Origin of the sequence: Kosakonia sp. YIM B13571 (genome assembly GCF_042788095.1) — a bacterium.
Classification (GTDB): domain Bacteria; phylum Pseudomonadota; class Gammaproteobacteria; order Enterobacterales; family Enterobacteriaceae; genus Kosakonia; species Kosakonia quasisacchari.
This window is the reverse complement of record NZ_JBHZPL010000007.1, coordinates 57,672-115,342: the sequence shown is the minus strand read 5'-3', so window position 1 is coordinate 115,342 and position 57,671 is coordinate 57,672. Positions and strand designations below refer to the sequence as shown.

Annotated in this window: 41 protein-coding genes (1 of these 41 only partly in view); 18 read left to right on the top strand and 23 right to left on the bottom strand. The window is 54.1% G+C overall.

The features are described 5' to 3' along the window. Both ACFX4O_RS16845 and focA read left to right on the top strand, forming a co-directional pair. Window positions 1–1,564: the 3' portion of a sigma 54-interacting transcriptional regulator gene (locus ACFX4O_RS16845; RefSeq protein ID WP_380209956.1), read on the top strand. The gene continues 386 nt to the left of window position 1, outside the view; the window shows 1,564 of its 1,950 coding nt (coding positions 387–1,950); its start codon lies off the left edge, out of view; the stop codon is at window positions 1,562–1,564. A gap of 105 nt (window positions 1,565–1,669) precedes the next feature. Next, window positions 1,670–2,527: a formate transporter FocA gene (focA, locus tag ACFX4O_RS16840; protein WP_380209954.1), complete on the top strand. Its 858-nt coding sequence runs from the start codon at window positions 1,670–1,672 to the stop codon at window positions 2,525–2,527. Between the two features lie 40 nt (window positions 2,528–2,567). Here the strand turns inward: focA and ACFX4O_RS16835 are convergent, their stop codons facing one another. Next, window positions 2,568–3,632, bottom strand: a complete 1,065-nt coding sequence (locus ACFX4O_RS16835; RefSeq protein WP_131406540.1) for an AI-2E family transporter — start codon at window positions 3,630–3,632, stop codon at window positions 2,568–2,570. Between the two features lie 221 nt (window positions 3,633–3,853). Here ACFX4O_RS16835 and bepA point away from each other — a divergent pair, with 221 nt between their 5' ends. Continuing rightward, window positions 3,854–5,320: a beta-barrel assembly-enhancing protease gene (gene bepA / locus ACFX4O_RS16830; protein WP_380209951.1), complete on the top strand. Its 1,467-nt coding sequence runs from the start codon at window positions 3,854–3,856 to the stop codon at window positions 5,318–5,320. Window positions 5,321–5,332: 12 nt separating this feature from the next. Further along, window positions 5,333–5,689: an arsenate reductase (glutaredoxin) gene (gene arsC / locus ACFX4O_RS16825; protein WP_131406537.1), complete on the top strand. Its 357-nt coding sequence runs from the start codon at window positions 5,333–5,335 to the stop codon at window positions 5,687–5,689. 31 nt (window positions 5,690–5,720) lie between these two features. Here arsC and ACFX4O_RS16820 read toward each other — a convergent pair whose 3' ends face one another. The 3 genes from ACFX4O_RS16820 to upp form a co-directional block, all read right to left on the bottom strand. Next, window positions 5,721–6,422, bottom strand: coding sequence for a DnaA inactivator Hda (locus ACFX4O_RS16820; RefSeq protein ID WP_131406535.1), 702 nt, complete (start codon window positions 6,420–6,422; stop codon window positions 5,721–5,723). Window positions 6,423–6,521: 99 nt separating this feature from the next. After that, on the bottom strand, window positions 6,522–7,811 hold the full coding sequence (gene uraA / locus ACFX4O_RS16815) for a uracil permease (protein WP_131406533.1): 1,290 nt from the start codon (window positions 7,809–7,811) through the stop codon (window positions 6,522–6,524). A gap of 110 nt (window positions 7,812–7,921) precedes the next feature. Then, window positions 7,922–8,548, bottom strand: a complete 627-nt coding sequence (gene upp, locus ACFX4O_RS16810) for a uracil phosphoribosyltransferase (protein ID WP_131406531.1) — start codon at window positions 8,546–8,548, stop codon at window positions 7,922–7,924. 233 nt (window positions 8,549–8,781) lie between these two features. On the opposite strand from upp, the gene purM reads away from it, so the two are divergent. The 4 genes from purM to ppx all read left to right on the top strand — a co-directional run bounded on the left by purM (window position 8,782) and on the right by ppx (window position 14,339). Continuing rightward, window positions 8,782–9,819: a phosphoribosylformylglycinamidine cyclo-ligase gene (gene purM, locus ACFX4O_RS16805; RefSeq protein ID WP_380209949.1), complete on the top strand. Its 1,038-nt coding sequence runs from the start codon at window positions 8,782–8,784 to the stop codon at window positions 9,817–9,819. Next, complete coding sequence (gene purN, locus ACFX4O_RS16800) at window positions 9,816–10,457, top strand: phosphoribosylglycinamide formyltransferase (protein ID WP_380209947.1); 642 nt, start codon at window positions 9,816–9,818, stop codon at window positions 10,455–10,457. The genes purM and purN overlap by 4 nt, the downstream gene beginning before the upstream one ends. Before the next feature lie 276 nt (window positions 10,458–10,733). Then, on the top strand, window positions 10,734–12,794 hold the full coding sequence (ppk1, locus tag ACFX4O_RS16795; RefSeq protein WP_380209945.1) for a polyphosphate kinase 1: 2,061 nt from the start codon (window positions 10,734–10,736) through the stop codon (window positions 12,792–12,794). Between the two features lie 3 nt (window positions 12,795–12,797). Further along, complete coding sequence (gene ppx, locus ACFX4O_RS16790) at window positions 12,798–14,339, top strand: exopolyphosphatase (protein WP_380209943.1); 1,542 nt, start codon at window positions 12,798–12,800, stop codon at window positions 14,337–14,339. Window positions 14,340–14,351: 12 nt separating this feature from the next. Here the strand turns inward: ppx and ACFX4O_RS16785 are convergent, their stop codons facing one another. Continuing rightward, the gene (locus ACFX4O_RS16785; RefSeq protein WP_380209941.1) at window positions 14,352–16,568 is read right to left on the bottom strand and encodes an EAL domain-containing protein; all 2,217 of its coding nucleotides are present in this window, start codon (window positions 16,566–16,568) and stop codon (window positions 14,352–14,354) included. 351 nt (window positions 16,569–16,919) lie between these two features. Here ACFX4O_RS16785 and ACFX4O_RS16780 point away from each other — a divergent pair, with 351 nt between their 5' ends. Beyond that, a complete protein-coding gene (locus ACFX4O_RS16780) occupies window positions 16,920–17,111 on the top strand; it encodes a YfgG family protein (protein WP_071908227.1) in 192 nt (63 codons plus the stop codon). Between the two features lie 87 nt (window positions 17,112–17,198). Here the strand turns inward: ACFX4O_RS16780 and ACFX4O_RS16775 are convergent, their stop codons facing one another. Further along, window positions 17,199–20,258, bottom strand: a complete 3,060-nt coding sequence (locus ACFX4O_RS16775) for an NACHT domain-containing protein (RefSeq protein WP_380209939.1) — start codon at window positions 20,256–20,258, stop codon at window positions 17,199–17,201. A 168-nt stretch (window positions 20,259–20,426) separates the two neighbouring features. Beyond that, window positions 20,427–20,801, bottom strand: coding sequence for a hypothetical protein (locus tag ACFX4O_RS16770; RefSeq protein ID WP_380209938.1), 375 nt, complete (start codon window positions 20,799–20,801; stop codon window positions 20,427–20,429). Window positions 20,802–20,950: 149 nt separating this feature from the next. Between ACFX4O_RS16770 and ACFX4O_RS16765 the strand changes: the two genes are divergently transcribed. Together ACFX4O_RS16765 and ACFX4O_RS16760 are read left to right on the top strand one after the other, a co-directional pair. After that, window positions 20,951–21,559 carry an SMI1/KNR4 family protein gene (locus ACFX4O_RS16765; protein ID WP_380209936.1) on the top strand — a complete coding sequence of 203 codons (609 nt, stop codon included), beginning with the start codon at window positions 20,951–20,953 and terminating at the stop codon, window positions 21,557–21,559. 104 nt (window positions 21,560–21,663) lie between these two features. After that, the gene (locus ACFX4O_RS16760; protein ID WP_380209935.1) at window positions 21,664–22,200 is read left to right on the top strand and encodes a dihydrofolate reductase family protein; all 537 of its coding nucleotides are present in this window, start codon (window positions 21,664–21,666) and stop codon (window positions 22,198–22,200) included. Window positions 22,201–22,505: 305 nt separating this feature from the next. On the opposite strand, the gene ACFX4O_RS16755 is transcribed toward ACFX4O_RS16760, so the two are convergent. The 4 genes from ACFX4O_RS16755 to guaB form a co-directional block, all read right to left on the bottom strand. Continuing rightward, window positions 22,506–24,404: a methyl-accepting chemotaxis protein gene (locus ACFX4O_RS16755; RefSeq protein WP_380209933.1), complete on the bottom strand. Its 1,899-nt coding sequence runs from the start codon at window positions 24,402–24,404 to the stop codon at window positions 22,506–22,508. Between the two features lie 545 nt (window positions 24,405–24,949). Further along, window positions 24,950–26,488: a methyl-accepting chemotaxis protein gene (locus ACFX4O_RS16750; protein ID WP_380209931.1), complete on the bottom strand. Its 1,539-nt coding sequence runs from the start codon at window positions 26,486–26,488 to the stop codon at window positions 24,950–24,952. A 1,231-nt stretch (window positions 26,489–27,719) separates the two neighbouring features. Continuing rightward, window positions 27,720–29,297, bottom strand: coding sequence for a glutamine-hydrolyzing GMP synthase (gene guaA / locus ACFX4O_RS16745; protein WP_131406509.1), 1,578 nt, complete (start codon window positions 29,295–29,297; stop codon window positions 27,720–27,722). A gap of 61 nt (window positions 29,298–29,358) precedes the next feature. Continuing rightward, window positions 29,359–30,825, bottom strand: a complete 1,467-nt coding sequence (gene guaB / locus ACFX4O_RS16740; protein WP_131406507.1) for an IMP dehydrogenase — start codon at window positions 30,823–30,825, stop codon at window positions 29,359–29,361. A gap of 159 nt (window positions 30,826–30,984) precedes the next feature. On the opposite strand from guaB, the gene xseA reads away from it, so the two are divergent. The 3 genes from xseA to ACFX4O_RS16725 all read left to right on the top strand — a co-directional run bounded on the left by xseA (window position 30,985) and on the right by ACFX4O_RS16725 (window position 33,793). Further along, window positions 30,985–32,358, top strand: a complete 1,374-nt coding sequence (gene xseA, locus ACFX4O_RS16735; RefSeq protein WP_380209928.1) for an exodeoxyribonuclease VII large subunit — start codon at window positions 30,985–30,987, stop codon at window positions 32,356–32,358. Between the two features lie 71 nt (window positions 32,359–32,429). Further along, window positions 32,430–33,455, top strand: a complete 1,026-nt coding sequence (locus tag ACFX4O_RS16730; RefSeq protein ID WP_131406503.1) for a M4 family metallopeptidase — start codon at window positions 32,430–32,432, stop codon at window positions 33,453–33,455. Next, window positions 33,455–33,793, top strand: coding sequence for a protealysin inhibitor emfourin (locus tag ACFX4O_RS16725; protein WP_380210071.1), 339 nt, complete (start codon window positions 33,455–33,457; stop codon window positions 33,791–33,793). Before ACFX4O_RS16730 ends, ACFX4O_RS16725 begins: the two co-directional genes overlap by 1 nt. Here the strand turns inward: ACFX4O_RS16725 and ACFX4O_RS16720 are convergent. The 11 genes from ACFX4O_RS16720 to ACFX4O_RS16670 form a co-directional block, all read right to left on the bottom strand. Beyond that, a complete protein-coding gene (locus ACFX4O_RS16720; RefSeq protein WP_131406501.1) occupies window positions 33,790–34,005 on the bottom strand; it encodes a zinc ribbon domain-containing protein in 216 nt (71 codons plus the stop codon). The two genes, ACFX4O_RS16725 and ACFX4O_RS16720, sit on opposite strands and share 4 nt — an antisense overlap. 84 nt (window positions 34,006–34,089) lie before the next feature. After that, a complete protein-coding gene (der, locus tag ACFX4O_RS16715) occupies window positions 34,090–35,565 on the bottom strand; it encodes a ribosome biogenesis GTPase Der (RefSeq protein ID WP_380209925.1) in 1,476 nt (491 codons plus the stop codon). 121 nt (window positions 35,566–35,686) lie between these two features. Continuing rightward, a complete protein-coding gene (gene bamB, locus ACFX4O_RS16710; RefSeq protein WP_380209923.1) occupies window positions 35,687–36,865 on the bottom strand; it encodes an outer membrane protein assembly factor BamB in 1,179 nt (392 codons plus the stop codon). A 10-nt stretch (window positions 36,866–36,875) separates the two neighbouring features. Beyond that, window positions 36,876–37,496, bottom strand: a complete 621-nt coding sequence (locus tag ACFX4O_RS16705; RefSeq protein WP_380209921.1) for a YfgM family protein — start codon at window positions 37,494–37,496, stop codon at window positions 36,876–36,878. 36 nt (window positions 37,497–37,532) lie between these two features. Continuing rightward, a complete protein-coding gene (hisS, locus tag ACFX4O_RS16700; RefSeq protein WP_380209919.1) occupies window positions 37,533–38,807 on the bottom strand; it encodes a histidine--tRNA ligase in 1,275 nt (424 codons plus the stop codon). Between the two features lie 109 nt (window positions 38,808–38,916). After that, window positions 38,917–40,035, bottom strand: coding sequence for a flavodoxin-dependent (E)-4-hydroxy-3-methylbut-2-enyl-diphosphate synthase (gene ispG / locus ACFX4O_RS16695; protein ID WP_131406491.1), 1,119 nt, complete (start codon window positions 40,033–40,035; stop codon window positions 38,917–38,919). A 26-nt stretch (window positions 40,036–40,061) separates the two neighbouring features. Beyond that, window positions 40,062–41,069 (bottom strand): cytoskeleton protein RodZ, encoded by a 1,008-nt coding sequence (gene rodZ, locus ACFX4O_RS16690; RefSeq protein ID WP_380209917.1) that lies wholly within the window; start codon window positions 41,067–41,069, stop codon window positions 40,062–40,064. A 291-nt stretch (window positions 41,070–41,360) separates the two neighbouring features. Then, on the bottom strand, window positions 41,361–42,527 hold the full coding sequence (locus tag ACFX4O_RS16685; RefSeq protein ID WP_131406487.1) for a bifunctional tRNA (adenosine(37)-C2)-methyltransferase TrmG/ribosomal RNA large subunit methyltransferase RlmN: 1,167 nt from the start codon (window positions 42,525–42,527) through the stop codon (window positions 41,361–41,363). Window positions 42,528–42,708: 181 nt separating this feature from the next. After that, a complete protein-coding gene (gene ndk, locus ACFX4O_RS16680) occupies window positions 42,709–43,140 on the bottom strand; it encodes a nucleoside-diphosphate kinase (RefSeq protein WP_131406485.1) in 432 nt (143 codons plus the stop codon). 150 nt (window positions 43,141–43,290) lie between these two features. Further along, window positions 43,291–45,615, bottom strand: coding sequence for a peptidoglycan glycosyltransferase PbpC (gene pbpC, locus ACFX4O_RS16675; RefSeq protein ID WP_380209914.1), 2,325 nt, complete (start codon window positions 45,613–45,615; stop codon window positions 43,291–43,293). 1 nt (window position 45,616) lies between these two features. Then, entirely contained in the window at window positions 45,617–50,581 is a 4,965-nt protein-coding gene (locus ACFX4O_RS16670; RefSeq protein ID WP_380209912.1) for an alpha-2-macroglobulin, read from the bottom strand. A 282-nt stretch (window positions 50,582–50,863) separates the two neighbouring features. Between ACFX4O_RS16670 and ACFX4O_RS16665 the strand changes: the two genes are divergently transcribed. From ACFX4O_RS16665 to ACFX4O_RS16650, 4 genes are all read left to right on the top strand, one after another. Next, window positions 50,864–52,408, top strand: coding sequence for a PTS transporter subunit EIIC (locus tag ACFX4O_RS16665; RefSeq protein ID WP_380209910.1), 1,545 nt, complete (start codon window positions 50,864–50,866; stop codon window positions 52,406–52,408). A gap of 12 nt (window positions 52,409–52,420) precedes the next feature. Continuing rightward, window positions 52,421–53,782 (top strand): 6-phospho-alpha-glucosidase, encoded by a 1,362-nt coding sequence (locus tag ACFX4O_RS16660; protein ID WP_380209908.1) that lies wholly within the window; start codon window positions 52,421–52,423, stop codon window positions 53,780–53,782. A gap of 97 nt (window positions 53,783–53,879) precedes the next feature. After that, the gene (sseA, locus tag ACFX4O_RS16655) at window positions 53,880–54,722 is read left to right on the top strand and encodes a 3-mercaptopyruvate sulfurtransferase (RefSeq protein ID WP_380209906.1); all 843 of its coding nucleotides are present in this window, start codon (window positions 53,880–53,882) and stop codon (window positions 54,720–54,722) included. Further along, a complete protein-coding gene (locus tag ACFX4O_RS16650) occupies window positions 54,723–55,493 on the top strand; it encodes a MurR/RpiR family transcriptional regulator (protein WP_131406474.1) in 771 nt (256 codons plus the stop codon). A 39-nt stretch (window positions 55,494–55,532) separates the two neighbouring features. On the opposite strand, the gene ACFX4O_RS16645 is transcribed toward ACFX4O_RS16650, so the two are convergent. Beyond that, entirely contained in the window at window positions 55,533–57,524 is a 1,992-nt protein-coding gene (locus tag ACFX4O_RS16645) for a M48 family metalloprotease (RefSeq protein WP_380209904.1), read from the bottom strand. Between the last annotated feature and the right edge of the window lie 147 nt (window positions 57,525–57,671).

Sequence of the window (57,671 nt, the reverse complement as noted above, 5' to 3'; positions counted from 1 at the left end):
CCATGATCGGGTGCTGGTGGATATCACCAACTCGGTGCTCTCGCATCTGGACCTTGACGATCTGATCGCTGATGTTTCACAGGAGATCCACCGCTTTTTCGGCATCGATAATGTTCGTGTCGTTCTGCGCGACACGCTGCACTCCCGCCAGCTCATTTGCCATGCTACCCACTTTCCCCGTTGCCCACCGGAAACCGAGCGCTTCGCACTGCGCAGTGATAGCCCGGTGGTGCTGGCGGCGCTCAATGAAAATCAGGGCGCACTGCTGCACCAGGCGCAGGATGCAGCGTTATGGCAGCGCGATCCGGTATTGCAACAGCTATTGATGCTGGAGTTAAACGTGGTGTTTATTTTGCCGCTGACCTTCAGCCATCACGCGCCTGGCGTGCTGTTGCTGGCGCACCGCGACGCCTCGATTTTCAGTGAGCAAAACTGTCGATTGTTGCAGCAAATTGCCGACAGAATTGGCATTGCCGTCGATAATGCCGACGCCTACCGGCAGGTGATCCATCTAAAAGAGAATCTGAACAGCGAAAACCGCAAACTGAACGAGCAAATCGCCTCCAGCCAGAGTTTTGGCGATATCATTTACCAGAGCGATGCTATGCGCGAGGTGCTCCAGCAGGTCAATATTGTGGCACTGAGCGACAGCACGGTGCTGATCCTCGGGGAAACCGGCACCGGTAAAGAGATCATCGCCCGCGCACTGCACCAGATGAGCCCGCGCAAAGACAAACCGCTGGTGAAAATCAACTGTGCCGCCATTCCCGCCAGCCTGCTGGAAAGCGAGCTGTTTGGTCACGATAAAGGCGCGTTCACCGGGGCGATCAACGCCCATCGTGGGCGTTTTGAAATGGCCGATGAAGGCACACTGTTCCTGGATGAAATTGGTGATATGCCGCTTGAGCTACAACCCAAATTGCTGCGGGTGTTGCAGGAGCGCGAGATCGAACGCATCGGCGGCACGAAAACCATTCCGGTAAACGTGCGGGTGATTGCCGCCACCAACCGCGATCTGCGCCAGATGGTGATTGACCGCGAATTCCGTAACGATCTGTTTTACCGCCTGAATGTCTTTCCGCTGGTGTTGCCGCCGTTGCGCGAGCGGCCGGACGATATTCCGCTGCTGGCGCGCTACTTCACGCAAAAACTGGCGCACCGCCTCAATCGCACCATTGATACCATTCCTGCCGATACTCTCCAGCAACTGATGCGCTACGAGTGGCCGGGTAACGTGCGCGAACTGGAAAACGTGATTGAACGCGCGGTGCTGCTGGCGCGTGATAACACCTTAAACCTGCATCTACACGCTCAGCCGGTCAGCATGGTACAGCCTGTCAGCCACGATCCTTTCCCCTTCACGCTGCCGAAAGTGGCCGAGATGATGCGCCCGGAGCCGCCGGAAAATGACGAAGCGGAACGCCAGCAGATTATTCAGGTGCTGCGCGAAACCAACGGCATTGTCGCCGGGCCGCGCGGTGCGGCCGCCAAACTCGGCATGAAACGCACCACGCTGTTATCACGAATGCAGCGTCTCGGTATCGCTGTGCGAGAGGTGCTGTAGCCCCCTTCGGATTCTGTGAACCCGCTAACGCTCTCTGGTTTATCGCTGGTATGCGCTATGCATATGACGGCAGGTGTCTACTATGCATTGAATCAGGAGAATCAAATGGATACCGGCAACGCGTTTGACCTGCGACTTCCTGCGGAAATGGCAAAAGTCGCTGAGCAGTCTGGATTGTATAAAGTCAGCAAACGAAAAGAGCTGTCGTTTTTCCTCGCGGTTACTGCGGGCGTATTTATCTCGATTGCGTTTGTGTTTTACATCACCGTTACCGCCGGGCCTGCGCCCGCGACTGCGCTGGCTAAGCTGGCGGGCGGCGTCTGTTTTTCCCTCGGGCTGATTCTGGTGGTGGTCTGCGGGGCGGATCTTTTTACCTCAACCGTGCTGACGGTGATGGCAAAAGCCAGCGGGTTGATTAGCTGGCGGCAACTGTTCACCAACTGGGTGATCGTCTATTTCGGCAATCTCGTGGGCGCGCTGTTTTTTGTTGCATTGATTTGGTTTGGTGGCCAGGCCATGAACAGCAACGGCTTGTGGGGGCTGAATGTGTTGCAAACCGCTGACCATAAAATGCATCACACATTTATTGAAGCGGTGTGCCTGGGCACGCTGTGCAATTTAATGGTCTGCCTGGCGGTGTGGATGAGTTACTCCGGCCATACGTTGACGGACAAAATTATGGCAATGCTGCTGCCGATCGGCATGTTTGTCGCCAGTGGTTTTGAGCACAGTATCGCGAACATGTTTTTGCTGCCGCTGGCGGTGATTATTCGTGACTTTTCGCCGCAGAGTTTCTGGACAGCGGTACACAGCTCGCCGGATAACTTCCCGGCGCTGACCATCAGCAAGGTGATTACCGATAATCTGCTGCCGGTGACGATTGGCAATATTATTGGTGGCGGCGTGCTGGTGGGGGTGACGTACTGGATTATCTATCTGCGCCATCAGAACGACACGCATTGAGGAGAATGCCGGGCGGCACGCTGGCTGCCGCCCGGCAACGTTACTCTTCTGTCACTGGCGGCGAATCCGGCCAGGCGTGGATCACCGCCTGAATCAACGTCGCCAGCGGAATGGCGAAAAATACGCCCCAGAAGCCCCACAAGCCGCCGAAGATAATCACCGACAAAATGATCACCAACGGGTGCAGGTTAACCGCTTCGGAGAACAGCACCGGCACCAGCAAGTTGCCGTCCAGCCCCTGAATAATCAGATAGACGGCAAAGCAGCTCCAGAACTCGGTGCCAAGCCCGAACTGGAACAGCGCCACGCCAACCACCGGAATGGTGACGACAAACGCGCCAATATAGGGAATCAGCACCGAGAAACCAACCAGCACCGCCAGCAGCAAGGAGTAGTTGAGACCAAACAGGATAAAACCAATCCACGTGGCGACGCCGACGACAATCATCTCCAGCACTTTGCCACGGATATAGTTGGTGATCTGCTGGTTCATCTCCTTCCACACCTGGCCCGCCAGCCCACGGTTACGCGGCAACACGCGGCGCACGGCGTTGAGCATCTGCTCTTTATCTTTTACCAGGAAGAAGACCATCAGCGGCACCAGCACCAGATACACCGCCAGCGTCAGCAGCCCGACCAGCGAGGCGAGCGAGTATTTCACTACGGAATCGCCCATCGTCAGCATCCGTGAGCGCATATTTTCCGCCATCGCATCGATGATCCCCGCGTCCATTAACGCCGGGTAACGGCGCGGCAAGGTGGCAGCAAAATCAGAGAGTTTGCTTAACATGCCAGGCATATCGCGGATCAGGTAAATCCCCTGCTGCCAGGCAACCGGCATGACCACAAACGCCATCACCATCAGGATACCGACAAACAACACCAGAACTATCGTGGCAGCCCAGCTGCGCGAACAGCCAATACGTTGCAGACGTGCGGTAGGCCACTCAAGAAGGTAAGCGATAACCAGCGCCACCAGCAGCGGCGCAAGAAGACCGCTGAAGAAGAAGAGAATACAGAACCCCGCGAGCAGAATGACCAGCAGCGCAATCGCCTCCGGATCGCTGAAGCGGCGGCGATACCACTGCATTAACATTTCGAGCATAACGTTCCTTTATGAACCTCTTGACCGGGGGTAAGGAGTGGAATTGTATCGAAATGTCACAAAAAAGACTTCGCTTTTCGTATCCTTTGCGGGAAACATAGCAATCCACTGAATACAATGTTTTCATCCATACAGGCAGCTACACTCAAAGGCCGATGAGCCAGAACGAAGCCGCCGAAAGCAGGTCAATAGTGTGTCACTCCAAATACAGGAAAGAGGTTATGTTCAGGCAGTTGAAACGAACGCTGGTCGCAACCCTTATTGCCGCACTCAGTGCAGGTAGCATCGCCCCGACATGGGCGGATTCGATAGACAGCACGTTGCCGGATATGGGCACCTCGGCAGGAAGCACGCTCTCCATTGGACAGGAGATGCAGATGGGCGACTACTACGTTCGCCAGCTTCGCGGCAGCGCACCGCTGATTAATGATCCGCTGCTGGTGCAATACATTAATTCGCTCGGCATGCGCCTGGTGGCGCACGCGGATTCGGTCAAAACCCCTTTCCACTTCTATCTCGTCAATAACGACGAGATCAACGCTTTCGCCTTTTTTGGCGGCAATGTGGTGCTGCACTCCGCACTGTTCCGCTATACGGATAACGAGAGCCAACTGGCCTCGGTGATGGCGCACGAAATTTCCCACGTCACCCAGCGCCACCTGGCGCGGGCCATGGAAGACCAAAAACGTAACGCGCCGCTGACCTGGGCGGGCGTGTTAGGTTCCATTTTGCTGGCGATGGCTAACCCGCAAGCCGGGATGGGCGCACTCACCGGCACGCTGGCGGGCACACAACAGGGGCTTATCAGCTTTACCCAGCAGAATGAACAGGAAGCGGACCGCATTGGCATTCAGGTGCTGCAACGCGCCGGGTTCGATCCACAAGCGATGCCGACATTCCTTGAAAAACTGCTGGATCAGTCGCGCTACTCCACGCGCCCACCGGAAATTCTGCTGACGCACCCGTTGCCGGAAAGCCGCTTGTCAGATGCCCGCAACCGCGCCAACCAGATGCGACCGGTGGTGGTGCAATCATCCGAAGAGTTCTATATGGCGAAAGCCAGAACGCTGGGCATGTACAACTCCGGGCGTAATCAGCTCACCAGCGACCTGTTGGATGGCTGGTCGAAAGGCAATGTGCGTGAACAACGTGCGGCGCAATATGGTCGAGCGTTACAGGCGATGGAAGCGAAAAATTACGCTGAGGCGGCCAAAACCTTGCAGCCGCTGCTGAGCGCCAGCCCGAATAACGCCTGGTATCTCGATCTGGCGACCGATATCGATTTAGGGCAGAACAAAAGCGCGGATGCCATTAAACGCCTCAATGCCGCCAGTGAATTGAAAACCAACCCGGTGCTGCAACTCAACCTGGCGAACGCTTACCTGGAAGGCGGCCAGCCCGCTGAAGCCGCGCGCATTCTTAACCGTTACACGTTTACCTATAAAGATGACGTCAACGGCTGGGATTTACTGGCGCAGGCCGAAGCGGCGCTGAATAACCGCGATCAGGAACTGGCCGCGCGTGCGGAAGGGTTAGCGCTGGTGGGTAAGCTGGATCAGGCCATTACCTTGCTGAGCAGCGCCAGTTCGCAGGTGAAACTCGGCAGCTTGCAACAAGCGCGTTACGATGCGCGAATTGACCAGCTACGCGAGTTGCAGCAACGGTTTAAGCCGTACCAGAAAATGTAATAAGGAGAAGAGATGTCAGAGACGGTGAAGATTTACCATAACCCACGCTGTTCAAAGAGCCGTGAAACGCTGGCGCTGCTGAAGGAGAACGGTGTTGAGCCTGAAGTGGTGCTCTATCTGGAGACACCGCCGGACGTAGCGACGGTGCAAAAGCTGCTGAAAATGCTCGGCATGACCAGCGCGCGTGAGCTGATGCGCAGCAAAGAAGATCTCTACAAAGAGTTGCAGCTTAGCGATAGCGCACTGACGGAAGCGCAACTGGTGCAGGCGCTGGTGGATAACCCGAAACTGCTTGAACGCCCGATTGTCGTTAGCCACGGCAAAGCACGAATCGGTCGCCCGCCGGAGCAGGTGCTGGAGATTTTGTAGCATGAAAAAACCCTCGCCGCGTGGCGAGGGTTCAGAGTTTGAGGATCTCTTTGACGAACGGAATGGTCAGCTTGCGCTGGGCAGTGATCGACGCGCGATCCAGTTCATCCAGCGTATCGAACAGCGTACGCATTTCTCTGTCCAGCCGCTTTAACAAAAACCGCCCCACATCTTCTGGCAGTTCAAAACCACGGATCCGCGCCCGCAGCTGTAAGGCTTGCAGTTTGTCTTCGTCAGAGAGCGGTTGCAGCTTGTAGATTTGCCCCCAATCCAGCCTTGACGCCAGATCTGGCAGACCAAGCTTGAGCTGGCGCGGCGGCCTGTCGCCGGTGATCAGCAAGCGGGTTTTGCCCTGTTCAAGAATGCGGTTGTAGAGATTGAATATCGCCATCTCCCACGGCTCATCACCGGCTACGCATTCAATATTATCGATACACACCAGCGAGAGTTGTTCCATCCCATCCAGCACTTCCGGTACAAACCAGGTACGCTTATCGAGCGGCACATAACCTACGGCATCGCCGCGCTGGGAGAGCTCGGCACAAGCCGCATGCAGCAAATGGCTGCGCCCCGCGCCTTCACGCGACCAGAAATAGATGTATCCGCTATGCGCCTGGCGCAGAACGTTTTGCAGTGCCGCCAGTAAAGAGGGGTTATCACCCGGCCAGAAACTTGCAAAGGTTTCATCATCGGGTAAATACAATGGCAGGGAGAGCTGTGCCGGCGTGTTCAGAAGTACCTCAACAAGGCTTACAAAAAACGCAGTGAGTCTATCACAAAATGTTGCAAGGTTTGAACCGGGCGCGAGGCCCGGTTCAATTCAGTGCGATCTTTATGATTTCGCCGCTTCATCTTCTTGCGCATCCAGCACCACTTCTTCTGGGCGCAATACGCTAATCAGTTTGAAGATCAGGCTCAAACCCACCCCGACGATCGTCGCCAGCGCCATCCCTTTCAGCTCGGCGGCACCAATGTGCACCTTCGCGCCGCTGACACCAATGATCAGGATTACGGAGGTCAGGATCAGGTTTTGCGCTTTGCTGTAATCCACTTTGGATTCGATCAGCACGCGGATACCGGAAGCGCCGATTACCCCGTACAGCAGCAGGGAAACACCGCCCATTACCGGCACCGGGATAATCTGGATAGCCGCCGCCAGCTTACCCACACAGGAGAGCAGAATGGCGATGATTGCCGCACCGCCAATCACCCAGGTGCTGTATACGCGGGTAATCGCCATCACGCCGATGTTCTCACCGTAAGTGGTGTTCGGCGTTGAGCCGAAGAAACCGGAGATAATGGTCGAAAGGCCGTTGGCGAACATGGAGCGGTGCAAGCCCGGATCGCGAATCAGGTCTTTTTTGACGATATTCGCCGTTACCACCAGGTGTCCTACGTGCTCGGCAATCACCACCAGCGCCGCAGGCAGAATGGTGAAAATGGCAAACCACTCAAAACGCGGCGTGTAAAATGTTGGCAGCGCAAACCAGTGCGCCTGCGCAATCGGTGCGGTATCGACAACGCCCATCACGAAGGAGAGCGCGTAGCCCGCCAGCACACCAATCAGGATTGGGATAATCGCCATAAAGCCACGGAACAGCACCGAGCCAAACACCGTCACGCCCAGCGTCACCAGTGAGATGATGACGGTTTTGGAATCCGCAGACTGCCCTTCTGCCGGCAGCAGGCCGGCCATATTCGCCGCCACGCCCGCCAGTTCAAGACCGATGACGGCAACGATTGCGCCCATCGCCGCAGGCGGGAACATCACATCCAGCCAGCCGGTACCCGCTTTTTTCACAATCAACGAGACGATGCAAAACAGCACGCCGCACATAATGAACCCGCCGAGCGCCACTTCGTAGCCCAGCGGCAGCAACAGCAGTACCGGGGAGATAAACGCAAAGCTGGAACCTAAATAAGCCGGGATTTTCCCTTTACAAATAAAGATATAAAGCAGCGTCCCAACACCATTGAACAGCAGCACAGTGGCCGGGTTGATGTGGAACAGGATTGGCACCAGCACCGTTGCGCCGAACATGGCGAACAGATGCTGTAAACTAAGCGGGATCGTCTGCAAAAGTGGCGGTCTTTCACTTATCCCGATAGCACGGCGCGTCATAGTGTTTTCCTCTGAGTGTTGTTGTTTGTCTCCCCGTCCAAAATGGCGGGCAGTGTTATGAATTCCAAAAAAAAGCCGACTATCAAAGTCGGCTTTCGATTTCTTATCAGTTACTTCGTACCAAAGATTTTGTCGCCGGCGTCGCCGAGGCCCGGAATAATGTATCCGTGCTCATTCAGCCCCTTATCAATCGACGCGGTGTACAGCTCAACGTCCGGGTGCGCTTTTTCCAGCGCCGCCAGGCCTTCCGGCGCAGCAACCAGCACCAGCACTTTAATACTGTGGCAACCGGCGTTTTTCAGCAGGTCGATGGTAGCGATCATGGAACCACCGGTCGCCAGCATCGGATCGACAACCAGCGCCATGCGCTCGTCGATGTTGGACACCAGTTTCTGGAAGTACGGTACCGGCTCCAGCGTCTCTTCGTTACGGTAGATACCCACCACACTAATGCGCGCGCTCGGTACGTGCTCCAGTACGCCTTCCATCATGCCGAGACCTGCGCGCAGGATCGGCACCACGGTGATTTTCTTACCTTTAATTTGATCAACCTGTACCGGGCCGTTCCAGCCTTCGATGGTCACTTTTTCGGTTTCGAGGTCAGCCGTTGCTTCATAGGTCAGCAGGCTGCCCACTTCTGAGGCGAGTTCACGAAAGCGTTTGGTGCTGATGTCGTTCTCTCGCATCAGGCCCAGCTTGTGTTTGACGAGTGGGTGTTTTACTTCCACGACCTTCATACTCTTCTCCTTTCCCCTGACAGGTGGCAGCCACAAAAAAATCGCCGGATTATACCGCTTTTTCTCCGTTGCGCTACAGGAAGGCGCTTGATCGCGATCAATCAGACTGGAAATGAGTATATCGCAAGAATCCGCCGCGCCCTTAAATAATGGACTCGCAAACGTTTGCCTTGGCTGTTAGAATTGCGCCGAATTTTATTTCTACCGCAAGTAAACGCGTGGGGACCCAAGCAGTGACCGATAAAACCTCTCTCAGCTATAAAGATGCCGGTGTTGATATCGACGCGGGCAATGCTCTGGTTGACCGAATCAAAGGCGTGGTGAAGAAAACCCGTCGCCCGGAAGTGATGGGCGGTCTGGGCGGCTTCGGCGCGCTGTGCGCATTGCCGCAAAAATATCGTGAGCCAGTACTGGTTTCCGGCACTGACGGTGTGGGCACAAAACTGCGCCTGGCGATGGATCTGAAACGTCACGACACTATTGGTATCGACCTGGTGGCAATGTGCGTTAACGATCTGGTGGTACAAGGCGCTGAGCCGCTGTTCTTCCTCGATTACTACGCTACTGGCAAGTTGGATGTCGATACCGCCGCCAGCGTTATCAACGGTATCGCCGAAGGTTGTCTGCAATCCGGCTGTGCGCTGGTTGGCGGCGAAACGGCGGAAATGCCGGGCATGTATCACGGCGAAGATTACGATGTCGCCGGTTTCTGCGTCGGTGTGGTAGAAAAATCAGAAATCATTGATGGCTCCAAAGTGGCCGACGGCGACGTGCTGGTCGCTCTGGCGTCCAGCGGCCCGCACTCCAACGGCTATTCATTGGTGCGTAAAGTGCTTGAAGTGAGCGGTGCCGATCCGCTGACCACGCAACTTGAAGGCAAACCGCTGGCCGATCACCTGCTGGAACCGACTCGCATTTATGTGAAGTCCGTGCTGGAGCTGATTGAAAACGTGGATGTCCACGCCATCGCCCACCTGACCGGCGGGGGTTTCTGGGAAAACATTCCGCGCGTATTGCCGGATAACACCCAGGCGGTGATCGATGAATCCTCCTGGCAGTGGCCAGCGGTATTTAACTGGCTGCAAAGCGCCGGTAACGTGAGCCGTCATGAAATGTACCGCACCTTTAACTGCGGTGTCGGCATGGTCATTGCGCTGCCTGCGGCTGAAGCCGATAAAGCCATCACTCTGCTGAATGCAAGAGGTGAAAACGCGTGGAAAATCGGTATCATCAAAGCGTCCGATTCCAGTGAGCGCGTGGTTATTGAATGAAAAACATCGTGGTGCTGATTTCCGGCAACGGAAGCAATTTGCAGGCGATTATTGACGCCTGCAAACAGAAGAAAATCAACGGCACCCTGCGGGCAGTATTCAGTAATAAGGCCGATGCGTTCGGCCTTGAACGTGCGCGGGAAGCCAATATCCCCGCCCACGCACTGAGCGCAGATCAGTTCGCCAACCGCGATGCGTTTGATCGCGAACTGATGCAGGAAATCGACGCCTACGCCCCGGATGTGGTGGTGCTGGCGGGTTATATGCGTATTCTTAGCCCGGCTTTTGTCGCGCATTATTCCGGGCGTCTGCTGAATATCCACCCTTCCCTGTTGCCGAAATATCCCGGCCTGCACACGCACCGTCAGGTGCTGGAAAACGGCGATGAAGAACACGGCACCAGCGTGCATTTTGTTACCGATGAGCTGGACGGCGGCCCGGTGATTTTGCAAGCCAAAGTGCCGGTGTTCGAAGGGGATACGGAAGAAGAGATCACCGAACGCGTACAGTCGCAGGAGCATGCCATTTATCCGCTGGTGGTGAGCTGGTTTGTTGACGGACGCCTGAAAATGGACAACAACAGCGCCTGGCTGGATGGTGTGCGCTTACCACCCGAAGGTTATGCGGCTGACGAATAATTCCCGCCATTTATCGCTTTTCGCCCTGCACGCTGCGGCAGGGTTTCTTTCCTCTTCCCTCGCAAAAAGAAAAAGTTACTTTATTTCCATCATCTTAGATGTGAAAAACGGATTACTGTCATACTTTTTTGGCACAGTTGGACATCTGATAGCAAAGCTCGCCATAATAAGTTGTGTCATACGAAGGGACGCCAGCAACGTTCATCTGTAAGTCAGGGCACCGTGGAGCGAGAAGGATTTGCCGTGTCCCGAGCAAGAACTGGAGTGTAAACAGGAATGGGTCAGGAAAAGTTATATCTCGAAAAAGAACTAAGCTGGTTGTGCTTCAATGAACGTGTTCTCCAGGAAGCCGGGGATAAAAGTAACCCGCTTATCGAACGCATGCGTTTTTTGGGGATCTATTCCAATAACCTCGACGAATTTTATAAAGTTCGTTTTGCTGAACTAAAACGCCGCTTAATCATTAGCGAAGAGCAAGGCGTTGCCACGAATTCCCGTCATCTGCTGGGTAAGATCCAATCCCGCGTCCTGAAAGCCGATCAAGAGTTCGACGGGCTGTATAACGATCTGCTGCTGGAAATGGCACGTAATCAAATTTTCCTGATTAACGAACGCCAGCTTTCGCAAAACCAGCAGAGCTGGCTGCGCAACTACTTCAAACAGTATTTGCGCCAGCACATTACCCCGATACTGATTAACCGCGAAACCAACCTGGTACGCTTCTTAAAAGACGATTACACCTACCTGGCGGTAGAGATTATTCGCGGCGACGAAATCCGTTACGCGCTGCTGGAAATCCCGTCAGATAAAGTCCCGCGCTTTGTTAATTTACCGCCGGAAACGCCGCGCCGCCGCAAGCCGATGATTCTGCTGGATAACATTCTGCGCTACTGCCTGGATGATATCTTTAAAGGCTTCTTCGATTATGACGCGCTGAACGCTTACTCGATGAAAATGACCCGTGACGCCGAATATGACCTGGTGCACGAAATGGAGTCGAGCCTGATGGAGCTGATGTCCTCCAGCCTGAAACAGCGTCTGACCGCCGAACCGGTGCGTTTTGTTTATCAGCGCGATATGCCAGACGCCATGGTCGAGATGCTGCGCGAGAAACTAACCATCTCCCGCTATGACTCCATTATTCCCGGCGGGCGCTACCACAACTTCAAAGACTTTATTGGTTTTCCGAATGTCGGCAAAGCCAACCTGGTCAACAAACCGATGCCGCGTCTGCGCCACATTGGGTTTGATAAGTTCCGCAACGGTTTTGACGCCATTCGCGAACGCGATGTGCTGCTCTATTATCCGTACCATACCTTTGAACACGTGCTGGAGCTGCTGCGCCAGGCGTCGTTCGACCCGAGCGTGCTGGCGATCAAAATCAACATTTACCGCGTGGCGAAAGATTCGCGCATTATCGACTCGATGATCCATGCGGCGCACAACGGTAAAAAAGTCACCGTGGTGGTGGAGTTGCAGGCGCGTTTCGACGAAGAGGCCAACATCCACTGGGCGAAGCGGCTAACGGAAGCGGGCGTGCAGGTGATCTTCTCCGCGCCGGGCTTGAAAATTCACGCCAAACTGTTCCTCATTTCCCGTATGGAAGGGGAAGAGATTGTGCGCTATGCACACATCGGTACCGGCAACTTTAACGAGAAAACCGCGCGGCTTTACACGGACTACTCATTGATCACCGCCGACGCGCGCATCACGAATGAAGTGCGCCGGGTATTCAACTTTATTGAAAACCCTTACCGCCCGGTGAGTTTCGATTACTTGCTGGTGTCGCCGCAGAACTCACGCCGCCTACTGTACGATATGATCGACGCGGAGATCGCGAACGCGCAGGAAGGTAAACCTTCTGGCATTACGCTGAAGCTAAACAATCTGGTCGATAAAGGGCTGGTGGACAGGCTGTATACCGCCTCCAGTTCCGGCGTGCCGGTGAATCTGCTGGTGCGCGGCATGTGTTCACTTATTCCGCAACTGGAAGGCATCAGCGAAAATATTCGTGTCACCAGCATCGTTGACCGCTATCTTGAGCACGATCGTATCTATATTTTTGAAAACGGCGGCGATAAAAGCGTTTATCTCTCCTCCGCAGACTGGATGACACGTAACATCGATTATCGTATCGAAGTGGCCGCACCGCTGCTCGATCCGCGCCTTAAACAGCGCGTTCTGGATATCATTGATTTACTTTTAAGTGATACCGTGAAAGCCAGGTATATCGATAAAGAACTGAGTAATCGCTATGTTCCGCGCGGCAACCGCCGTAAAGTGCGCGCGCAACTGGCGATTTACGACTACATCAAATCACTCGAACAGCCCGATTAACCTATGCCGATACAAGAAAAGACGCCACGACCGGAGGAATTTGCCGCGGTCGATCTGGGTTCAAACAGTTTCCATATGGTCATTGCGCGTGTGGTCGACGGCGCGATGCAGATCATCGGCCGCCTGAAACAACGCGTACACCTGGCAGATGGTCTGGACAGCAATAACATGCTGAGCGAAGAGGCAATGGAGCGCGGGTTGGCTTGCCTGTCGCTGTTTGCCGAGCGCTTACAGGGCTTTGATCCGGCAAGCGTGTGCATTGTCGGTACGCACACGCTGCGCCAGGCGTTGAATGCCACAGAGTTTCTTAAACGCGCTGAAAAAGTGATCCCGTACCCCATTGAAATCATTCCAGGCAATGAAGAAGCGCGTCTGATTTTTATGGGTGTGGAACATACGCAGCCGGAAAAAGGCCGCAAGCTGGTGATCGATATTGGCGGCGGTTCTACCGAATTAGTGATCGGTGAAGATTTCGAACCGAAGTTGGTGGAAAGTCGCCGTATGGGCTGCGTGAGCTTTGCGCAGATGTACTTTGTGGGCGGCACGATTAACGGCGAAAACTTCCGCCGCGCGCGTATGGCAGCAACGCAGAAGCTGGAGTCGCTGGCGTGGCAGTTCCGTATTCAGGGCTGGAATGTGGCACTTGGCGCATCTGGCAGCATAAAAGCCGCCCACGAAGTACTGATCGCCTCCGGCGAGAAAGACGGCTTTATCACCCCGGAACGGCTGGAAAAACTGGTCGCCGAAGTGCTGAAGTATAAAAACTTCAGCGAACTGAGCCTGCCAGGGCTTTCCGAAGAGCGTAAAGCGGTGTTTGTACCGGGGCTGGCTATTCTTTGCGGCGTGTTCGATGCGCTGGCGATCCGCGAGCTGCGCCTCTCCGATGGCGCACTGCGTGAAGGCGTGCTGTATGAGATGGAAGGCCGTTTCCGCCATCAGGACATTCGCAGCCGCACCGCGCAAAGCCTTGCCAGCCAGTACAATATCGACCGTGAACAGGCGCGGCGCGTACTGGAAACCACAACCCAGATTTACGAACAGTGGCTGACGCAAAACGCGAAACTCGCTAACCCACAACTGGCGGCGTTGTTGAAATGGGCGGCGATGCTCCACGAAGTAGGGCTAAATATTAACCACAGCGGGATGCACCGCCATTCGGCGTACGTTCTGCAAAACAGTGACTTGCCCGGTTTTAATCAGGAGCAACAGCTGATGATGGCGACGCTGGTGCGCTACCACCGTAAGGCTATTAAACTTGATGAATTACCGCGTTTTACGCTGTTTAAAAAGAAACAGTATTTGCCGCTGGTACAGATCTTACGCCTTGGCGTATTGCTGAATAACCAGCGCCAGGCAACCACTACGCCGCCTACATTGCGTCTGACAACCGATGCCAACCACTGGACGCTCAGCTTCCCGCACGACTGGTTTAGCCAGAACGCACTGGTGTTGCTGGATCTGGAAAAAGAGCAGGAATACTGGGAAGCGGTGACCGGCTGGCGACTGAAAATCGAAGAAGAGCACTCTCCGGAAGTGGCGGCCTGAGCCGCCCGTTCGCTACTCGTTAACCAGCGTCTCCAGCGGCTCTGGCTTACCAATCAAATATCCCTGCAAATAGTCGATACCCAGCGCGATTGCCGCGCTGCGTATCTCTTCACTTTCCACGTACTCCGCCACCACCAACATTTTTTTCATCCTCGCCAGATGGCAAATCGACGCCACAATCTGATAATCCAGGCTGTTCGATACAATATTGCGGATAAAACTGCCATCGATTTTCAGGATGTCGGCATTGACGTTTTTCAGCCGCGCATAGCTGGCATAACCGGTACCAAAATCATCAATCGCCACCCGGCACCCCATCTGTTGCAATTGCCCCAGCGTCTGATTGGCCTGCTCAAGATTGGTCATAGAGTTGCTTTCGGTGATCTCAAAAATCAACTGCCAGGCTTCAATGCGGTATTTTCGCAATAATCGCCGCACTTCCTGCGCGAACTGCGTGCGGCAAATCGACGCAGGAGAGAGGTTAATGGAGAAACGCTGACCGGGGAGTTTTTCGCGATTTTGCGCCATAAACATCAATACATGTTCGATCACCCATAAATCAATGCGCGACGACAAGCCGAACTCATATGCGACAGGCAAAAACGCATCCGGGCTGATGCGATCACCGTTCTCTTCACGCATGCGCAGCAGGATCTCGTAGTAGTCATCGCCGCGCACGCCACAAATCGGCTGCGCCATCAGAATAAAATGATTCTCCTCCAGCGCCAGTTGCAGGCGATTCATCATATCCACTTTGCTTTTCAGGCTGCGTTGCAGATTAGCCGCGCCCCGGTTTTGCAAATTCTCGGGGTGGTTGGTCGCCAGTGACAGATCGGCAATAGTGCTCATTTCACCGAGCAGTAAATAGAGATGTTGTACCGGCGAGCGCACGTAACAGTAACTCAGCCCCACCTGCGGCTGCAGCGGCATCTCATCCCAGATAAAACGGAACTGCTTAATACGCGCGTCCAGCGCCTCAATGCGCGTCTGGTGCGACTGCGTATTAAGGCGGATCACAAGGTCGTGGCCGGAGAGCTGATACACGCACTCTTCCGCCGACAGCAGCGGGTTCAGCCAGTCCGCCATGCGCTGTTTGTACTGAATGCGCAGCAACACGCCATAGTTGCGTCCCAGCAGTTCCAGCTCCGGCACGCGCAGAAAACAGAGCACCGACCAGGGCGTATCTGCCAGAGCCCGACCCAGTGCGCGCAGGTTGGGCATATTGGCTACCGGGTCAATAAACGCCAGACGGCGGGCACGATCATGCACCAGTCTCTGGCGCGTCGCCATCATCGCCATGGCGAGGATGATGAAGGAAAACACCAGGTAACTTGATGAGGCGATCGCCAGTTGCACGTCGTAAGCGGGAAACCACGGCAAATAGCGGTAAAAATAGTGAATGGAGATGACCAGCAGCGGTGTCCAGACCAGCGACATAAAACGATAACCGTAGCGCATCGACCCCCACAACATCACTGGCAACAGAAGTGAAAGCGTGTAGTTGGTGCTGAAAATGGAGCTGTTTTTATTCAGCGGCATCAATAACAGCAGCAAAATACCAATCACCACGGCAAACCAGGCCACGATCTCAACGCGCGTGACTTTGCGATCAAACTCATGGCACATTTGCGATAACCACGAAATCGCGTAGCGCGGATGGCGAATCACCCGGATCAGGAAATAACTAAACGGCACCCCGGTCATCGTGCCAACCAGTAATGCCTGATAATTGATGAGCATCGGCACATTCCATGCCAGCGCCCCGCTTTCGCTTACCGCCCGATCATAAAGATTCAGCCAGACACCCAGCTCAAGAATAATCAGATAGATCGACGCCGGACAGAGCACCTGCCAGAAGATGCGCTGGGAAACCAGCAACGCCGTACCGTAAGCAACCCGGTGACGGCGAGTGACAAAAATACGGTAACCCGCCCAGCTAAGAATTATGGGGAGCAATAAATGCATGCCTTTACTGACCATTTCTAGCGGCGGTGCGGGCCAATAATGGCAAATCATCGCCAGCACAATGCCCGGTAGCGCCGCCCAGCCATAAAACATCATCAGGCTTATCAGCAACGCCATGGGCAGATAATAGAGAATGACCGCCTGGCCAGAAACGGTGGTAAATGTATTAGCGAGACTAAACAGTGGATACAAAACAACAGGCGTGATGAGCGGCAAAGCCCACCACTGATCTTTCAGGCGATGATATTTTTTAATAAGTGTCATAGATGCTCGGTTACCCAACCCAGATCCTGGCGGGTGTTTCAGGCAGGTATCCGACCCGACTGTGCTGCGCACCGGTGAAGTGCCAGTTTGTTAGCAAACAGAAATTCTAATTCCGGACAATATCTGTTAATTGATTTGCATCAAAAAAACTCGCCAGCTAACTTTAATTTCCGGCTTTATGCGCATTATCGCCCACTTTTCATTGCTCACGTAAATATTTAATTTATCTTATATAACTCCGAGTGATAGTTTAATCATTGTGATTTTGCGCCAGGCTTAATTGACCTGACTAAAAGAGTGTGCATTAATGTCGCTGTCGCCCGTAGATCGGGTATTCCTAAAGGAACCATTGTGAGTCAGGCAACCAGTATGCGAAAACGACATCGATTTGACAGTCGCATGACCCGTATCGTACTTCTTATCAGCTTTATCTTTTTCTTCGGCCGCTTCGTCTATTCCTCTATTGGCGCCTGGTACCACCATCAGGATAAAAGCCAGTCGCAACAAATCAGTCAAACTATCGACCCCACCGCACAACGCTAGTTTTTACCCGATTTGCTTGCACGCTTCACCGCGTGGGTTTGCGCTCGCCCGCGCAAGAGTAGTCGGTTCATTGCACAACCGCGTTGCTTATCTGTCGAGGTTTAACCAGCGTTCTTCCAGACGCGCCAGCGCCGTGTAAGCTTCACCAAGACCAACCGCCAGTTTGAACCCTTCCGGCCAGTCGCCAGTGGCGGAGATCCCTTCGCTTTCAAGCCGACTAACAAACCGCAAACGTCCGTAATCCGACACGCATTCAGAAAGAATTATAGCGATTTGTGCACGTTTAATGGTTAAGCCAAAGGTTAATTTGCGCAGCATCCGCACGTCTTTAATCCCGCCGCGCACAGATTGAATAAAGGTGAACGCCACGTATGCCACCAGCAATGCGAGCAGCAATAAGAATGTGGCTTTAAAGACCGGCTCCGCCATCGGGTATTGGGAGACATAATGGATAGCGCTGAAAACAATCCCCACGCCCGCCACAGATGCCACAAGAACCGACAGCGCAGCCAGCCATTTTTTCGGGTTCAGCAAATCATTAATTTTGCTGCGTACAAACCGGCAGATTGCCACCCAATCAAGCAACATCAAACCTAACACCACATTTGCGGCGACCAGCCAGCCGTTGTAAATGGCGTATCCGCTATAGGTGTAAAACGGTATCGCCGTCAACGCCAGTGCCGGGGAAAACAGCCCGGCAACACTGGTCACCACCAGGATGACAAAACTCATCACGCGAAACAGCACAAGGGTGCCGGATAAAAAGCCCTTATCAATAAATGGCACCGCCGCGCGAGGAGCGGGCGTTGCGCTACCCGCTTTTTTTGCCTTCTCTTTTTGCGCCGTGCGCCCCGCTTTGCCGAACAGTAAGATTGGCGCGGTAACCGCCGCCGCATAGCTTGCGCTAAAAAAGGTGATAAAGGGTAATGCGATGACCAGTAACACTGTGCTGATGAGTGCGGCTTTCATGCTCCACAGGCGCATCCGTGCAATGCGATAAACGCCACTTAAGGCATCGGATAACGACAAGCTAAGCAGGATATTCTTACGCCCGCGCCAAAAGTTGGTTTCCGAAATATTCAGCACATATTTCTTCATCCCCTCTTCCAGTTCGGCATTCATTTTCGGCAGATGACGACAAGCGCGAAACGCGGTCTCCTGTAACCAGCCATCCTCACCGGCAATCGCGGCGGCAAGAACCGGCGCGGCGCGGGATTCAGAGAGCAACCCGGTGGCTTCCAGGCAAATTTTCGCCAGCAGGATGTTATCACCCGCTTTAACGTGCTGTATCACAAAGGCAGAGAGTTCCTCTTCGAACGGGTGCAGCACCTCGCGGCGGGAACCAAAGGCGTCAATCAAAAAGCGCAAGCAGTGAATAGCGCGAATGCGTTTACCTGCATCTGCAAAATGGTGTTGGATCTCATGCCAACAGAGATCCGCCAACCGCTTCGCTTCGCCTTCGCTACACAACTGGGCATACAGCACCAGTGCATCGCGACCACGCGAATCTGTAGGAATGTGCGAATCCGGTACCTCTGCGGGCTGCTGCAAAAAGCGGGTGGTGACGAAATACTCCAGAAAGCGTCGATGAACAAACGCAAATGACTTCTCATCGCCAGGGGTCACTCTGGCAATGCGGGCAAAACGCAGTAGTTCCAGCACCGTGTCCACGTGCTCTGAATTGAAATAGCGACGGATCACCTTCACTGGCGCTTCAAGGCCAAACTTCGAGGAACGAAAAACAAACCACGCAATATCCGTGGCAATCTCTATTACCTCGCGAGAAGAGATCCCCGCATCGCGCAATTCCTGTTCGCAGAGCTGCACCCGGCTGTCGATATAGTTTTTATAAATCTCAGCCTGATTTACCGGCAATGTCTCGTTAACCGCGATCCATTCGCCAAGTAGCGCCATCATAAACGGGTTGCGCACCAGCGGGATCAGATCCAGACGGTGACTGAATAACGTATTTCGCACCTGCTCGTTAAATTGCGGATACCGACTTAGCGCTTCTGAAATACCGGCTTCGGAAAGCGGGCGGATCTCCAGTACTTTTTCCGCCAGAAACGCGCGCGTCGGCTGACGGAACACGCGTGAGGCTAAAACCCCCCGGGACGCCGGGTGCGAGGTAATAAAGCGAGAGATAACCGTGGACAGCGAATCGATGACCGCCGAGCTTTCGCTGGCATCCAGCAATTCGGAGATCTCATCGAACGAGTCGAAGATAAAAAATAAGCGACCGGTACGCCACAGGTCATGAAAGTAGTCATTAACAAAATCTCGCGTGTAAGCGTCACCACGACGAACGAGGTTTTTAATGACGAACTCTTCGAGATCTTCAACAGAGAACTCGCTGCGACCGCCAACCACAGTGCTGGTAGGAACCCATTCGCGCAGATTGACGTAAATCGGTACGCGGTGCGTCTTTTTGACCTCCGCCAACATATCTTTGGCAAGCTTGCGCAACGCCACGCTCTTGCCGGAACCGGGCGCGCCCAGAATCAAAAACGACCGCGAGGTTCTGTCTTTACGGATCGCGTCTTGCAGCCCAAGGATCTTTTTACGGGAAGTCACACCTTTCGCTTTGCGGATCTCAACCTCGGCCTCCAGTTCGGTGTAGTACTCAGGGCTCCAGTTACTGCTCTCGTCAATCGAAGTGAGATCCTGCTGCAGCATGTTGCAGAACACCTCCAGCTTGCGTGCAAAACGATCTTCCGGGAAATCCTTTTTCAGTGGCGTCGGATGCCCGCCGCTAACGCTTCGGTCACGCAGGCAAAAAAACACAATGCCAACAATGATGACAACGGAGGCGAGGAGCCACGGCGAAGGCTGGCTGATAAGCTGGATATTCTTCAGCCACGCGGGGGCATTTTGCAGCACTGGCAGCGTCCAGATAGTCGGCAACAGCGTATTTAACGCGCTGGACCCGCTGCCAATAATGCCCAACCCAAGCACCAGCACCAGGGCGCGGATTTTGTTCGCGCCATACCCGGCAGGCATCAACAAGGGACGCGTGAGGAGTAGCATCAGGCAGATAAACACGGCGACGAACGCCGCGTTAAGCCACGAGCTGTAAAGCCCAATCCCCACCACGAAGCACAATGCCAACGCAAGGAGGAGTAAAACGAATTTTTGGCTACCCGACATGTGAGTCCCTTCTTTGTTCTCGTGACGATTTTTGCAATAAAACAGCACTATAACGCCTCCGGCACCGGAAACCGGAAGCGAACTACCTGATTTGGTGGGGGGAAAAGGAAAAGCCCAATGCGCTTGAGAAAACGATGAATGCGGCTCCTTCATGTTGCGCCCGGAGTCTTAGCGCCGGGAGAGGATCTCGTTGATATAGAGCTCAATCCCAATGTTGTGTTCCCGATTGATGCGGGCAATGAAGGTCTGGAGAAAATCGTGCGTTGAGTGGAGCGTATCCGCGATAAGCTTATCGAAATCGCTTTGCGTGAAACGGGCATTTCCCTTTAGCGTGGAATACTGCAGTAGCGTATGCGCAATGATTTCGAGCGCTGCGCGTCGGTAATCATCGCGACGCAGGACATCCAGATCGCTTCGGCAAATATCAAAACTAAAATCAAAACTGAGAAACCCGGAATCGACCGGCAGCGAATATGTCAGCCGGTCGCCTTCCTGCCAGACCTGCGGCTCATAGCCATCTCCCATTAGCTTTATTGACGGCATAGCGCTCCCCGTTCAGTACAGTTGATATTTTCAATTACCTTAACGTTGCGAAGAACATAGCGTAAAGCCATCACTAATGGCAGTGGCCCTCATGGCGAATGTAAGCGATCCTGTTAGCAGCCAAAGTAGATAAGCAGGAAAGGACGAAAATGAATCCATCTAGCAGCGAACTCCCGCCTTTAGCGTGGCCAGAATTTACCGACGAGACAGCACGGCTGACCTGGTGGCACGCCTGCGCACAGGCCTGGCGCGAACAGTGGAATAACCCTGCACCAGTGTCGCCGGTTGACCCCAAAGAGATTGAAGCCCTTGAACAACGCCTGGGCTGCGCCCTTCCGCCATTGCTGCGCCGTTACCATGAAACGATCGGCACACTCGAGCTGGCCGAAAGGTTGTGCAGCGTCACGCCCGCGAAATACGCCAGCATTGAGCCGCTGCTGGATGCTTATCCCGGTATTCATGACATTCTCGAAGGTGCGCCAGACGCAGCGTCACAATGGGCGCTGGTCAAGCAGTTGATCGCCTTTGGCGACTATCTGGGTAACGGCAATTTGTGGTGCTTTCACCGGGAAACCGGCGAAGTGTGGTATTTCGATCACGACAGCTCGCCAATGCTGACGCAGATCTTCACCGACGTAGGGCAGTACCTTGACGTGCTGATGTTCAAATGCTTGCTGGAAGCGCACGGCGAGGAAGATAACGAGGATCTGCTGCGCGAGCATTTGGGCGATGACGTTGTGGAAAAGTGGATGTACTGAACAGCACAGCACCACCGACATCAGCTCTTGCTGAAAAGGATCTGGCCAAAATGGGTAATCACTAAACTCAACTTAATACATGCGGCATGAATACGGAGCACCTGATGGTCACCACACACGTTTTTATTGCAGTTAGTCTTGATGGCTACATCGCCCGTCAGGATGGCGATATCGGCTGGTTGTTGCAGCGCGATGACCCGACAGAAGATCACGGCTATGCGGCGTTCATCGCGGACAAAGATTGGATCGTTATGGGCCGGGGGAGCTATGAAAAAGTGCTGACCTTTGACGAATGGCCTTATGACCGGCCCGTGCTGGTGCTCTCCCGGCAACTGGCCAGTAGCCCCGTGCCCGAGAGGCTGAAGGGCAAAGTGCAGTTCTCCCGACGCGCGCCGAAGGAGGTGATTGATGACCTGGCGGCACAGAACGCACATCGCGTCTATATCGATGGCGGGCAGTTGATACAGTCGTTCCTGCGCGAAGGGCTGGTCGCTGATATCGTTATCACTACCGTTCCTGTCCTGCTCGGTTCGGGAAAGCCGCTGTTCGGAACGCTGACTCAGGATATCGATTTGACGCTGTTATCGAGCCGCAGCTTCCCTTCGGGTCTGGTGCAGTCGCACTATCGGCTGACGCCATAAACCGCATATAAACATAGCGGCAACCTGCGCTAAATGCACAAGTAAAAAACCGGAACCCGGCAAAAGTAGGGAGGCGTCCCGCCTTCGCCGGACTGGATAAGCCCGGAGAGCGCCAGCATCGCAGTGGCAAAGTGCAGACCCACGAAGAAGCACGGACCGCTCCCGGTTACAGACCAGAGTGATAAGAATTAAGTGCGAATGGATTTTTACCACACGGGAAATGCGAAGCGGGCATTGACGGAAAGGATGAATGACAGACGCAAGATATAAGAAAGCCGACTCTGCAGAGTCGGCTATTTTGTATGTCAGAGCTTGAAGCTGCCAACAACGTTTTCGAGTTGGACGGTTTGTTCTTCCATAGACTGCGCGGCCGCCGCCACCTCTTCCACCAGTGCCGCATTCTGCTGCGTTGCGCTATCGAGCTGGTTGATGGCGATGTTGATCTGAGCGATCCCGCGACTTTGTTCATCGCTGGAAGAGCTGATTTCTGAGATCAGCACCCCCACGCTTTCAACTTTTTCCATCAGGCCGTCCATCGTTGTACCCGCCTGACGAACCAGTCCGCTGCCCTGCTCAATGCTGCTCACCGACTCTTCAATCAGTTTTTTGATCTCCTGAGCTGAGCGGGCACTGCGCTGCGCCAGTGAACGAACCTCACCGGCCACCACAGCGAACCCACGCCCGTGTTCACCCGCCCTTGCCGCCTCCACCGCTGCGTTAAGCGCCAGGATGTTGGTTTGGAAAGCGATGCCGTCAATCACACTGATGATTTCCACCACTTTAGAGGAGGACGCATTGATGTTATCCATCGTGGAGACAACGTTGTTAACCACACTGGCCCCTTGTTTCGCCGTCGCCGAAGCCTCTACCGCCAGCTTGTTCGCCTGCAACGCGTTCTCTGCGTTAAGGCGCACGGTGCTGGTCAGTTCTTCCATGGAAGCTGCCGTTTCCACGATCGAGGCCGATTGATCTTCGGTGCGCGAGGAGAGGTTCAGGTTACCGCTGGCAATCTGGCGCGAAGCCGATGAGATCGCCATTGAGCTATTCCCTACCTGCTGCATCAACTCATTAAGGAACGAAATAAATTTATTGAAGTTGTTGATAATGGCATTAAATTCCGGACTCTTACTTTGCGCAAGACGCTGCGTTAAATCCGCACCGCCGCTGGATAGCGCTTCAATATTACGATTGAGCAACGTCACATTATGGAAAATATTGCGCACAATAATCATCATGATAAAGACGATAAGTATTCCGATAATCGCCTGTACGATGGTGAGCTTGGCCATAATAGCGTTAGACATACTCACCAGGTGGCTGCTCGGAATATCAACTGCCATGAACCACGGGCTGCCGCTGATAGGCAGAACGAACAGGGAATGTGCGCCGTCTTCACCGTCATAGCTCCCACGCACTTCCGTTGCTTTACCCTGGCCTAATAGGCTAACTAACGGTGCTGCCGCCGGAATACCGAGATCGCGGACGTTTGAGAGCGCGGGTTTATCCTGTACGGAAGAGCCATTACCGACGATTTTACCGTCCGCTTCAACAATCAGTACGCTGCCGTTTACCGCTTTGCCCATGTCGACAGCCAGCTGGTTAAAGAAGCCCAGCGTCACGTCGATGGTCGCCACGCCCCAGGCTTTGCCATCTTTCCAGATAGCCATTGCACAGTTCGTTCGCGGCTGCGGGCTGGCCGCATCCTGATAGGCTTTCGCCCACGCACACTCTCCTTTGGGCGCATTCATGCCGTCTTTATACCAGGGTTGTTCCCAGTATTTTGCCGATTCCGGCTGGTTCCATACGGTGTTGACTTGCAGATTGCCGCTTCCGTCGCGAGCATAGAAAGTACTGAATTTGTCCCGAGCCGGATCACGCTGGCCTGGAAGAGGCCAAATCCCACCACCGAATACGTTTAAATCCCCGTATTGGTTAACCAGGTGCGGTAATAATCCGTCGATTTGCTCACTTTGCAGACCGACAACCAGTTCAGTGATTGAGCGTTGCTGAGCCTTAACACGGTTCATCTGCTCTTTAATCGCGTTACTTTGTAATTCAACCGTCGCCTGAATATTTTTGGTCTCCGTTTCAATAATCTGCGGGGAGACGAATTGCTTGATAACAATATAGGTAACTATCAATAAGATAACGAAAAAGCTTATAAGCAACAGGCCTATTCGGCCCTGGGTATTTTTCCATGTCATAATGGCAGCGCTCGTCTGGTTGAATTAGGTGTAATAACGACATTAATTGGAAATTCTTTAATTTAAATCGTGCCGCGGTTTCATATAAAAGCGCATTCCAGAGGACAAAATGTCGTTTTGGGAAAAAACGTTCTGCCGTTCACATTTTTTAAATGACCCACCTTGTTTCTATAAAAGATAATATCGTCGTAATGCGTTATTTTCCGTGGATAAATTTACTTTGATAATATCAACATCATTTTCATCAATATGCGTACATTCTGATGAAACTGAACAGTACGGACAGCAACATGCTCGTTCGTACCCTTTTTATCAGGCAAAGTGTCTACGCTCTGGAACGGTAAAGACATGCTGACCTGTTCCCCGTTTTTTAACTCACCGTTGCGTTAGTAACGTCCGCCCCTAGTGTAAAACGGCCCGTCATGGCGTGCAGTGCCGACTTTGTTGAAAGACGAGTAATCGCAGGTGGTCCGATAGCGGCCATTTAAAAAAAACATCACCAACAAGGCAGGCATCAGCCTGCCTGTATATTTTTTGGCAAAACGTTAGCTCAGTTTAAAAACGGCTACTGTCTCTTCCAGCAATTGAGACTGCTCTTTAAGCGAATGCGCCGCCGCCGATGCTTCTTCTACTAACGCGGCGTTTTGCTGCGTTACCGTGTCCATCTGCGCAACGGCCTGGTTTATCTGCTCAATGCCGCGACTCTGCTCACCGGTCGAGAGTGCAATTTCCGACATCAACTCAGAAACCTGCTTAACGGTGCTAATAATGCGTTGCATGCTGTCACCTGCCTGCGACACCCTTTCGCTACCCAGAAGTACCTGCCGGCCGGATTCCTCAATAAGCTCTTTGATCTCTTTCGCTGCGAGTGACGAACGCTGCGCCAGATTACGAACTTCACTTGCCACGACCGCAAACCCACGTCCCTGCTCGCCGGCTCTTGCCGCTTCAACCGCCGCGTTGAGTGCCAGGATGTTGGTCTGGAAAGCAATGTCTTCGATTAATGAGATGATGGTGTCTATTTTGCCGGAACTGGATTCGATCTCTTTCATCGACATCACCGCCTTTTCAACAATCGTATTCCCTTCCTGCGCGGAGCTGCGCATCGCCGTCGCAAGGGTATTTGCCTGTTGTGTGTTTTCGGAGGTGTGCTTAACCGTTGAAGTTAGCTGTTCCATGCTGGCAGCGGTCTGCCCAAGAGAAGCCGCTTGCTCTTCGGTACGGGCCGAGAGATCAGTATTACCGGCAGCAATTTCTTCTGCCGCGTGGGCCACGCTCTGACTGGAATTACGCACCTGGGCAATGATCTCCAGAAGGGCAAGACGCATTTGCTCAAGCGAACCGAGCATGTCGCCAATCTCGTCTTTAGAACCATAAACAACAGGAGTGTGCAACTCCCCTGCCGCCATCTTCTGGCAATGTAAGCGGGCGGCATCCAGCGGCGAAAGAACACGACGACGCAGCAGGATAAAGATAGCGACAATGATCAAGGTAAACAGTAAGGCGAAAACACCAATGGTCACCATGCTGTTCACGAAGCGATTCTGCGCGTCGTTGTTAAGGCGCTGGGCGTATTTTTCGCGGAAGGCAAGCAGGTTATCGAGTGTGATCTCAAACTGACGATCAAGCTGCGGGATCGTAGTGCTGACGAGCTGGTTGAAACGCGCCGTGTCGTTGTTGCTCGCGGCGTCCATCAACGGACGCAGGCCTTGATCAACATACGCTTGCCAGGCCTGGCTATAAGGCGCCGAAAGCGCCTCTTCGCCCGCGACAGGTGGCGCAGCCTTGTAGTTGTTGAACGCATCGGTGGCTTTTTGCATCACCGCTTTCGCGCTCTCAAGCGAGGCATCCGCTTTCTGTTTGTCGCCCAGGGAGGCGTTGATCATGGCTTCCATCAACCGCACTCGCAGTGTGCGGCTATGGTTAATCGGGTCAATAACCGACAGCACGACCCTGATCTCTTTGTTCACGTTATCCAGCGACTCGTTGCTGCGGGTCAGTGACCAAAGGTTAGAAGCCGAGCTGATGAGAAAGATACCAAGTAACAGGCTAAAAACGAGAAATGAAAAACGCCTAACTGACATATTTATTACCCTGGGTTGAGGTTATTTCATAAATTTCTGCCCCCTTTGAAAGGAGCATACCAAGGACAACTTATCGGCAATCTGGCGTAAAAATTTAATTTAAATCACATTACACATTTGAATCAAAGAGTTAGACAGAAAGCACCTGCGAGAAAGAAAATATGCTTAGTATTCACCAATTTATTCAAACTAACGTTTCAAATATGCCGTTTCAGGGAATGGCTATTCATCCTGCCGACGAGTCGAAATTGTTCAAAAAACGCACATTCCTGGCATCAAATTGAAGGGGCAGAAAATGGAATTTACACACAGGGGTGAAATATAAGGAGCTGATAATTTAAAAGCAGGAAATTCGATACAGGTGATGGATTTCCCACCGCCACATGAAAGACAAAGGGATTGAAAGTTTTAGATTGAATTTATTAATGTATTGCCCGATTCAATCTCCTTTTTATAAATAGCTAAATGATGTTTAAATAATTTTTCATAATCTTCTACGGTACTGGCTAAGATCGTTATTTCTATATCAGATTCACCTAACGCTTCTGGAAAATATTCAATAGCAATAAAGCCACAAATTATTTCTTCATCAGTTCCCTAATCAATAGTTTACAACCCGTTTTATCGGTATTTAGAGAGTAAAATTGAGTTGATTTCAAAATACGATGAATGATTCCCATTGGTAGATCGCCAAATTCAAATTCAGGGATGTCAATAATCCCCCCCCTCCTTCCTAAGGTCGAATATCACTTCGTTCCCCTTGAGATATTGATGTTTTTTGCGATAATCTCGTTTATACAAAGTGTAACTGAAATACACCCCACCAATTAATTCGCCGATATACTAGCGACGCCCACCTCTGGCACTAAACAAATACGAAATGTTAATTTTTTAAAAATGGCGCATAAATTATCATATAACGACATGCCGAAAGTGAGGAAATCCACAAACTGTTTGCAATTAGCTTTTTATATCATTCAAATACGCAATTTAGGATCATAAACAGAATTTGATAATTATCTTTGCCCACAAAAACTTAACTCAAGCACTTATATTTTTAATATGGTCACATCAAATAAAAATATACAAAAATAGAATTTATATGATTAAGCCCCTTCTGCAAATTAATAAAAACTCTTAATTAACCGTCAATAAATCCCGCAAGACACTATATACAAAAAAAAGCCCGCTTTCGCGGGCTTAATATTTTATATCTTCAGCAGGAACGAAATCATTCCCACTCAATCGTCGCTGGCGGTTTACCGCTGATGTCATACACCACGCGGGAAATACCGTTTACTTCGTTGATGATGCGGTTAGAAACGCGGCCGAGGAAATCGTACGGCAGATGCGCCCAATGTGCGGTCATAAAGTCGATGGTTTCTACTGCACGCAGAGAGACAACCCAGTCGTATTTACGACCGTCGCCCATCACGCCTACGGAGCGAACCGGCAGGAACACGGTGAACGCCTGGCTCACTTTGTTGTAGAGATCGGCTTTATGCAGCTCTTCGATAAAGATCGCATCAGCGCGGCGCAGCAGGTCGCAATACTCTTTCTTCACTTCGCCCAGCACGCGAACACCGAGGCCCGGGCCCGGGAACGGATGGCGGTACAGCATGTCGTACGGCAGGCCCAGTTCCAGACCAATTTTACGCACTTCATCTTTGAACAGCTCACGTAGCGGTTCAACCAGCCCCATCTTCATCTCTTTCGGCAGGCCACCCACGTTGTGGTGAGATTTGATAACGTGCGCTTTACCGGTTGCCGACGCAGCGGATTCGATCACGTCCGGGTAGATGGTGCCCTGCGCCAGCCATTTCACGTCTTCCAGCTTCAGTGCTTCTTCGTCGAACACTTCCACGAATACGCGGCCAATGATTTTGCGTTTTGCTTCCGGATCGTTCTCGCCAGCCAATGCATCCAGGAAACGCGCTTCCCCTTCAACGTGGACAATGTTCAGACCGAAGTGGTCGCCAAACATGTCCATTACCTGCTGAGCTTCATTCAAACGCAGCAGACCGTTATCAACGAATACGCAGGTCAGGTTTTTGCCGATAGCGCGGTGCAGCAGCATTGCGGTTACGGAAGAGTCCACGCCGCCGGAGAGGCCGAGGATCACTTTGTCATCGCCAACCTGCTGGCGGATGCGCTCAACAGCGTCATCGATGATTTTTGCCGGCGTCCACAGCGCTTCACATTCGCAGATGTCACGCACGAAGCGCTCCAGCATACGCAGGCCCTGGCGGGTATGGGTCACTTCCGGGTGGAACTGCACGCCGTAGAAGCGTTTTTCTTCGTTCGCCATGATCGCGAACGGGCAGCTTTCGGTGCTGGCAACGGTCACGAAGCCAGACGGGATCGCCGTGACTTTGTCGCCGTGGCTCATCCACACGTCCAGCAACACTTTGCCTTCTGCGGTCAGCGAATCCTCAATGCCGCGAACCAGTGCGCTGTCGGTCTGAACTTCAACCTGTGCGTAACCGAATTCACGCTCGTTAGATCCTTCAACGTGGCCGCCGAGCTGCATCGCCATGGTCTGCATGCCGTAGCAGACGCCAAGCACCGGCACGCCAGCGTCGAACACGTATTGTGGTGCGCGCGGGCTGTTGTCTTCGGTGGTGCTTTCCGGGCCGCCGGAAAGGATGATGCCGCTGGGATTGAAGTCGCGGATCTGCGCTTCGGTGACATCCCACGCCCACAGTTCGCAGTAAACGCCCAGTTCACGCACGCGGCGCGCAACCAGTTGGGTGTACTGAGAACCGAAATCGAGGATAAGAATACGATGTTTATGAATGTTGTCCGTCATTGACGTTACTTCCGAGGCAAGTTACGAAAGCGCCCGGTGAGAGCACCGGGCGCGAAAATCATTAAGAACCCATGCGGTAGTTCGGGGATTCCTTGGTGATGGTCACGTCGTGAACGTGGCTTTCCTGAATGCCCGCGCCGCTGATGCGCACGAATTCCGCTTTGGTGCGCAGGTCGTCGATAGTACCACAGCCGGTCAGACCCATACAGGAGCGCAGGCCGCCCATCTGCTGGTGAATGATCTCTTTCAGGCGGCCTTTATAAGCTACGCGGCCTTCGATACCTTCCGGCACCAGTTTGTCGGCGGCGTTATCGCTCTGGAAGTAGCGGTCAGAAGAGCCTTTGGACATCGCGCCCAGCGAGCCCATGCCACGGTAAGATTTGTAAGAGCGGCCCTGGTAGAGTTCGATTTCGCCCGGGGATTCTTCAGTACCAGCCAGCATAGAGCCAACCATCACGGCGGCAGCGCCTGCGGCGATCGCTTTGGCGATGTCGCCAGAGAAACGGATACCGCCGTCAGCGATAACCGGAATGCCGGTGCCTTCCAGCGCTTCAACCGCGTCGGAAACGGCGGTGATCTGCGGAACGCCCACGCCAGTCACGATACGAGTTGTACAGATGGAGCCAGGGCCGATACCCACTTTCACTGCACTCACGCCCGCTTCTGCCAGCGCACGAGCGCCCGCGCCTGTTGCGACGTTACCGCCGATGATTTGCAGATCCGGGTATTTGGCACGGGTTTCGCGAATGCGCTGCAAAACGCCTTCGGAGTGGCCGTGAGAGGAGTCGATCAGCAGCACATCAACGCCTGCGGCAACCAGTGCGTCAACACGCTCTTCGTTACCGGCACCCGCGCCAACCGCTGCACCAACGCGCAGTTGACCCTGCTCATCTTTACAGGCGTTCGGTTTACGTTCTGCTTTCTGGAAGTCTTTCACGGTGATCATGCCACGCAGGTGGAAGCTGTCGTCGACAACCAGCGCTTTTTCAACGCGTTTTTCGTGCATTTTGGTGAGCACCACTTCGCGGGTTTCACCTTCGCGAACAGTCACCAGGCGCTCTTTCGGCGTCATATACACGCTAACCGGCTGGTTCAGATCGGTAACGAAACGCACATCACGGCCGGTGATGATGCCGACCAGTTCGTTGTCGTTATTCACCACCGGGTAACCGGCAAAGCCGTTACGTTCGGTCAGCTCTTTCACTTCGCGCAGGGTGGTGGTCGGCAGAACGGTTTGCGGGTCTTTAACCACGCCGGATTCATGTTTCTTCACGCGGCGAACTTCTTCCGCCTGGCGCTCAATGGACATGTTTTTGTGAATAAAGCCAATGCCGCCTTCCTGTGCCAGGGCAATCGCCAGGCGCGCTTCCGTCACGGTATCCATCGCCGCAGAGAGCATAGGAATGTTCAGGCGAATGGTTTTGGTGAGCTGCGTGCTCAAGTCGGCAGTATTCGGCAGAACGGTGGAATGAGCGGGAACGAGGAGGACGTCGTCAAACGTCAGTGCTTCTTTAGCGATACGTAGCATGGGCAATATCTCTGACCTGGGGGGTTAAATATTGCCGTGGCATTATACAGAGCGTAACCGATTGCATCCACACTTTTTTAAGAAAAATACTTGCCATCCCCTCGTTTCGGGTTACTATCGAACGAATAACTTGCTGATTTAGAATTTGATCTGGCTCACATGTCGTCGTTCCAATCCCCCTCAATTTTTACGGTTAGCCGCCTTAATCAGTCGGTGCGCTTACTACTGGAACGCGAACTCGGTCAGGTGTGGATCAGCGGGGAAATCTCCAACTTTACCCAGCCCGCTTCCGGTCACTGGTACTTCACCTTAAAAGACGATACTGCTCAGGTGCGCTGCGCGATGTTTCGCAACAGCAACCGCCGCGTCACGTTTCGCCCGCAGCATGGCCAGCAAGTGCTGGTACGCGCCAATATCACGCTGTATGAACCACGCGGTGAATACCAGATTATTGTCGAGAGCATGCAACCGGCCGGTGAAGGGCTGCTGCAACAGAAGTATGAGCAACTTAAAGCTAAGCTTGCCGCCGAAGGGCTGTTCGACCAGCAGTTTAAGCAGCCGCTGCCCTCACCCGCCCATTGCGTTGGTGTTATCACTTCGAAAACCGGTGCCGCGCTGCACGATATTTTGCACGTGCTGAAACGCCGCGATCCGTCGCTGCCGGTGGTGATTTACCCGACTGCTGTACAAGGCGAAGATGCGCCCGCGCAGATTGTTCGCGCCATTGAGCTGGCAAATGCACGCGAAGAGTGCGACGTGCTGATTGTCGGTCGCGGCGGCGGTTCACTGGAAGATTTGTGGAGCTTTAACGACGAACGCGTAGCGCGGGCGATTTTCGCCAGCCGTATTCCAGTGGTGAGCGCCGTTGGGCACGAAACCGACGTAACCATTGCCGATTTTGTTGCCGACCTGCGTGCGCCAACCCCTTCTGCGGCAGCGGAAATTGTCAGCCGCAATCAACTGGAACTGCTGCGCCAGGTTCAGGCGATGCAACAGCGCTTAGAAATGTCGATGGATTATTATCTGGCAGGGCGCAGCCGCCGTTTCGCCCAGTTAAATCATCGCCTGCAACAACAGCACCCGCAACTACGGCTGGCGCGTCAGCAAACCGTGCTGGAACGGCTGCAACAACGCATGCACAACGCGTTGGATAATCAGTTAAAACGCACTTCTGCACGCCAGCAGCGCGTATTGCAGCGCCTGAATCAACAAAATCCGCAGCCACGCATTTACCGGGCGCAAACCCGCATTCAGCAACTGAAATATCGCCTGAGCCAGCAAATCCGCGAGCGACTAAGCAACACGCGCGAACGCTTCGGTTCAGCCATCACCCACCTGGAAGCAGTCAGCCCGCTGGCAACACTGGCGCGTGGCTACAGCGTAACGACAGCGACCGACGGCAAAGTGTTGAAGCAGACCAAACAGGTAAAAGCAGGCGACAAACTGACTACGCGGCTGAATGACGGCTGGGTGGAAAGTGAAGTCAGTGCCGTTACACCGGTGAAAAAAGCGCGCCAACGTAAATCCTCCTAATTCACGCGCTCAATAAATCAGACGAACCTATACTTTTTGTTGTTCTTTTTTGTTTTATCAAGGAGATCAACATGAATGCACGTCATCCCCACAGTGTTATCCCGCCTTATATCCTGCGCCGCATTATCGACAATGGTTCTGAGCTTCAGCAACGCTGCGCCCGCCAGACTTTAACGCATGTACAAACGTTGATGGCGCACAGCCACGGCAAAGTCGATGCGCCGCTGGTCACTTCGCCCGGCGAGCTAGTGCGCGATATTTATGACGCTCAGCACAAAGAGACGTTGCCCGGCGAGCAAGTGCGCTATGAGGGACAGCCACCGACGGGTGATGTCGCCGTCACCGAAGCTTACGACTACCTGGGTGTCACCCATGATTTCTTCTGGCAGGTCTATAAGCGCAACTCACTGGATAATCAGGGGTTAATTCTCAGCGGCACCGTGCATTACGGCAAGGATTACCAGAACGCTTTCTGGAATGGTCAACAGATGGTGTTTGGCGATGGTGATGGTGAGATCTTCAATCGTTTTACCATTGCCATTGACGTAGTGGCACATGAACTGAGCCACGGCGTCACAGAAACGGAAGCAGGTTTGATCTATTTTGAACAAGCTGGCGCGTTAAATGAGTCGTTATCCGATGTGTTCGGTTCGCTGGTAAAACAGTACCACCAGCAGCAGACGGCAGATCAGGCAGACTGGATCATTGGTGAAGGCTTGCTAGCAAAAGGCATTCATGGCAAAGGGTTGCGTTCTATGTCGAAGCCGGGGACGGCTTACGATGACCCATTATTGGGTAAAGATCCGCAGCCTGCGCATATGAAAGATTTTATTAAAACGCGTGAGGATAACGGCGGCGTACACCTGAATTCTGGCATTCCTAACCGGGCGTTTTACCTGGCAGCAACCGCTATTGGCGGATATGCATGGGAAAAAGCAGGATACGCCTGGTATGACACGGTGTGTGACAAGTCACTCGCGCAAAATGCCGACTTTGCGGCCTTCGCCAAATTCACCATCAAACATGGCGAAAAACGGTCCGGTAAGAAAATCGCCGCCGCTATCGAACAAGCGTGGAAAGATGTCGGAGTTTTATGATGAACGAACCCGAATTAACCGACGACGCAGTGGTCGAGTTAGCCCGTGAGGGCGGACTGGCTTACATTCCCAAACTGAGCGGCGCGCGAAAAATTGTCATCGCACAACTCAATGCGGAACAGCGCCAGCGGCTGGTGGATATTTTGCACCAGACGCTCCCGCTGGCAGAGCCGCCAGGCCAGCCGGACTCACCGGGCCGTGGCGATCAGCGCTTCTACCGTTTGCAGATCACCTGGACCACCCAACAAACGGATGTGCTGCTTATCCCGGAAAGCAAAGCGCCACCGTCGTTTGTCGAACTGTGGCGCGAAGGGGAAGATTGTATTTGCAAACCTTAAAGCAGCGTAAATTCAACACGTTTTTTCGAAATCAGCCCGTGGCCGTGTTGGCAGAAAAAGTCCACCGCGCCGCAGGCTTTTAATACTTCCAGAGGTTGATGGCACTCCGGGCAATGAGCTTGTACTTCAATGTCTTTGCCGCAGCTGTCGCAGTGAGCATGTGTTCCCACTACTTGCAACGGGTTATGGCAAGCCGGGCATGTAAGATCCATAAGGCGCTCCTTAATTTTTAACGGCGTTTATCATACACCGCTGGCAATAAAAAACCCGCCAGGCGGCGGGCTTTAAGCAAGTGATTACTTACCTTTTTTGATGTGCTTAATCAGGCGTTTACGTTTACGCAGCTGGTTCGGCGTCAGGGTGTTCCGTTTTTCAGCAAACGGGTTTTCGCCCTCTTTGAACTGAATACGGATTGGCGTCCCCATCACATCCAATGATTTGCGGAAGTAGTTCATCAAATAGCGTTTGTAGGAATCCGGCAAGTCTTTCACCTGGTTGCCGTGGATCACCACAATCGGCGGGTTATAACCACCGGCGTGGGCATATTTCAGCTTCACGCGACGGCCACGCACCAGCGGCGGCTGATGATCTTCTGCCGCCATGTTCATAATACGGGTCAACAGCGCGGTGCTCACACGGCGGGTTGAGCTGTCATAAGCTTCGCGAACGGATTCAAACAGGTTGCCGACGCCGCTGCCGTGCAGCGCAGAGATAAAGTGCACGCGGGCGAAGTCGATAAAGCCCAGACGATAGTCCAGCGTCTCTTTTACCTGCTCTTTTACTTCCTGGCTCAGGCCATCCCACTTGTTGACGACGATGACCAGCGAACGACCGCTGTTAAGAATAAAGCCGAGCAGCGATAAATCCTGATCCGAAATGCCTTCACGGGCATCAATGACCAGCAGCACGACGTTAGCGTCTTCAATCGCTTGCAGGGTTTTGATAACTGAGAACTTTTCTACCACATCGGTGATTTTGCCACGCTTACGCACACCGGCGGTGTCGATAAGTATGTACTCACGCTCATCACGCTGCATCGGAATATAGATGCTGTCGCGCGTGGTGCCGGGCATGTCGTACACCACCACGCGGTCTTCACCGAGAATGCGGTTAGTGAGTGTAGACTTACCGACGTTCGGACGCCCCACGATAGCCAGCTTAATCGGCAGATCCTGCGGGTTAAAATCGTCTTCCGGCTCTTCTTGCTCGCCGTTTTCGTTGGCTTCGAACTGCGCCCAGTATTCCGCCTCTTCGTCCACAACTTCCGGCGGATTCAGCTCATCCATCCACGGCATCAGCACGTGTTCCAGCAGGCTGGTGACACCGCGGCCGTGGGAAGCGGCGATAGCGTGGATTTCCCCCAGACCAAGGGAGTAAAAATCTGCCGTTGCCTGATCCGGATCCAGACCGTCGGTTTTATTCGCCACCAGAAAGGTCGGTTTTTCGCGTGAACGCAGATGCTTAGCGATGGCCGAATCGGCAGGCATCAGCCCCGCGCGCGCATCGACCATAAACAGCACGACATCGGCTTCTTCAATCGCCAGCAGCGACTGTTCCGCCATACGCGTTTCCACCCCGTCTTCGGTGCCATCGATACCACCGGTATCAATACAGATAAATTCGCGGCCTTCAACTTCAGCACGACCGTACTTACGGTCACGAGTCAGACCCGGGAAATCCGCCACCAGCGCATCACGGGTGCGTGTTAAACGGTTAAATAGCGTGGATTTTCCAACATTAGGGCGCCCGACAAGCGCGACCACAGGTACCATGTTTAAAGCCTCATTACAGAAAATTCATTAGCAAAACGTCGCGGGTTGCACGCCGTTTTAAAAACAGGAAAACGGCTCCTGCAACAGGAGCCGTCTTTCAGGAGCGACAAACCCGACGCGCTTAGCGCGAAAGGGCGTACAGTGTACCGTCTTTTGCCTGGATCAGCAGTTTGCCACCGGCAACGACCGGCTCGGTCAGGAAACCAGAGCTGTCAACTTTCTGCTGCGCGACAAAGCGTCCGTCTTCAACGTTAATCCAGTGCACATAGCCTTCGCTATCGCCTGTTACAATGTAACCATTATACAACGCCGGAGCGGTAAGGTTACGGTGCAGCAGATCACTTTGTGTCCACAGCGTTACGCCACCATCGGTGGTCAACGCCAGTACGCGATCGTTCTGGTCGATAATGTAAATGCGGTTACCATCAACCACAAAATCGCTTACTGAGCCCAGCTCGCGTTTCCACATAATCTGGCCGCTACGCAGATCCAGCGCCGTCATGTTGCCGTTATAGGCCAGCGCATAAACCACGTTGCCAACGACAACTGGCGTGGTATCGACATCGCTCAGACGATCGATTTCTGTCGGGCCGTTGGCCTGGGAGATACGTTGTTGCCAAATCATCTGGCCCTGCTGCATCAACACCGCACTTACACGACCGTTATCACCACCGACAATGGCAGCGCCAAAGGCGGAAGTTGGCGCGGATTCACCGCGCAGAGAAAGCGCAGGCATATCGAGGTTGACGGTCCATTTAGTTGCACCATCGCTTTCGTTCAGCGCCTGCAACTGCCCGTTGCTGGTGTGGATCAGCACTAAACCGTCGCTCACTACCGGGCGAGAAAGCGCTTCACCGGCAACTTTGGTTTTCCACGCTTGCGAACCATCGCTGGTATTCAGCGCGTAAACCTGCGCTTTTTCGCTGCCCACATACACATGACCGACGGAAACCGTCACACCGCCGGAAAGCAGCGCGGCGCGCGTGGAGAACCAGCCATCTTTTTCAGCCAGATTTACCGACCAAATTTCATGCCCATCATCGATGCTAACCGCTTTCACTACACCATGACGATCGGCGGCGTAAACCACGCCATCAGCAAACGCTGGATGCAGATGAGAGTAGAAATCACCGATACCGTTGCCAACGGAGGTGCTCCATGACGTAGTCGGTGTGAACTGGTTTTCAACCACCGGCAACGGGGACATTTTGACAACATCTTCTTCGCTGTTAAACAGGGAACAGCCGCTCAAAAGCGTGACGGAAAGCAGCCCTGGCAGAAGTAATTTACGCAATTGCATCGGGTCCCTCTTAGATGGACAAATTATTGATTTTCATCTGCATCATTTCACTCAGCGCAGGAGAAGCATTGTTTTTAATGCCGTTTTCCCATGCGGTGCGCGCGCCTTGTTTATCGCCTTTGCTCAGCAGTGCTTCGCCGCGCAGATCGGCAACAATCGCTGACCAGCTTTCCGCTTTAACCGCATCCAGCGTTTTCAGCGCAGCGTCTTGTTGCTTTTGCTGTACCTGGATGCGCGCCAGGCGCACATTGATTATCGACTTGAGATTTTCATCATTCGTCGCAGCCAGCCCCTGTTGCAACTGAGCAGCGGCTTTATCCAGCTCGTTTTTCTCAACGAATTGCTGCGCCAGCTCCAGCGACGCCAGCGCACCGTAGGCGTTTTTGTTGTCAACAGCAAATTTTTCCGCCGCTGTGAACGATTCTGGTTTGTCTGCCGAAAGCGCGGCAACCGCGTTTTCATAGGCCTGTGAAGAAGCTCTCGCCGTGTCCGCCTGATGGCCGTTCCAGTAGCGCCAGCCAACCAGCGCACCAATACCCAAAACGACACCAACGGCCAGCGCTTTACCATTCTCGGCAAAGAAGCGCTTAATCGCGTCTACCTGGTCGTTTTCGTTTTCGTAAATTTCCACGCAGTCCTTCTCCTTAACGATAATTCACCGGGGAGATTAGCCCAGTAGTGTGCGCAAATGCGCCGCAACGCTCTCCTGCGTTACCGTACTCTGCTCACCAGAGCGTAAATCCTTCACCACAACATTACCGTCGGCAATTTCAGTTTCGCCGAGCACCAGTGCGACGCGAGCGCCCCACTTGTCCGCGCGGGCAAACTGCTTTTTAAAATTGCCGCCGCCGTGGTTCATCATCAGCCGTACGCCAGGTAACGCATCGCGCACCTTTTCACCCAACTGCATAGCAGCGGATTGCGTATTGGCGCCAGACGCCACCAGGTATATATCGACAACGGATTCTGATTTAAATTCCGGATTAACTGCCTGAACTAACAAAACAAGTCGTTCAAGGCCCATTGCGAAGCCAACCGCCGGAGTCGCGCGACCGCCAAGCTGCTCAACCAGGCCGTCATAACGACCGCCTGCGCAAACGGTGCCTTGCGCGCCCAGACTTGTGGTGACCCATTCGAAAACAGTGCGATTGTAGTAATCCAAACCACGCACCAGACGCTGGTTTACCGTATAAGCGATACCTGCCGCATCAAGGAATGCGCAAAGGCCAGCGAAGTGTTCGCGGGACTCATCATCAAGGTAATCCCCCAGTTTCGGGGCATCGTTCAGCAACGCCTGAATGTCCTGGTTTTTGGTATCCAGCACACGCAACGGGTTGGTATACATACGACGCAAGCAGTCTTCGTCCAGCTTATCTTTATGCTGCTCGAGGAAAGCCACTAACGCATCGCGATAGGTCGCACGCGCTTCGAGCGAGCCAATAGAGTTGAGCTCAAGGGCAACGCTAGAAGCAATACCCAGCTCGCGCCACCAGCGGGCGGTAAGCATAATCAGCTCGGCATCGATATCCGGCCCTTGCAGGCCAAACACTTCCACACCCAACTGATGGAACTGACGGTAGCGCCCTTTCTGCGGACGCTCGTAGCGGAACATCGGCCCGACGTACCACAAGCGCTGTTCCTGATTGTACAGCAGACCATGTTCGATGCCGGCGCGTACGCAGCCCGCAGTACCTTCGGGACGCAGTGTCAGGCTGTCGCCATTGCGATCGTCAAAGGTATACATCTCTTTTTCAACCACGTCGGTCACTTCACCGATCGCGCGTTTGAATAACGGGGTCTGCTCTACAATCGGCAAACGGATTTCACTGTAACCGTAGCTGCCGAGCACGTTTTTTAAAGCGCCTTCAATGCGCTGCCAGATGGCGGTCTCGCCAGGCAGATAATCGTTCATGCCGCGAATGGCTTGAATATTTTTTGCCACGTTTATTCTCTTTATTAATACAAAAAATGAACCCTCGGGGCCGCGACGAACTGCGGGTCGCGCCGGGCGGGTTCATCATACACGGGAAGCCTGCTGCTTCCCAGCAACCTTATTTTTCTACCTGTTGCACATCGATACGACGCGCTTCATCCAGAATCGACGCTTTCGCGCGAATGCGGGCTTCAAGCTGGCTAATCATATCGCTGTTATCCAGACGGTCTTTGCGCACGCCATCTTCATACAGGCCGCTTTTCTTGTTGCCGCCGGTCACACCCAGCGTGGAAACCAGCGCTTCACCAGGGCCATTCACCACGCAACCAATAATGGAGACATCCATCGGCGTGATGATATCTTCCAGCCGCTGTTCAAGGGCGTTGACCGTACCGATAACGTCAAACTCCTGACGGGAACAGGTCGGGCAGGCGATAAAGTTAATCCCACGCGAGCGAATGCGCAGCGATTTCAGGATATCAAAACCAACTTTGATCTCCTCCACCGGATCGGCAGCCAGCGAAATACGCAACGTGTCACCAATACCTTCAGAAAGTAGCAACCCCAGACCAATCGCGGATTTCACCGCGCCAGCGCGCGCGCCACCGGCTTCGGTGATGCCAAGGTGCAGCGGCTGTTCGATCTGTTTTGCCAGCAGGCGATAGGATTCAACAGCGAGGAAGACGTCCGACGCTTTCACGCTGACTTTGAACTGATCGAAATTAAGGCGATCAAGATGATCGACATGGCGCATGGCGGATTCAAGCAGCGCTTGCGGCGTTGGCTCGCCATACTTTTCTTGCAGATCTTTTTCCAGCGAACCGGCGTTAACGCCGATGCGAATCGGGATATTTTTATCGCGCGCGCAATCAACAACGGTGCGAATACGCTCTTCGTTGCCAATGTTACCGGGATTAATACGCAGGCAGTCAACGCCATATTCGGCAACTTTGAGCGCGATGCGATAGTCAAAATGGATGTCCGCAACCAGCGGGACATTCACTTGCTGTTTGATCAACTTGAACGCTTCCGCCGCGTCCATGGTCGGGACGGAGACGCGGACAATATCTGCGCCGACGCGCTCAAGCGCTTTGATTTGATTGACCGTAGCTTCAACATCCGTGGTACGGGTGTTTGTCATGGACTGCACGGCGATGGGCGCGCCATCGCCAATGGGCACATTACCAACGTAAATCCGTTTCGATTTCCGACGCTGAATCGGGGCCTGGTTATGCATGAAAAATCTCCCGCGTTGCCCGTCTGTTACTGTGCTGCTGATTGTTCGGCATTGACGGTCAGACGCGCAACCTGGTTAGTTCTGATAAAACGGCTCAGATCGACAGGTTTACCCTGATACTGAATCTGAACGGCTGACGGCGCGCCAATTTTCAGCTTATATGGCGCTTGGCCGGTTAAATTGAGCGTGGCATCTTTACGTTGCATTCCACTGAATAATTTTTTCCCGGTGGCATCGCTCACTTCCAGCCAGCAATCGGCAGTGAAGTTCATTACCAACGCATTGGTATCCGCTTGCGCACCTGCAACACCGGCCTGGTTGGTCGGTAACTGCGTCGTGTTCGCTGGAGCAACAGGCTGCTGCATGGCGTCGACATTCGCCTGCGACGGTGCAACAACGGTGTTCTGGTTTGCGGTATTAGCAGGTGCCTGCGGCGCGCTGGAGGCTGGCTTTTGCGCCGTTGCCGACGGTGCAGGCGCTTCGACAGGCGTGCCGGAATTATCAACCGGGTCTGCTGCTGCAGTGTCGTTATTCAGCGGTACGCTTTGCGCGTTGCTGTTGCTCGCATTCAGTTCCGCAGAAGATTGATCCGCCATGTTGGTGATCTCTTCCTGCTGCGCTTTGTGGTTATCCCACCACCATGCGCCCGTCAGGCCGATTGCAACCAAAAACACCAGCCAGGTGATGAAACTCATCATCCAGCCACTGCGTTTTTTACGCGGCTTGCCTAAAGCAAAAGTTTGCATCGGCGCAACTTTTGCCGCTCTGACCGGTGCTTGTTTTTCAAGAATCGGCAGCAGCTCTTCTTCAGGAATGTGGACCAGGCGGGCATAGGAGCGGATATAACCGCGTACAAAAGTCGAAGCCAGATCGGCGGGTGACCTGTCCTCTTCGATATCGCGTACCGTGGAAACCTTCAGGCACAAGCGCTCTGCAACCGCTTGCTGGCTGAGTCCAAGTTGTTCACGGGCGTTGCGCAGACGTACGCCAGTGGTTTGTGCTTCATTTTGGTCGTGAGTGGCTTCAGTATTCATTCGCTACAACTACTGGTACGTGAAAATTAAACATTCAGGCGCGCATAACCGCAATGCCTACACGCGCCGCGAAAAAACCGGGTCGGTTAAACCTGGCCCACAGTATAGGACTGTCAGGCTCGTCATAACAGAACAGCTTTCAGCACTTTTTGCTAAGCCGTTGTTCCATCACTACATACTGCCTTAAAGTCAGGAGAAACGCACCGTAATTATTAATGGCCTGTATGTGTACAGGCCAAATATTCGACATTTCCACAAAATGCAGCATATTCTTCGCGCTGCAACTGATGATTATAGTGCCTTGATCTCAATAGGCTCGCCCTGCATACGCTTACGCATCGTACGTTTGGTACGGTCAATCACATCCCCCGCCAACTGACCACACGCGGCATCGATATCATCGCCACGCGTTTTACGCACGATAGTGGTGAAACCATAACTCATCAGCACCTTACAGAAGCGATCGATACGGCTGTTAGAGCTTCGGCCATACGGCGCGCCCGGGAACGGGTTCCATGGGATCAGGTTGATCTTACACGGCGTATCTTTCAGCAACTCCGCCAACTGGTGCGCATGTTCAGTGCCATCGTTAACGTGATCCAGCATCACATACTCGATAGTCACACGGCCCTGGTTAGCGTTGGATTTTTCCAGATAACGACGTACGGAGGCGAGGAACGTCTCGATGTTGTACTTTTTATTGATCGGTACAATTTCATCGCGAATCTCGTCGTTTGGCGCATGCAGAGAGATGGCCAGCGCAACGTCGATCATATCGCCCAGTTTATCCAGCGCCGGAACCACGCCGGAGGTGGAAAGCGTAACGCGGCGTTTGGAGAGCCCAAAGCCAAAATCATCCAGCATAATTTCCATCGCCGGAACGACGTTGGTCAGGTTGAGCAACGGCTCGCCCATGCCCATCATCACCACGTTGGTAATGGGGCGGTTACCGGTGACTTTCGCCGCGCCGATAATTTTCGCCGCGCGCCACACCTGGCCGATAATTTCCGAAACGCGCAGGTTACGGTTAAAGCCCTGCTGAGCAGTGGAGCAGAATTTACACTCCAGCGCACAACCTACCTGGGAAGAAACGCACAACGTTGCGCGATCCTCTTCCGGGATGTAGACGGTTTCAACGCGCTGATCGCCCACGGCAATCGCCCACTTGATGGTGCCGTCGGAGGAGCGTTGTTCTTCCACCACTTCCGGCGCACGAATTTCGGCGACGTCTTTTAATTTGTTGCGCAGCACTTTGTTGATGTCGGTCATCTCATCAAAGTCGTCGCTGCAATAGTGGTACATCCACTTCATCACCTGATCGGCGCGGAAGGGTTTTTCGCCTAAGTTTTTGAAAAATTCACGCATCTGCTGACGGTTTAAATCCAGCAGGTTAATTTTTGCATCTTTGTTTGGCACCGTGAGAGCGTCGTTCTCAGGCATGACAATTTGTTCAGTCATAATGTATTCCGGCCTCGTTATTACACGTTGTGGCCCGTGGAGGGTTAAAAAGAAGCGCCCCAGGAAAGCGTCGGCTCATCCTGGGGCGCAGCATTGTACAAATTCTGACGCACAGATACCACGTTTGCACGCGGCTTTTCACAAATTAAAGTGTAAACCTCGTTACACGTTTAACGTGTGATTAACGGGTGCGCGGGCACACTTCGCCTTCGGCGAAGAAGTAGGCGATTTCACGCGCAGCAGATTCAACGGAGTCAGAACCGTGGGTGCCGTTCTCGGTGAAGCTGTCCGCGTAGTCAGCGCGCAGGGTGCCTGCCAGCGCGTTAGCCGGGTTGGTTGCGCCCAGCAGGTCACGGTGACGCTGCACCGCGTTTTCACCTTCCAGTACGGAAACCACGATCGGGCCGGAGGTCATGAATTCAACCAGACCGTCAAAGAACGGGCGACCTTCGTGCTCGGCATAGAAACCGCGCGCCTGCTCAACGGTCAGGTGCAGCATTTTGGTGCCAACAATTTTGAACCCTGCCGCTTCAAAGCGAGAGAAGATGCCGCCAATAACGTTTTTTGCCACCGCGTTCGGTTTAATGATGGAAAAAGTACGTTCAATAGCCATGTTTACCTCTGTAAGTTGTTCTGTTGCCCTGAATAGATGTGGCGCGGATTATAAAGAGCAATATGGGCGTTGCCTATGGATGAAGGTAACATTTTTTTAAAATAAGACTATTTTTAGCAACACCTTCAGCCAACAGCGCCATTTCATCGGTTATTGCACAGCAAACTGCACTGACGCAATCTGCCCTGCATCATCCATAACCAATATCTGATACTCCCCGCTTTTATCAAGTTTCAGGCTCAATAAGTTGCTATGCGAGGCTAAAGGTTCACCATTCAAAAACCACCAACGACCGCCTTCACCACCGCTGCTTTGTAGCGGTAGCAAGGCAAATGCCTGGCCGGGAATGCGTTTGATAACCGCACCTTCACGCACGCCGCTTAATAACAGTGGCGGCGGTGCGTTATCGTCACGAGGCGGGCAGCGTTTATCCGCCGTCGGTAAACGGGCTGCACGGCGTTCACCAGCGGGTAGCCACGGCTCCAGCGGCAACGGCCAGGCGATCCATGTTTTCTGCTGTGCGTTAGGGCAATCTGCGGCAACCCTTCGCCCCTCTTTATTCAGCCAGAGCGGGAAATTGATCCCATGCCCGCCTTCCTGCTCCGGCAATAACAGCGTTGGCGGCTGGCTACCGTCCAACAGCCAGGTAGTGAGTCGACGGCGACAATTGCTGTCGCCGGAAGGTAAGCTTTGCCCACCAGGCCAACAAATGACGCCGCTGCTGACTGTTTGCGGGCGCGGGTCGCGCGGCAGTCTCGCCTGTTCAAGCGCTGAGCGCGGCTGCAACAGATTATTGACCTGGTTAAGTAACGGCACCGCGCTGGCAAAACCGAACTGCCCGGCAACGGGCGTACCGTCAGGTCGCCCCGTCCAGATGCCTATCACGTAGCGAGCATTAATCCCTATCGCCCATGCATCGCGATAGCCATAGCTAGTGCCGGTTTTCCACGCCAGCGGCACCACTTGCGGCAACGCTTCATCTGGCACCGGTTGAGCTTCTCCGGCGAGAATGCGGCGAATAATCCATGCTGCGCCCGGCGACATCAACCGTCGCTCCATCAGCGGGGCGTCGGGTGTCAGACGCAGGCTTCCCGCTTTCCCCTCACGGGCAAACGCCGTATAAGCTGCAGCAATATCTTCCAGCCGCGCACCTGCGCCGCCGAGGATCAGCGACAAATTCGGTTCCGCTCCCGTCGGCAAAATCAACGGCAAACCGACGTTGCGCAGATTTCCGGCAAATTTTTTCGGTCCGTAGGCTTCCAGCACTTGCACCGCCGGTAAATTAAGAGAACGTACCAGCGCTTCATTCATGCTTACCGGGCCATGGAAACCGCTGTCAAAATTACCGGGTCGATAATCGCCCACCCGGCGTGGCACATCCTGTAACAGCGAGGCCGGATGAATCAGCCCCTCATCCAGCGCGAGACCATAAATAAAAGGTTTTAACACCGAGCCCGGCGAACGGATGGCGCTGACCATATCCACATGGCTGAAACGGCTGTCGTCATTAATATCCACGGAGCCAACCCAACCGCGCACTTTCATATCCGTGTGGTCAACGACGATTATCGCCAGCGAGCTGCGAGCTGGCAGGCGGCTTTTCACATTTAACGCCAGATCTTCAAGCTGACGTTGCAGGCTGGCATTCAGCGTGGTGGTGATTTTCAGCGCCTTGCTTTCACCAAGCATCCGCCGGGCGAAGAGCGGTGCCAGTTGCGGCATCTGACGCGGAGCCAGCCAGACAGGTTCTTCGCGTGACTCTGCCACCTGCGTTGCCGACCACACCTTTTGCGACACCATGCGCTCCAGCACTTTGTCGCGCGCGGCCTGCGCACGTTGCGGCCAGCGATCCGGGCGTAAGCGGCTGGGTGCCTGTGGCAGAACCGCTAACAGCGCCGCTTCGGAATAGCTGAGCTTCGCCGGCGGCTTACCTAAATAAGCCCAACTCGCTGCCCCCACGCCTTGCAACGTGCCGCCAAACGGCGCGCGGTTCAGATAAAGCGTGAGTATTTCACGTTTTGAGAGGTGCCACTCCAGTTGCAGTGCCCGCCACAGCTGACGCACCTTGCCGCCGAAAGTACGCGGATGCGGATCGAGCAAGCGAGCAACCTGCATTGTCAACGTACTGCCGCCGGAAACAACATGGCCGGAACGCAGATCCTGCCAGGCTGCACGTGCAATCGACAGTGGATTCACCCCCGGATGCGCCCAGAACCAGCGATCCTCATACTGGATCAGCGCCTGTAGATAGTGTGGCGATACCTCTTCGATGGTGACCGGGTAGCGCCAGATACCGTCGGCATCGGCAAAACGCCACAGCGGCGTACCGTCTTCGGCCACGACTACCCGCGCCGGATCAACCTCGCTAAGCGGCAACGGCCAGATCTTATCAGCAGCCATAACGCCCAATACCAACAGCAGCGGAACACCCACCAGCCAGCGCCAGCGGGTGCGTATCAGATGTACAATCCTCACGTTACGGTACGATAATCAGCGGACCACTGGTCGCCCCGGTCGCGCGCCACTGCGGAACATACATTGACTCCACCTGTGGAGCAGGAACCTGATAGGTGCCTGGCGTAACCGCGCGGGCCAGGTAGACCAGCGTGACCCACTCCCCTGCATTTACCGGCACCGCAGCAACAAAACGGTCATCACGAAACTCCATATGCTGGATATCCACTTGTTGCATGCGATTCAGCAGATCCTGCACTTCACTGCCGCTATCTTGCAAACTGGCGCTGCTATCGGCGAGATTCTGGTTTTCCAGCTCCAGTCCAGCAGGCAGTAAATCAACCACCAGCGCATCCGGTACATTCTGGCTGGCGTTCACGTCGAGACGCACCAGCACCAGTTCACCGCTTTTCAGTGACGAAAGCGATTTACTGCGACCATCGGTTCCCAGGAACGTACGCTCAATTTTTAATACCTTCCCGGACGGCGCAGGTGCCTGTTCCGGATAACCGGTACTGTCGAGACGCAACCACAGCGGTGTGCTGCCGTTATTGGTAACCTGCAATGCCCCCAGTTGATCGGCACTGAGATTGCGGCTTTGCGGACGATCGCCACCGAGCCCTGCTGCATCAAGAGAGGTTTGTGCCTGCCACGCGCCAGTGGCGTTTTGCAGATTACGCCCGGCCATAAACAGCGCGTTGCTCTCCTGTGTCGACAACCAGCGCTGGCCGTAGGCCTGCTCGGCGAGCGTCGCCAGCAGGCGCGGCTGCTCTTGTGGCAGCAGGTTATTCTCTTCCAGCAGCGCCAGCATCAATGCGTTATCACGCAGTTCGCTGCCGTAGTCAGCCAGCCAGTGACCAGACTGCGGGCGAGACGTTTTCAGAGCCAGCGCTAACGCTTGTTCGCTGCGCTGCGCATCGCCCATCAGTTTCAGCGCCACGCCAAGCTGCATCAAAGGCAGCGCCGCTTTGGCCTGCTCATGACGTTGCCAAATTTCACGCAGTGCGCCTAATGGCGCTTTCTGCTGACGCGCCAGCACCAGACCGGCATAGCTTTGTACGGCGAACTTGGTTGCCGGCGCATCGTCGGTATAGCGAATGGACATGGCCGCCGGATCCTGCAAATAGCGCAGTAAGCGGTTATTGGCGTTATTCAGCGCGTCCATAGGCACGCTATACCCCTGCGCAGACGCGCTAACCAGGAAGTCGGTGACGTAAGCCGTCAACCAGTACTCTTCCGGCCCGCTCTTGTCCCACAGCGCGAAACCGCCATCTTCGCGCTGCATTTGCAGCAGGCGGGAGATGCCTATATCCACCGCCGCGCGGCGCTGCTCATCGCTGTCGCCTTTAATACCCAGCGCTTTCAACTGCGCGGCGTTGGTATAAAGCGACGGGAACAACCCGCTGGTGGTCTGTTCAAGACAGCCGTACGGATAAGCACGCAATTCTTCGATATAGCGCGCCAGGTTCAGCGGCGGCTTGCCGCTAAGCAGTAAGCGCCCTTGCAACGTCACAGGTGAAATATTGGCAAGGTGCTGCCCCGGTGTATGCCAGCTCTCACCCGGGTTAAGCATCACACCACTATTGACCGTCTGTGCCGCGAACGGTGGACGCACGCCGATTTTCCACTGCTTTTGCTGCGGTGCGAACGTTTCCCCCGGTAATGTCAGGCCACTGATTTGTGCGCTGATCTCGCCATCGCCAAATCCCTCCAGCGCGCTCACCGGAATAAACAGCGTGGTGCGCTCTCCGGCAGCGAGCTTAACCGGTTCCGGTTGACCGCTTTCCAGTGCCAGCAGGCCGCTCGCAGTCAGCGCGACATTGAGCGTTTGCGGTTGATCGGTCAGGTTAGTCAGATCCAGCGTCAGGCGAGACGTATCGCCGCTGCCGAGGAAACGGGGCATATTGAGATCCGCAATCACCGGTGCGGCAACAATCACTTTACTTTCGTTGCTACCAAAGTCTTCCGCCGTCCAGGCTTGCGCCATCACGCGCAGTTCACCGTTGAAATCGCCAATCGGCAAGCTCACTGTACCTTCGCCATTTTCATCAAGCGTTACTGGCTGTGCCTGCTGAGCAATAATGGTGACATGGTTGACTGGCGGTTTGCCGCCGCGGTTAAGCTCTTCGCCATCGCCGCCAAAGCGCAGCGCCGCCAGACGTCCCTGCCCTTCAATCACCTGGCCGTAAATATCGTAGATATCCGCACCGTAGCGTTTCTGGCCGAAAAAGCCCTGCCACGGATCCGGCGTCACATAATCGGTAATGTTCAGCACACCGCTGTCCACGACGGAAAGCAGCACGTTGATCTGTTTTGGCGTGGCGCCGTTTTTAACCGCTGCTTTAACTTTCACCGTCAGGGGTTGGTTAGGACGCATTTTCTGCGGCGCATCGAGCGTCACGTCCAGGCGGCGGTTCTCATCGCCCATCGGCAGATGCAGTAAACCTACCGCACGTTTTGGCGTGGCGGATTTCGATTTATCGCCAGGGCGCACCACCAGCGTGCTGATATAGAGATCGTGGCGCTGCCATTTCTGATCGACCGGGATACTCAGATCAACGCCCTCTGCCGGCACATCGATCTCTTTCCACCACAGCGGACCTTCGCTGGATTCGATCATCGCGTAGCCTTTTCCTGCGGCAGGCGCGGTGACGTGCAATTTGATGGTATCGCCCGGTTTGTAGGCCGGTTTATCCAGTTTCATGGTGACGCGATCCGGCCTTGCCGCACCTGCGCCGTCGGTGTTGTCCTGCCAGCTGTAACCGGCCCAGAAGCGCACGCTACTGATGGTGTCATCCGGCCCTTTCACTTCCAGTCGGTAAGAACCCCAGTCCACCGGGAAACTGACTTTTCCGGTTTCATCTGCCGCCAGCGTCAGGTTCTGTTCGCCTTCCACCAGATCTTTCTGGTCGAATTGCGACTGCCAGCCTTCGCTTTCCGACCAGTTCCAGAAGTAATCGCGGCGTTCACGAATCAAGCGCACCTGCAAATCGGTGACCGCTTTTTTCGCGCCACTGGCATCGGTATAGACGATGTCAAAAGCAGCATTGCTGCCCTCATCGACAATCGGTTGGTTCACGGTGGTGTCAGTGCGATAGTCATACACCGCTTTGGAGGCAAACTGTGGACGAATGCCCGGCAGCGCTTGCGCAGGCCAGATGGCCTGTTCTGCTCGGCGTGTCACCGGGCGACCGCCTGATTCCAGCAGGCTGGCTTGTAAAATCACCTGCAACGGCGAGTGCGAGTCCTGCCACTGGCTCGGCGTGGTGATTTCGCCCTGCCCTTGTTTATCCAGCGTCAGATGCACTTCATCCAGGCTACGGCTCAGGTTCTCTTCGGCAATATCGCCAAACTGGAAACCCGGCAGTGCGGGAACGGCTTCGCGCAGCGGGCGCAGGAACAGCTGGCCTTGCAGGCTGTTACCGCTGGCGGGCGCGCCGTAGAGATAGTGCCCGTCAATGTTAAACACCACATCCGCAGCAGGCTCAACAGGCTCTGGCTGCGGTGTAATATTCAGCGCCATGCGCTCTGGCATGAAATCTTCAACGTGAAAACTCCACTCACGAGAAAGATTATCACCGGTGTTCGCACGGATGTGCCACATGCCGGTTTGCGCGCTGGCTTCCAGCGGATAAGTAAATTGGTACAGCCCATTTTGCGGTTGGTTAACCACCGTGCGGATCACCTGCCCGTCCGGTTTCACCACCTCAAGTTTTACCGGCTGCTCTGCCAGAGGCTTGCCGTCGCTGTCACGCAGCAGGCCATTAAGGATCACCGTTTCACCAGGGCGATAGAGATCGCGCGGGCCGAACATAAAGAACTGTTTGCTGTAGCCCGGATCGCCTGCGATGGCGAACTCGGCAAGATCCAGCGCTGGTAATTTCAGATCCAGCAGCGTGGTTTCACCCGCTTTGCGCGCAAGGATCAGCGCCGCGTCTTTATCGGTATTGAGTGTGGCATGACCATCGCTATCGCTGGTGGCCTGCGCCAGAGTTTGCCCTTTCTCGTTCAGCAGCATCACTTCAATACCGGCGAGCGCAGCGCCGTTTTCCAGCCCCTGAGTGAAGATATCCAGCCGGTTGTGGTAACGGTGCGCAGAAAGGCCAATGTTACTGAGGGTGAACAAGGTGGCGGCATTGCTGTAGTTGTAATGTCCGGCCTGGTTCATCACCGCGATGTAAACACCAGTTTGCTGTAACGGCTGGATACCGCTAAGCGGTAACAGCAGTTTTTCACGTGTGTTGCGGGTTGGGTTGAGATCGAAACGACCGGTGTAAACCAGGTCAGCCATTTTCAGGAGCGTTTCAGATTCCCAGTTCGATAGCGAACTGCGGTACTCCCACTGGCTGATAAACGCGGCCAGCGATTCCGGTTTCACGCGGTAAAAATTGACGTCAACGCTGTCCACGTTCAGCGCCATCACCGGCAGCCCGTCCACCACTTTTCCTGGCAGCAGCGAACCACGGCTGGCAAAACCAACACTCGGTTGCACATCGCGGGTGGTGATTGTTTTTTCGTAATCGCTAGCGAAAGTAGCCTTGTTCAACGCCAGCAGCCCTTTATCAACCGATACCAGCAGCTCGCGGTTAGGTTCGAGATGGCGCAGGCGCAGCTCTTTCAGGTTTGGTGCCAGTTCCCAGGCGCCATCGACTTTGCCACTTTTTTTATCCACCAGATGCACGGCGGAAGCAAAGTTCTGGTCAGGATCCAGCGGCACCGAGAAGGTCAGCACTAACGTCGCCGCGCCGTCCAGCTGCACTTCAGAGGCATCCAGCAGCGTTAACGGTTTGCCTTCGCTGCGTGCGGCAAGCTGAGCCAGCTTCGCTTTATCCTGCGGGATAGCCGTCTGTGTTTTTTGCTCTGCCGCTGGCGCAGCTTTCGATTCGGGTGCGCTGGCGGCCTGAGGCTTATCGTTATCATCGCAGCCCACGAGCGTAAAGGTGGTGACGAGCGCAAGAGTCAGCGCCGCAAGACATAGCGGTTTCATTCGTTATCCCTGGTTAAGTAACCTGTTGAAAGAGGCTCACACATTATTATGCGCAACCGTGACAATTTCAAAACCGCCGATGAATTCTGGAAAGCGCCTCGCAAAGCGCAGTTAACGTTCTTCACCCTCGCTGTTAACCCGATCACACCCCGCAATGTAACATGTTACGTTATGGGTCATTTGTTTTTAAAACAATAAGATAGCTGGATATTTCTTATCACTGGCTGCTAACGTTAAGCGGTCTGTGCACCTTTGTGCGCGGTTCTAATAAGAGAGAACATTATGTCCAGAGCCGTGAATGCCCTACAAAATTTTGGTAAGTCCCTCTTTGGTCCGGTGCTCATTTTGCCCATCGTCGGTTTGTTTATTGCCTTTGGAAATATCTTTGGCAACGGCAACCTGGCCGAATATTTACCTTTTCTCGGTCACCCGTTTATTCAAAACGTCGGCCAGTTAATTGCCAAATCCGCCGTTTCGGTGCTGGCTAACCTGGCACTGGTATTTGCCGTTGGTATCCCGGTTGGGCTGGCCTCGCGGGATAAAGGCTATGCCGCGTTAATTGGTCTGGTGACGTTCATTGTTTTCATCAACGCCATGAATGTCACCCTGCAGATGCAGGGCGCGCTGGCCCCCGCCGCGCAGATGAAAGCCGCCGGGCAAAGCATGGTGCTGGGCGTGCAAGTGCTGGAGATGGGCGTTTTCGCCGGGATCCTCACCGGCGCGCTGTCGGGCTATCTGTATGATAAATATTCCAGCGTGCAGTTTTCCGGCGCGATGGCGATTTACTCCGGCCACTGTTTCGTCGCCATTATTATGTTGCCGGTGTCCATCGTGCTCGGCGTAGTAATGAGTGAGCTTTGGCCCTTTGCCCAGCACGGCATCAGCACGCTAGCGTTGGCGATTAAAGACGCAGGACCATTCGGCGTCGCGGTGTACGGATTTCTGGAGCGCATTCTGGTGCCGACCGGGTTGCATCATCTGGTTTACACGCCGTTTCTGTACACGGAGTTGGGCGGTACAGCGGATGTCTGCGGCAGCACCTACCAGGGCGCACGCAATATCTATTTCGCGGAAATGGCCTGCCCCAGCGTTACGCAATTAAGCAGTACCGCAGTGTGGGATGCGCGCGGCATCAGTAAAATGTTCGGCCTGCCCGCCGCCGCGCTGGCGATGTATGTCACCGCGAAACCCGAGCGCAAAGCCGCAGCGAAAGCGATTCTGATCCCCGCCGCACTCACCTCGTTGCTGGTGGGCGTGACCGAACCGATTGAGTTCTCATTTCTGTTTGTCGCGCCGCTGCTGTTTGTGGTTCACGCCGTGCTGACCGGCATTGGCATGATGCTGTTTTCACTGTTCGGCGTTCATGCCATTGGTGCGAACGGCATTATCGATTTCATTCTCTACAACTTGCCGCTCGGCACAGAGAAATCCAACTGGCCGATGTACATCCTCGTCGGGCTCATCATGTTCGCCCTCTACTTCGTTATCTTCCGTTTCCTGATCTTACGCTTCGATATGAAAACACCAGGGCGAGAGGATGACAGCGAAGAGACTCGCCTTTACAGCAAGCAGGATTATCAGGCCAAAGGTAGCAACGACGCAGTTGGCGAAGCGATTATCGAAGGGCTGGGTGGGCGCGCCAATATTGAAGTGGTGGATAACTGCTACACCCGCCTGCGCGTGACGGTGAAAGACACAGCGGTGATCAATGAGCCGCAGTTGAAAACGACGGGCGCAAAAGGCGTGATCAAACAAGGTAATAACGTTCAGGTGGTCTACGGGCTGCATGTCAAAAAAATGCGAGAAGCGGTTGAGATGTTTCTCTAAAGGAGTCCAGAAATGATTAAACCCCCGTTTATTTTATCGATCGCCGGTGGCGGCAGCACCTACACACCAGGCATTGTCAAAAGCCTGATGGTGAGACTGGAAGATTTTCCGCTGGCGGAAATCCGCCTCTACGATATTGATGAAGCCCGGCAAAATACCATTGCGCCAGTGGTGGAAAAAGTGATTCGCGACCACAGCCAGAGCATCAAATTTACCGTTACCAGTGACGCCGAAACCGCGTTTCGCGGTGCGCACTTTGTTTTTGCACAGATGCGCGTCGGTCAGTACAAAATGCGTGAACAGGATGAAAAGATCCCGCTGCGCCACGGTGTGGTTGGCCAAGAAACCTGCGGCCCGGGCGGGCTGGCTTACGGGCTGCGAACCATTTTACCGATGGTAGAACTCATCGATTTGGTGGAACGTTACGCTGATAAAAGCGCCTGGATCGTTAACTACTCCAATCCGGCAGCGATTGTCGCCGAAGGGGTACGCTGCCTGCGGCCTAACGCACGCGTGCTGAATATTTGCGATATGCCGGTGGCAGCAATGCGCAATATGGGCGCGATCCTCGGCGTTGATCGCCACAAACTGGAGGTGGATTACTTCGGTTTGAATCACTTTGGCTGGTTTACCAAAGTGCGTGTGGATGGCGAAGACCGTCTGCCGGAGCTGCGCGAGCACGTTGCCCGTTTTGGTCTGCTGACTGAAGATGCTGCGCAAACCGATCCGCAACACGCGGATCCCTCGTGGGTAAAAACCTGGCGCAACATCAAGCCGATTATGGATCACTTCCCGGAGTTTTTGCCGAACCCCTATTTGCAGTATTACCTGATGCCAAACGACATCGTTGCGCATCAAAATGCCGATTACACCCGCGCCAATGAAGTGATGGACGGGCGCGAGAAAAAATTGTTTGCCGCTGCTGCCGAATATCAGCGCACCGGTATCCTGCCGGATGCGTTCCATGTGGGCGTGCACGGCGCATTTATCGTCGATGTCGCGTGTTCGCTGGCTTTTGACCTGCGCCAGCGCCACCTGGTGATTGTGGAAAACAAAGGGGCGATTGCTAACCTGCCTTACGATGCCATGGTGGAAGTCCCGGCGTATATCACCAGTGAAGGGCCGGAACCGGTGCGGATGGGTGCGGTGCCGCTGTTCCATCAGACTTTGCTAATGCAGCAACTGGCGTCGGAACAACTGCTGGTGGAAGCCACCATTGAAGGCAGTTACGAGAAAGCGCTGCAGGCATTCACACTGAACCGCACCGTACCCACCATGCAGCATGCGAAAGCAATTCTGGATGAGATGATCGAGGCCAATCGTGACTACTGGCCTGCGCTGCAAAAAGCATGGGAAAACGGCAAACCAGCATAAAAATAACGAGGTTGCTCGCGGCGTTAGCGATGTCGGCTTGTCGGGTCATGAAAAAACGTTAACAATTCAGGTTACTGTTGATGACACGGAGACAACCATGTCCACCTCGTTTTTTGTCGCGGCCGACTGGCTGATAGAGCATAGCGATGATCCCGAAATCCAGCTGATTGATGCGCGGATGGCGCCAGTGGGTCAGGAGCATCGCGACATGAGAGCGGAATACCGCGCCGGGCATCTTCCCGGTGCGGTCTTTTTTGATATCGAAGCCCTTTCCGACCACACCACGTCGCTGCCGCATATGCTGACGCGCCCGGAAGCGTTCGCCGTGGCAATGCGCGAACTGGGCATCAATCAGGATAAACATCTGGTGGTGTATGACGAAGGCAATCTCTTCTCTGCCCCGCGCGCCTGGTGGATGCTGCGTAATCACGGCGTGGAGAACGTCTCGATTCTGGCTGGTGGCCTGGCGGGCTGGCAGCGTGATGCCCTGCCGCTACAAAAAGGCGATGTGCCGCTGCCGGAATCCGATTTTAACGCCAATTTCGACCCTCACGTGGTGAAGAAATTGACCGATGTGCTGCTGGCGAGCCACGAAGGCACGGCACAAATTGTCGATGCTCGCCCTGCCCCGCGTTTTAATGGCGAAGTGGATGAACCGCGCGCAGGTCTGAAGCGTGGCCATATCCCCGGTGCGCTGAATGTGCCGTGGGTCGATTTAGTCGTCGAAGGCGAGCTGAAAACCACCGATGAGCTGGCGGCAATTTTCCGCCGTCAGGGTGTGGATCTGCACAAACCGATTATTGCCAGCTGCGGCTCCGGCGTGACGGCATCGGTGGTGATCCTTGCACTGGAAACGCTTGGTGCAAGTAACGTGACGCTGTATGACGGCTCCTGGAGTGAATGGGGCGCACGTGACGATTTACCCATAGAAACAGCGTAAATGGACAACCGACTGGCACCACTGCTGACGCGCGGGGAGTCGCTGACCCGCGCGGAATATCGCGTTCTTGCGCACCTGACGGAACACCCGTTGCTGGTGGGAAAGATCACGGTACGCGAACTGGCGCAGGCGACATTTGTCTCCACCGCCACCATTATTCGCCTGTGCCAAAAGCTCGGTTTTAGTGGTTTTAGCGAGTTTATCTGGCATTGCAAGCAGCGGCTGGCAGACACGCCGCATATTACCGGGCCACAGGGCGAATCCGCTGAGCTACCCGCCGCTTTTGCGCAGTTTATGGCGAATTACCAGCGTACTTTTCAGTGGGTGAGTGCCGAAAAGCGGCGACAATTCGCCGCCCTGCTGCATGAGCAGGAGAGCTTTTTTCTGTATGGCGCAGGGTTTTCCTATCTGTTTGCCGAGTATCTGACCAAGAAATTGCAGGTGCTGGGCAAGACCGCGTTTATCTCCGGGCCTGGCGACAGCAGGAATATCTTTCTCAGTAACGCGGCACGCTACCAGGTGTTTATTGCCGTTTCCCGCAGCGGTGAAACGGAACAAGTGCTGGATAAAGCCCGTATTGCGCACACCGTTGGCATGACGGTGGTGGCGTTTACCCGCGCATCGGTGAACCCGCTGGCGGCGCTGGCGGATATCCATTTCGCGCTGTACGACGAAGCGGTGCATTTTGCCGCTGAAGCCGCCGGGATCACCTCGTTCGAGTCCAACCTGGTACTGCTGATGGATCTGCTGCTGCTCGAAGCGACGCAATAATGCTTGCCGACGAGCGGCAAGCATTATCAAGCCAGCGAATTATGAATGATTCAGCTCACGCCGTGCCCAGGCAGCCTGAATGTATTCATGCAGCGCGACATACAGCTCCTCAATCGACATTTTTTCACGCTGTGCGCCTTTCAACACCCCGCCGGGCAGGCTTACCACCACTTTGTGTTTCTTCGGCTCAAACGTAAAATTGCGGAACAAGCGCCCCACGGTGCAAGTCGGCGGCTGATAGCCTTCCCGCCAGTAGAGATCGATAAACACCCACTCATTGACGCTACGAATATCAATATTTTCAATCTCCGCCAGCAAGAGCGGCGCGCTGAGCTGATAGCTCTCGATACCTTGCGCAGTCAACGTGAACAGCGGCTGACGCACCCGCGTATACATCGTCCAACTCGCCAGCCCAAAGATCAGCCCACCGGCGACCAGACCAAAGATTATCTTCTCCATCGAGCTATTGGCGGTGGCGTTCCACTGGATACTCAGAGTGAGGACCAAACCGGCTCCGGCAATACAGAGCACCGCCAGCACCAGAAACAACCAGAAATTTTTCTTACGCAACGAAACAACAACGCTTTCTGTGGAATGTGCAGCCAGATTCTCTAATTCGGCCTGATAAGCGTCATGGTGCGCTTCCACATTGCGCGCCATTCCGGCGGTTAACGCGGCTGAAATAGCCGATGCATCGCGGAATAAACTGCGCATCCACTGGTAATCCGCCTCATCCGCCGGACGCGACGCCCTGGCCAGCAGCGCTTCATCCAGCGGCACATTCAGTTGCTCGATACGCGCGCGCGTCGGCGGGTGGCTGTCTGTTGGGTGCGCCAGTTCCTGTTCAAGCGAGGCGGCAACATCAAAACGCCCGCCCTCACGCAGCGCGGCAAACAGGCTGAGCACCAGGTCGTGCGTCTCAAGCTTGCTGTTAAAGAACAGCTCCATCGGCGCGTTAAAGCGTTCATTGAGCGCAGAGAAACGCAGGAGTGAAGCCGCCAGCGCCTGCGGCGAGCTGGTACGTGCGCCCGCGGCGTCCGCCGCCAGTTCACGCACACGGCTCCAGCCATTGACCGTTTCGTGAAACTGACGGTAAAACCAGAGGCCAAGATGAATGGTCGGGTTGAGCGCCAGCCGCTCAAGCCAGCCGCTGCTCGCCACATCGCGATAAAAATAGTCGAGACTGTTTTCCATACCGGCATACAGCCCGGCGAAATGCAGGGTGTAGACGGTATCATTACCGGAAAAGTGCCCCAGCTCATGGCCAATCACGGCGGCTACTTCATCTTTATCCATAAACGCGGCGTAGCTGAGCGGGAAATAGAGCGTGTTACCGGTTAATCGCGCGCCTTTTTCAATTTGCACCGGGCTTGCGGTGACATAAAACCCCTCAAATAAACCGACGACAATATTATCCGGCACAATTGCCTGCCCGTGCTGAGCTAATTCTCTGACCCAGCGCCACAATTCCGGCGCGTCGGTTTCAGAAACGGCTGCACCGTGCACCTGCATATCTTGTGGCTCAAAAAGTGCGAAGCATTTTTTGAGTAAGAACAGGCTTTTCAGCACCATAAATACCAGTGAACCGATGATCAGCAAGACAAATATCACCAGTTTGATATTAAAGGCGCTCGCCCTTCCGAGCGTGTAGATCCAGAAAACTTCATACAGCAGAACACAGACCAGCGCAAAACCAATCGACGCCATTAGGCCGACCATAATAAACGGCAGTAACTTGCGACAAAGGGTAAACGCGGCAATTAACTTTTCCGCAGATATACGGGCTTTCCGTACGCTTAAAACACAGAGAAGTACCGAACTGGTACTGGCAATCAAGCCCAACAGGGAAAACAACATTCCGGCTTTGGCGAGGATCTGGCGCGACATATCGGCAAATACGCTGTGGCCAACAAAGCCATATTGCGTGACCTGGTAAACATCCACTTCGTTAATGCGGATATTCTGCCAGCAGGCGTAAAAGAAGAGAATTAAGGGTACGCCGAAGCAGTACAGCAGGCTTTTTTTGTCCATAAAAATTAACCGTAAAGTAACGTAAAAACGCACCGTATCACAGGTATATGGCTAATACATAATTTATGGAATCGACAACAAAACCGCACAACGTTATTAATAAAATACTAATAATTAAAAATTTAAAATAATAAAAGGCGGTACATT

What these genes read in the sequence shown, in the direction of transcription:
- focA (WP_380209954.1), top strand. Translation starts at nt 1,670, where the DNA reads ATGGATACCGGCAACGCGTTTGACCTGCGACTTCCTGCGGAAATGGCA.
- ACFX4O_RS16835 (WP_131406540.1), bottom strand. Translation starts at nt 3,632, where the DNA reads ATGCTCGAAATGTTAATGCAGTGGTATCGCCGCCGCTTCAGCGATCCG.
- bepA (WP_380209951.1), top strand. Translation starts at nt 3,854, where the DNA reads ATGTTCAGGCAGTTGAAACGAACGCTGGTCGCAACCCTTATTGCCGCA.
- arsC (WP_131406537.1), top strand. Translation starts at nt 5,333, where the DNA reads ATGTCAGAGACGGTGAAGATTTACCATAACCCACGCTGTTCAAAGAGC.
- uraA (WP_131406533.1), bottom strand. Translation starts at nt 7,811, where the DNA reads ATGACGCGCCGTGCTATCGGGATAAGTGAAAGACCGCCACTTTTGCAG.
- upp (WP_131406531.1), bottom strand. Translation starts at nt 8,548, where the DNA reads ATGAAGGTCGTGGAAGTAAAACACCCACTCGTCAAACACAAGCTGGGC.
- purN (WP_380209947.1), top strand. Translation starts at nt 9,816, where the DNA reads ATGAAAAACATCGTGGTGCTGATTTCCGGCAACGGAAGCAATTTGCAG.
- ppk1 (WP_380209945.1), top strand. Translation starts at nt 10,734, where the DNA reads ATGGGTCAGGAAAAGTTATATCTCGAAAAAGAACTAAGCTGGTTGTGC.
- ppx (WP_380209943.1), top strand. Translation starts at nt 12,798, where the DNA reads ATGCCGATACAAGAAAAGACGCCACGACCGGAGGAATTTGCCGCGGTC.
- ACFX4O_RS16785 (WP_380209941.1), bottom strand. Translation starts at nt 16,568, where the DNA reads ATGACACTTATTAAAAAATATCATCGCCTGAAAGATCAGTGGTGGGCT.
- ACFX4O_RS16775 (WP_380209939.1), bottom strand. Translation starts at nt 20,258, where the DNA reads ATGTCGGGTAGCCAAAAATTCGTTTTACTCCTCCTTGCGTTGGCATTG.
- ACFX4O_RS16770 (WP_380209938.1), bottom strand. Translation starts at nt 20,801, where the DNA reads ATGCCGTCAATAAAGCTAATGGGAGATGGCTATGAGCCGCAGGTCTGG.
- ACFX4O_RS16765 (WP_380209936.1), top strand. Translation starts at nt 20,951, where the DNA reads ATGAATCCATCTAGCAGCGAACTCCCGCCTTTAGCGTGGCCAGAATTT.
- ACFX4O_RS16760 (WP_380209935.1), top strand. Translation starts at nt 21,664, where the DNA reads ATGGTCACCACACACGTTTTTATTGCAGTTAGTCTTGATGGCTACATC.
- ACFX4O_RS16755 (WP_380209933.1), bottom strand. Translation starts at nt 24,404, where the DNA reads ATGACATGGAAAAATACCCAGGGCCGAATAGGCCTGTTGCTTATAAGC.
- ACFX4O_RS16750 (WP_380209931.1), bottom strand. Translation starts at nt 26,488, where the DNA reads ATGTCAGTTAGGCGTTTTTCATTTCTCGTTTTTAGCCTGTTACTTGGT.
- guaA (WP_131406509.1), bottom strand. Translation starts at nt 29,297, where the DNA reads ATGACGGACAACATTCATAAACATCGTATTCTTATCCTCGATTTCGGT.
- guaB (WP_131406507.1), bottom strand. Translation starts at nt 30,825, where the DNA reads ATGCTACGTATCGCTAAAGAAGCACTGACGTTTGACGACGTCCTCCTC.
- xseA (WP_380209928.1), top strand. Translation starts at nt 30,985, where the DNA reads ATGTCGTCGTTCCAATCCCCCTCAATTTTTACGGTTAGCCGCCTTAAT.
- ACFX4O_RS16730 (WP_131406503.1), top strand. Translation starts at nt 32,430, where the DNA reads ATGAATGCACGTCATCCCCACAGTGTTATCCCGCCTTATATCCTGCGC.
- ACFX4O_RS16725 (WP_380210071.1), top strand. Translation starts at nt 33,455, where the DNA reads ATGAACGAACCCGAATTAACCGACGACGCAGTGGTCGAGTTAGCCCGT.
- ACFX4O_RS16720 (WP_131406501.1), bottom strand. Translation starts at nt 34,005, where the DNA reads ATGGATCTTACATGCCCGGCTTGCCATAACCCGTTGCAAGTAGTGGGA.
- der (WP_380209925.1), bottom strand. Translation starts at nt 35,565, where the DNA reads ATGGTACCTGTGGTCGCGCTTGTCGGGCGCCCTAATGTTGGAAAATCC.
- bamB (WP_380209923.1), bottom strand. Translation starts at nt 36,865, where the DNA reads ATGCAATTGCGTAAATTACTTCTGCCAGGGCTGCTTTCCGTCACGCTT.
- ispG (WP_131406491.1), bottom strand. Translation starts at nt 40,035, where the DNA reads ATGCATAACCAGGCCCCGATTCAGCGTCGGAAATCGAAACGGATTTAC.
- rodZ (WP_380209917.1), bottom strand. Translation starts at nt 41,069, where the DNA reads ATGAATACTGAAGCCACTCACGACCAAAATGAAGCACAAACCACTGGC.
- ACFX4O_RS16685 (WP_131406487.1), bottom strand. Translation starts at nt 42,527, where the DNA reads ATGACTGAACAAATTGTCATGCCTGAGAACGACGCTCTCACGGTGCCA.
- ndk (WP_131406485.1), bottom strand. Translation starts at nt 43,140, where the DNA reads ATGGCTATTGAACGTACTTTTTCCATCATTAAACCGAACGCGGTGGCA.
- ACFX4O_RS16670 (WP_380209912.1), bottom strand. Translation starts at nt 50,581, where the DNA reads ATGAAACCGCTATGTCTTGCGGCGCTGACTCTTGCGCTCGTCACCACC.
- ACFX4O_RS16665 (WP_380209910.1), top strand. Translation starts at nt 50,864, where the DNA reads ATGTCCAGAGCCGTGAATGCCCTACAAAATTTTGGTAAGTCCCTCTTT.
- ACFX4O_RS16660 (WP_380209908.1), top strand. Translation starts at nt 52,421, where the DNA reads ATGATTAAACCCCCGTTTATTTTATCGATCGCCGGTGGCGGCAGCACC.
- sseA (WP_380209906.1), top strand. Translation starts at nt 53,880, where the DNA reads ATGTCCACCTCGTTTTTTGTCGCGGCCGACTGGCTGATAGAGCATAGC.
- ACFX4O_RS16650 (WP_131406474.1), top strand. Translation starts at nt 54,723, where the DNA reads ATGGACAACCGACTGGCACCACTGCTGACGCGCGGGGAGTCGCTGACC.
- ACFX4O_RS16645 (WP_380209904.1), bottom strand. Translation starts at nt 57,524, where the DNA reads ATGGACAAAAAAAGCCTGCTGTACTGCTTCGGCGTACCCTTAATTCTC.